The organism is Pseudomonas sp. R25(2017) (genome assembly GCF_002112565.1).
In the GTDB taxonomy this organism is placed as follows: domain Bacteria; phylum Pseudomonadota; class Gammaproteobacteria; order Pseudomonadales; family Pseudomonadaceae; genus Aquipseudomonas; species Aquipseudomonas ekonensis.
On record NZ_NEHZ01000001.1, the window covers coordinates 1 to 55,490 of the forward strand.

General features: G+C 63.0%; 57 protein-coding genes, 5 tRNA genes and 1 pseudogene (1 of these 63 running past the window's edge). 17 read left to right on the forward strand and 46 right to left on the reverse strand.

The genetic code is table 11. From position 1 onward, the window contains the following. Positions 1–287: 287 nt before the first annotated feature. The gene (locus tag CAG31_RS00010) at positions 288–1,211 is read right to left on the reverse strand and encodes a LysR family transcriptional regulator (protein WP_085577436.1); all 924 of its coding nucleotides are present in this window, start codon (positions 1,209–1,211) and stop codon (positions 288–290) included. A 210-nt stretch (positions 1,212–1,421) separates the two neighbouring features. On the opposite strand from CAG31_RS00010, the gene CAG31_RS00015 reads away from it, so the two are divergent. Then, complete coding sequence (locus tag CAG31_RS00015; protein WP_085577437.1) at positions 1,422–1,823, forward strand: helix-turn-helix domain-containing protein; 402 nt, start codon at positions 1,422–1,424, stop codon at positions 1,821–1,823. 7 nt (positions 1,824–1,830) lie between these two features. On the opposite strand, the gene CAG31_RS00020 is transcribed toward CAG31_RS00015, so the two are convergent. Further along, positions 1,831–2,400 carry a flavodoxin family protein gene (locus CAG31_RS00020; RefSeq protein ID WP_085577438.1) on the reverse strand — a complete coding sequence of 190 codons (570 nt, stop codon included), beginning with the start codon at positions 2,398–2,400 and terminating at the stop codon, positions 1,831–1,833. A 321-nt stretch (positions 2,401–2,721) separates the two neighbouring features. On the opposite strand from CAG31_RS00020, the gene CAG31_RS00025 reads away from it, so the two are divergent. Beyond that, positions 2,722–5,565, forward strand: coding sequence for a winged helix-turn-helix domain-containing protein (locus tag CAG31_RS00025; RefSeq protein ID WP_085577439.1), 2,844 nt, complete (start codon positions 2,722–2,724; stop codon positions 5,563–5,565). Here the strand turns inward: CAG31_RS00025 and CAG31_RS00030 are convergent. Next, on the reverse strand, positions 5,527–6,999 hold the full coding sequence (locus CAG31_RS00030; RefSeq protein WP_085577440.1) for a winged helix-turn-helix domain-containing protein: 1,473 nt from the start codon (positions 6,997–6,999) through the stop codon (positions 5,527–5,529). The two genes, CAG31_RS00025 and CAG31_RS00030, sit on opposite strands and share 39 nt — an antisense overlap. 90 nt (positions 7,000–7,089) lie before the next feature. Continuing rightward, complete coding sequence (locus tag CAG31_RS00035; RefSeq protein WP_085577441.1) at positions 7,090–8,040, reverse strand: GlxA family transcriptional regulator; 951 nt, start codon at positions 8,038–8,040, stop codon at positions 7,090–7,092. Positions 8,041–8,254: 214 nt separating this feature from the next. Between CAG31_RS00035 and CAG31_RS00040 the strand changes: the two genes are divergently transcribed. Beyond that, positions 8,255–8,977: a pirin family protein gene (locus CAG31_RS00040; RefSeq protein WP_085577442.1), complete on the forward strand. Its 723-nt coding sequence runs from the start codon at positions 8,255–8,257 to the stop codon at positions 8,975–8,977. A gap of 44 nt (positions 8,978–9,021) precedes the next feature. Here the strand turns inward: CAG31_RS00040 and CAG31_RS28615 are convergent, their stop codons facing one another. Both CAG31_RS28615 and CAG31_RS00050 read right to left on the reverse strand, forming a co-directional pair. Continuing rightward, positions 9,022–9,990 carry a hypothetical protein gene (locus tag CAG31_RS28615; RefSeq protein WP_256575464.1) on the reverse strand — a complete coding sequence of 323 codons (969 nt, stop codon included), beginning with the start codon at positions 9,988–9,990 and terminating at the stop codon, positions 9,022–9,024. A 229-nt stretch (positions 9,991–10,219) separates the two neighbouring features. Continuing rightward, positions 10,220–11,095, reverse strand: coding sequence for a LysR family transcriptional regulator (locus tag CAG31_RS00050; protein ID WP_085577443.1), 876 nt, complete (start codon positions 11,093–11,095; stop codon positions 10,220–10,222). A gap of 105 nt (positions 11,096–11,200) precedes the next feature. On the opposite strand from CAG31_RS00050, the pseudogene CAG31_RS00055 reads away from it, so the two are divergent. From CAG31_RS00055 to CAG31_RS00075, 5 genes and pseudogenes are all read left to right on the forward strand, one after another. Continuing rightward, positions 11,201–11,398: pseudogene (locus CAG31_RS00055) on the forward strand (MFS transporter); the annotation flags it as partial. Between the two features lie 45 nt (positions 11,399–11,443). Further along, entirely contained in the window at positions 11,444–12,442 is a 999-nt protein-coding gene (locus CAG31_RS00060) for an NAD(P)H-quinone oxidoreductase (RefSeq protein ID WP_085577444.1), read from the forward strand. 112 nt (positions 12,443–12,554) lie between these two features. After that, positions 12,555–13,490 carry an alpha/beta hydrolase gene (locus CAG31_RS00065; protein ID WP_085577445.1) on the forward strand — a complete coding sequence of 312 codons (936 nt, stop codon included), beginning with the start codon at positions 12,555–12,557 and terminating at the stop codon, positions 13,488–13,490. Positions 13,491–13,541: 51 nt separating this feature from the next. After that, on the forward strand, positions 13,542–14,129 hold the full coding sequence (locus tag CAG31_RS00070) for a hypothetical protein (protein WP_256575463.1): 588 nt from the start codon (positions 13,542–13,544) through the stop codon (positions 14,127–14,129). 156 nt (positions 14,130–14,285) lie between these two features. Then, on the forward strand, positions 14,286–14,699 hold the full coding sequence (locus tag CAG31_RS00075) for a VOC family protein (RefSeq protein WP_085577446.1): 414 nt from the start codon (positions 14,286–14,288) through the stop codon (positions 14,697–14,699). A gap of 54 nt (positions 14,700–14,753) precedes the next feature. Here CAG31_RS00075 and CAG31_RS00080 read toward each other — a convergent pair whose 3' ends face one another. Both CAG31_RS00080 and CAG31_RS00085 read right to left on the reverse strand, forming a co-directional pair. Then, on the reverse strand, positions 14,754–15,083 hold the full coding sequence (locus tag CAG31_RS00080; protein WP_085577447.1) for a hypothetical protein: 330 nt from the start codon (positions 15,081–15,083) through the stop codon (positions 14,754–14,756). A gap of 124 nt (positions 15,084–15,207) precedes the next feature. Continuing rightward, entirely contained in the window at positions 15,208–16,434 is a 1,227-nt protein-coding gene (locus CAG31_RS00085; protein ID WP_085577448.1) for an RtcB family protein, read from the reverse strand. 129 nt (positions 16,435–16,563) lie between these two features. Here CAG31_RS00085 and CAG31_RS00090 point away from each other — a divergent pair, with 129 nt between their 5' ends. Then, entirely contained in the window at positions 16,564–16,770 is a 207-nt protein-coding gene (locus CAG31_RS00090) for a hypothetical protein (RefSeq protein ID WP_085577449.1), read from the forward strand. Positions 16,771–16,860: 90 nt separating this feature from the next. On the opposite strand, the gene CAG31_RS00095 is transcribed toward CAG31_RS00090, so the two are convergent. From CAG31_RS00095 to thrS, 9 genes are all read right to left on the reverse strand, one after another. Further along, positions 16,861–16,937 (reverse strand) — tRNA-Pro (locus CAG31_RS00095). A gap of 89 nt (positions 16,938–17,026) precedes the next feature. Beyond that, positions 17,027–17,383 carry a MerR family transcriptional regulator gene (locus CAG31_RS00100; RefSeq protein WP_085577450.1) on the reverse strand — a complete coding sequence of 119 codons (357 nt, stop codon included), beginning with the start codon at positions 17,381–17,383 and terminating at the stop codon, positions 17,027–17,029. Beyond that, positions 17,364–17,666: an integration host factor subunit alpha gene (gene ihfA / locus CAG31_RS00105; protein WP_002553164.1), complete on the reverse strand. Its 303-nt coding sequence runs from the start codon at positions 17,664–17,666 to the stop codon at positions 17,364–17,366. The genes CAG31_RS00100 and ihfA overlap by 20 nt, the downstream gene beginning before the upstream one ends. 3 nt (positions 17,667–17,669) lie before the next feature. After that, positions 17,670–20,048, reverse strand: a complete 2,379-nt coding sequence (pheT, locus tag CAG31_RS00110) for a phenylalanine--tRNA ligase subunit beta (RefSeq protein ID WP_085577451.1) — start codon at positions 20,046–20,048, stop codon at positions 17,670–17,672. A gap of 26 nt (positions 20,049–20,074) precedes the next feature. Beyond that, positions 20,075–21,091 carry a phenylalanine--tRNA ligase subunit alpha gene (pheS, locus tag CAG31_RS00115; RefSeq protein ID WP_085577452.1) on the reverse strand — a complete coding sequence of 339 codons (1,017 nt, stop codon included), beginning with the start codon at positions 21,089–21,091 and terminating at the stop codon, positions 20,075–20,077. Positions 21,092–21,200: 109 nt separating this feature from the next. Continuing rightward, positions 21,201–21,557, reverse strand: coding sequence for a 50S ribosomal protein L20 (gene rplT, locus CAG31_RS00120; RefSeq protein ID WP_085577453.1), 357 nt, complete (start codon positions 21,555–21,557; stop codon positions 21,201–21,203). Between the two features lie 30 nt (positions 21,558–21,587). Next, on the reverse strand, positions 21,588–21,782 hold the full coding sequence (gene rpmI / locus CAG31_RS00125; RefSeq protein WP_002553160.1) for a 50S ribosomal protein L35: 195 nt from the start codon (positions 21,780–21,782) through the stop codon (positions 21,588–21,590). A gap of 60 nt (positions 21,783–21,842) precedes the next feature. Beyond that, positions 21,843–22,394: a translation initiation factor IF-3 gene (gene infC / locus CAG31_RS00130; protein WP_170929973.1), complete on the reverse strand. Its 552-nt coding sequence runs from the start codon at positions 22,392–22,394 to the stop codon at positions 21,843–21,845. Continuing rightward, positions 22,394–24,316: a threonine--tRNA ligase gene (thrS, locus tag CAG31_RS00135; RefSeq protein ID WP_085577455.1), complete on the reverse strand. Its 1,923-nt coding sequence runs from the start codon at positions 24,314–24,316 to the stop codon at positions 22,394–22,396. The genes infC and thrS overlap by 1 nt, the downstream gene beginning before the upstream one ends. 356 nt (positions 24,317–24,672) lie before the next feature. Here thrS and CAG31_RS00145 point away from each other — a divergent pair, with 356 nt between their 5' ends. Beyond that, on the forward strand, positions 24,673–24,975 hold the full coding sequence (locus tag CAG31_RS00145) for a hypothetical protein (RefSeq protein ID WP_085577456.1): 303 nt from the start codon (positions 24,673–24,675) through the stop codon (positions 24,973–24,975). A gap of 290 nt (positions 24,976–25,265) precedes the next feature. After that, positions 25,266–25,478: a cold-shock protein gene (locus CAG31_RS00150; protein WP_085577457.1), complete on the forward strand. Its 213-nt coding sequence runs from the start codon at positions 25,266–25,268 to the stop codon at positions 25,476–25,478. A gap of 70 nt (positions 25,479–25,548) precedes the next feature. On the opposite strand, the gene CAG31_RS00155 is transcribed toward CAG31_RS00150, so the two are convergent. Together CAG31_RS00155 and CAG31_RS00160 are read right to left on the reverse strand one after the other, a co-directional pair. After that, the gene (locus tag CAG31_RS00155; RefSeq protein ID WP_085577458.1) at positions 25,549–25,866 is read right to left on the reverse strand and encodes an I78 family peptidase inhibitor; all 318 of its coding nucleotides are present in this window, start codon (positions 25,864–25,866) and stop codon (positions 25,549–25,551) included. A 168-nt stretch (positions 25,867–26,034) separates the two neighbouring features. Continuing rightward, on the reverse strand, positions 26,035–26,340 hold the full coding sequence (locus CAG31_RS00160; protein WP_085577459.1) for a hypothetical protein: 306 nt from the start codon (positions 26,338–26,340) through the stop codon (positions 26,035–26,037). A gap of 132 nt (positions 26,341–26,472) precedes the next feature. On the opposite strand from CAG31_RS00160, the gene CAG31_RS00165 reads away from it, so the two are divergent. Then, positions 26,473–26,685: a hypothetical protein gene (locus CAG31_RS00165; RefSeq protein WP_085577460.1), complete on the forward strand. Its 213-nt coding sequence runs from the start codon at positions 26,473–26,475 to the stop codon at positions 26,683–26,685. Between the two features lie 34 nt (positions 26,686–26,719). On the opposite strand, the gene CAG31_RS00170 is transcribed toward CAG31_RS00165, so the two are convergent. The 8 genes from CAG31_RS00170 to CAG31_RS00205 form a co-directional block, all read right to left on the reverse strand. Beyond that, complete coding sequence (locus CAG31_RS00170; RefSeq protein ID WP_085577461.1) at positions 26,720–27,748, reverse strand: nucleoside hydrolase; 1,029 nt, start codon at positions 27,746–27,748, stop codon at positions 26,720–26,722. Between the two features lie 44 nt (positions 27,749–27,792). Continuing rightward, positions 27,793–28,197 carry a D-ribose pyranase gene (gene rbsD / locus CAG31_RS00175; protein WP_085577462.1) on the reverse strand — a complete coding sequence of 135 codons (405 nt, stop codon included), beginning with the start codon at positions 28,195–28,197 and terminating at the stop codon, positions 27,793–27,795. Then, positions 28,194–29,111 (reverse strand): ribokinase, encoded by a 918-nt coding sequence (gene rbsK / locus CAG31_RS00180; RefSeq protein ID WP_085577463.1) that lies wholly within the window; start codon positions 29,109–29,111, stop codon positions 28,194–28,196. The genes rbsD and rbsK overlap by 4 nt, the downstream gene beginning before the upstream one ends. A 24-nt stretch (positions 29,112–29,135) precedes the next feature. Next, positions 29,136–30,155 carry a LacI family DNA-binding transcriptional regulator gene (locus CAG31_RS00185; RefSeq protein ID WP_085577464.1) on the reverse strand — a complete coding sequence of 340 codons (1,020 nt, stop codon included), beginning with the start codon at positions 30,153–30,155 and terminating at the stop codon, positions 29,136–29,138. Between the two features lie 3 nt (positions 30,156–30,158). Further along, positions 30,159–31,136 carry an ABC transporter permease gene (locus tag CAG31_RS00190; protein ID WP_085577465.1) on the reverse strand — a complete coding sequence of 326 codons (978 nt, stop codon included), beginning with the start codon at positions 31,134–31,136 and terminating at the stop codon, positions 30,159–30,161. Continuing rightward, on the reverse strand, positions 31,133–32,686 hold the full coding sequence (locus CAG31_RS00195; protein WP_085577466.1) for a sugar ABC transporter ATP-binding protein: 1,554 nt from the start codon (positions 32,684–32,686) through the stop codon (positions 31,133–31,135). Before CAG31_RS00195 ends, CAG31_RS00190 begins: the two co-directional genes overlap by 4 nt. A 55-nt stretch (positions 32,687–32,741) precedes the next feature. Beyond that, complete coding sequence (locus CAG31_RS00200) at positions 32,742–33,695, reverse strand: sugar ABC transporter substrate-binding protein (RefSeq protein ID WP_085577467.1); 954 nt, start codon at positions 33,693–33,695, stop codon at positions 32,742–32,744. Between the two features lie 199 nt (positions 33,696–33,894). Further along, positions 33,895–34,350 (reverse strand): hypothetical protein, encoded by a 456-nt coding sequence (locus CAG31_RS00205; protein ID WP_085577468.1) that lies wholly within the window; start codon positions 34,348–34,350, stop codon positions 33,895–33,897. A gap of 351 nt (positions 34,351–34,701) precedes the next feature. Between CAG31_RS00205 and CAG31_RS00210 the strand changes: the two genes are divergently transcribed. The 3 genes from CAG31_RS00210 (at position 34,702) to CAG31_RS00220 (ending at position 36,925) form a co-directional block, all read left to right on the forward strand. Then, the gene (locus CAG31_RS00210) at positions 34,702–35,790 is read left to right on the forward strand and encodes an asparaginase (RefSeq protein ID WP_085577469.1); all 1,089 of its coding nucleotides are present in this window, start codon (positions 34,702–34,704) and stop codon (positions 35,788–35,790) included. Between the two features lie 171 nt (positions 35,791–35,961). Further along, complete coding sequence (locus CAG31_RS00215) at positions 35,962–36,231, forward strand: DUF1654 domain-containing protein (protein ID WP_085577470.1); 270 nt, start codon at positions 35,962–35,964, stop codon at positions 36,229–36,231. A gap of 4 nt (positions 36,232–36,235) precedes the next feature. Continuing rightward, positions 36,236–36,925: an endonuclease gene (locus tag CAG31_RS00220; RefSeq protein ID WP_085577471.1), complete on the forward strand. Its 690-nt coding sequence runs from the start codon at positions 36,236–36,238 to the stop codon at positions 36,923–36,925. A gap of 54 nt (positions 36,926–36,979) precedes the next feature. Here the strand turns inward: CAG31_RS00220 and CAG31_RS00225 are convergent, their stop codons facing one another. Both CAG31_RS00225 and CAG31_RS00230 read right to left on the reverse strand, forming a co-directional pair. Continuing rightward, complete coding sequence (locus CAG31_RS00225; protein WP_085577472.1) at positions 36,980–37,891, reverse strand: siderophore-interacting protein; 912 nt, start codon at positions 37,889–37,891, stop codon at positions 36,980–36,982. Between the two features lie 87 nt (positions 37,892–37,978). After that, entirely contained in the window at positions 37,979–38,347 is a 369-nt protein-coding gene (locus CAG31_RS00230; protein WP_085577473.1) for a penicillin-binding protein activator LpoB, read from the reverse strand. Positions 38,348–38,596: 249 nt separating this feature from the next. Between CAG31_RS00230 and csrA the strand changes: the two genes are divergently transcribed. Next, a complete protein-coding gene (gene csrA, locus CAG31_RS00235; protein ID WP_003179932.1) occupies positions 38,597–38,791 on the forward strand; it encodes a carbon storage regulator CsrA in 195 nt (64 codons plus the stop codon). Between the two features lie 191 nt (positions 38,792–38,982). On the opposite strand, the gene CAG31_RS00240 is transcribed toward csrA, so the two are convergent. Together CAG31_RS00240 and CAG31_RS00245 are read right to left on the reverse strand one after the other, a co-directional pair. Continuing rightward, positions 38,983–39,438 (reverse strand): DUF2214 family protein, encoded by a 456-nt coding sequence (locus CAG31_RS00240; RefSeq protein ID WP_085577474.1) that lies wholly within the window; start codon positions 39,436–39,438, stop codon positions 38,983–38,985. A 518-nt stretch (positions 39,439–39,956) separates the two neighbouring features. Then, positions 39,957–40,033 (reverse strand) — tRNA-Val (locus tag CAG31_RS00245). Between the two features lie 183 nt (positions 40,034–40,216). On the opposite strand from CAG31_RS00245, the gene CAG31_RS00250 reads away from it, so the two are divergent. Then, complete coding sequence (locus CAG31_RS00250) at positions 40,217–41,500, forward strand: FAD-binding oxidoreductase (protein ID WP_085577475.1); 1,284 nt, start codon at positions 40,217–40,219, stop codon at positions 41,498–41,500. Between the two features lie 63 nt (positions 41,501–41,563). On the opposite strand, the gene CAG31_RS00255 is transcribed toward CAG31_RS00250, so the two are convergent. The 15 genes from CAG31_RS00255 to CAG31_RS00325 form a co-directional block, all read right to left on the reverse strand. Beyond that, positions 41,564–42,535, reverse strand: a complete 972-nt coding sequence (locus CAG31_RS00255) for an XdhC family protein (protein ID WP_085577476.1) — start codon at positions 42,533–42,535, stop codon at positions 41,564–41,566. Position 42,536: 1 nt separating this feature from the next. Next, the gene (locus CAG31_RS00260) at positions 42,537–43,772 is read right to left on the reverse strand and encodes a cytochrome c (protein WP_085577477.1); all 1,236 of its coding nucleotides are present in this window, start codon (positions 43,770–43,772) and stop codon (positions 42,537–42,539) included. A 2-nt stretch (positions 43,773–43,774) separates the two neighbouring features. Further along, positions 43,775–44,314: a (2Fe-2S)-binding protein gene (locus tag CAG31_RS00265; protein WP_085577478.1), complete on the reverse strand. Its 540-nt coding sequence runs from the start codon at positions 44,312–44,314 to the stop codon at positions 43,775–43,777. Next, positions 44,307–47,138, reverse strand: a complete 2,832-nt coding sequence (locus tag CAG31_RS00270; protein ID WP_085577479.1) for a xanthine dehydrogenase family protein molybdopterin-binding subunit — start codon at positions 47,136–47,138, stop codon at positions 44,307–44,309. Before CAG31_RS00270 ends, CAG31_RS00265 begins: the two co-directional genes overlap by 8 nt. Positions 47,139–47,573: 435 nt before the next feature. Next, positions 47,574–47,650, reverse strand: a tRNA-Asp gene (locus tag CAG31_RS00275). A gap of 94 nt (positions 47,651–47,744) precedes the next feature. Next, positions 47,745–47,821, reverse strand: a tRNA-Asp gene (locus CAG31_RS00280). Positions 47,822–47,875: 54 nt separating this feature from the next. Then, positions 47,876–47,951, reverse strand: a tRNA-Val gene (locus CAG31_RS00285). 129 nt (positions 47,952–48,080) lie between these two features. Beyond that, positions 48,081–48,848 (reverse strand): SDR family oxidoreductase, encoded by a 768-nt coding sequence (locus CAG31_RS00290; protein ID WP_371856081.1) that lies wholly within the window; start codon positions 48,846–48,848, stop codon positions 48,081–48,083. Positions 48,849–48,853: 5 nt separating this feature from the next. Beyond that, a complete protein-coding gene (locus CAG31_RS00295) occupies positions 48,854–50,065 on the reverse strand; it encodes an O-succinylhomoserine sulfhydrylase (protein ID WP_085577481.1) in 1,212 nt (403 codons plus the stop codon). An 80-nt stretch (positions 50,066–50,145) separates the two neighbouring features. After that, on the reverse strand, positions 50,146–51,651 hold the full coding sequence (gene purF, locus CAG31_RS00300) for an amidophosphoribosyltransferase (RefSeq protein WP_085577482.1): 1,506 nt from the start codon (positions 51,649–51,651) through the stop codon (positions 50,146–50,148). Between the two features lie 41 nt (positions 51,652–51,692). Further along, on the reverse strand, positions 51,693–52,253 hold the full coding sequence (locus CAG31_RS00305; RefSeq protein WP_085577483.1) for a CvpA family protein: 561 nt from the start codon (positions 52,251–52,253) through the stop codon (positions 51,693–51,695). Positions 52,254–52,351: 98 nt separating this feature from the next. Further along, a complete protein-coding gene (locus CAG31_RS00310; RefSeq protein ID WP_085577484.1) occupies positions 52,352–53,029 on the reverse strand; it encodes an SPOR domain-containing protein in 678 nt (225 codons plus the stop codon). Beyond that, positions 53,013–54,320 carry a bifunctional tetrahydrofolate synthase/dihydrofolate synthase gene (gene folC, locus CAG31_RS00315; RefSeq protein WP_085577485.1) on the reverse strand — a complete coding sequence of 436 codons (1,308 nt, stop codon included), beginning with the start codon at positions 54,318–54,320 and terminating at the stop codon, positions 53,013–53,015. Before folC ends, CAG31_RS00310 begins: the two co-directional genes overlap by 17 nt. Next, positions 54,317–55,237, reverse strand: a complete 921-nt coding sequence (accD, locus tag CAG31_RS00320; protein ID WP_085577486.1) for an acetyl-CoA carboxylase, carboxyltransferase subunit beta — start codon at positions 55,235–55,237, stop codon at positions 54,317–54,319. The genes folC and accD overlap by 4 nt, the downstream gene beginning before the upstream one ends. A gap of 198 nt (positions 55,238–55,435) precedes the next feature. Continuing rightward, on the reverse strand, positions 55,436–55,490 hold the final stretch of the coding sequence (locus CAG31_RS00325; protein ID WP_085577487.1) for a phosphoribosylanthranilate isomerase. The gene runs 578 nt beyond the window's last position; 55 of the gene's 633 nt are visible here — the last part of the coding sequence; the start codon falls outside the window, past its right edge; it ends in the stop codon at positions 55,436–55,438.

Below are 55,490 nucleotides of genomic sequence, written 5' to 3' on the forward strand. Positions count from 1 at the left end.
TCGGGCTCGCGCAGGGCCAGGGGGGCGACGGCTCGCAGGGGCTGGATGAGCATGGCAAAGACTCCGGTGCGGGTGGGCGACGGAGTCATTGGAAGCCGGGGGGGGAGCGGTGGCTACTGTCAGATCTGACAGGGGTGGGCGGGATTCCGATGAGCGGCAGCGCAGCTCGTTTGCAAGCCGTCTGCGATGGCACATACCCGGATTGAAAGATCGCGCGCCCTTTTCGACGGGCGGGAGCAACTGTCTTGGCCCTGCCCTGCTGCCCCCCACTGACCGGGCAACGGCGCCTACGCCACCGGAATGTCCAGCTCCGCCGACATGAACTGGCTGATCCGCGACCGGAGCCAGCGTTCCGCCGGGTCGTTGTCGTGCACCCCGCTCCACGCCATCGACAGTTGCGCCGCGTCGATGGGGAACGGCGGATCCTCGGCCCGCAGCGCGCAGCCTTCCACCAGTGCGCACGCCGCGTAGTCGGGCACGGTGGCGATCATTTCGGTGCCGGCCAGCAAGGCGCGCAGGCCACTGAACTGCGGCACGCCCAGCACCACCCGGCGGGTGCGGCCGACCTTGGCCAGGTCCAGGTCGATGTTGCCGCTCAGATCGCCGGAGAACGACACCATCGCGTGGGGCCGCGCGCAGTACTCGTCCAAGGTCAACGGCCCCGGACGGTCGTCGCCGCGCAGCACCTTGCAGGGAATGTCGCGCAGTTTCTTGCGTTTGGCGTTGGCCGGCAGATCCGTGGTGTAGCTAACGCCCACGGAGATTTCCCCGGAGGCCAACAATGTCGGCATCAACAGGTAGTTGGCGCGGCGGACCACCACCACGATCCCCGGAGCCTCCTCCTGCAACTGGCGCAGCAGCGGCGGAAACAGGCCGAACTCGGCATCGTCCGACATCCCGATGCGGAACACGTCGCAACTGGTGGCGGGGTCGAAGGCCTTGGCCCGGCTGACCGCGCCGCTGATCACGTCCATGGCCGGCTGCAGCTCGTCCAGGATCGCCAGGGCCCGGGCGGTGGGCTCCATGCCGCGACCGTTGCGCAGCAGCAACGGGTCATCGAACAGATCCCGCAGGCGACCCAGCGCGGCGCTCACCGCCGGTTGGCCCATGAACAGTTTTTCGGCGACGCGGGTCAGGTTCCTTTCGAACATCAGCGCTTCGAAGATCACCAGCAGGTTCATGTCGACGCGGCGCAGATCGTTACGGTTCATGGACGTGTTTTCCTTATGGAGTCAGGCGCAAGTGCTGCGCACTTTACCCGAACGACGGTGACGGGCCATGCGCGTTTGCGGCGGAATTAACAACGTTTAACTCGCAAGCCTCCGCCCCGCCGCCGAACAATGAATCCCTCTGCGCAGCGTTGTTTTTTCGACCTGAGGGAAGGCGCTGACCGTGCGTTCCCCCCGACACGGATTCTGGCCATGGCTCACCTACAGCAAACGCTCGCCCGCATGCCTGCCGGCGATGCGCCCAAACCTCAGACCGGCGGCCTCAGCCCGCAGCGGGAACGGTTGGTCAAACAGCTGATTCTCGAACGCCTGGACCAAAGCCTCGAAGTCACCGAACTGGCCCGCGCCTGTGCGCTGTCGCGCAGCCACTTTTCCCGCGCCTTCAAGTGCAGCACCGGGCTTTCGCCCCAGGACTGGATCCGCGCCCAGCGCATCGCCCGGGCCAAGCTGCTGATCCAGCACACGGACCTGAGCCTGACCCAGATCAGCCTCGAATGCGGCTTCTGCGACCAGGCGCATTTCTGCCACATCTTCACCCGCAGCGAAGGGATCAATCCGTTCGCCTGGCGCTGCCGGGTGGTCAAAGGGCTCTGATCCCTGCTCAACGCAGCGCCATGCGCTGAGCCAGGCGCGCCACGCGTTCGCCCAGGTGGGCGGCGGTGCGGCGGTCCTCGACCGGCGGCACCTGCCCGGGCGGCCGTTCGACGCACGACTGGGACATGGCGCCCAACGAACTGCCGAGCCGGTTCAGTTGCCCGTCGAACGATCCTTGGCACGAACGCGCCGGCAACAGGTCCAGGCCGACCCAGATCATCGAGTGCTGCGCGGCGAACACGGCCATTTGCTGGAGGGTGCCGAGCTTGTCGCCGCACAGGCTGCCGGAGTTGGTGAAGCCCGCCGCCAGCTTGTCGCGCCAGGGCCTGGCCAGATAGAACGCGGCCGTGGCTTCCATGAACTGCTTGAACGCCGCCGACGCGCTGCCCATGTAGGTCGGCGCACCGAAAACGATCGCGTCGGCGCGGTGCAGCCATTCCCAATGCGCGTCCACGTCCTCCACGGCGATCAGCCGGCAGGTGCTGCCCGAGTGGCGCGCAACGCCCAAGGCCACCGCTTCGGCCATGACCCGGGTATGCCCGTAACCACTGTGATAGACCACCACCACTTCGCTCATCGCAGCGTCCTCCGGACGTATGCATTCCTTCGCCCGCAGTGTTGGGGCGAGGCCGGCCAGGGACGAGTTAATCGTTGTTAATTTTTTCCGGTCGTCGGACGGGCCGGTGCAGGTTTCGGCCTTTAAATACAGTGGGTGCGACCCCGGATCGCCGCCGGAGCCCTTCGCCAGCACATTGCGCTCGCGGGCAATCATGGGGAATATGCCCGGAAACAGCGGACTAGACGCCCCGGCAGACCCTGCCGGCCACCGTCCGCCCCGGCCCTCGCCCCGTGAACGCGTGCGGCCGGGATCACAAGAAAGCGGTACAGGAGTGAGCGGTTGAGTCTTTCCCCGGATCAGGCCATCGGTTTCGGCCCCTATCGGATCCACCCCGGCCAGCGGCTGGTGCTCGAAGGCGACCAGCCGTTGCGCCTGGGCCGGCGTGCGCTGGACATCCTGCTGATCCTGCTGGCCCACGCCGGCGAGGTGGTGAGCAAGCAGCGGCTGATCGCCGGGGTCTGGCCCGACAGCGTGGTGGAAGACATCAACCTGCGGGTGCACATGGCCGCCCTGCGCAAGGCGCTGGGCGACGGCCAGGCCGGGCAGCGCTACATCGTCACGGTGGCCCAGCGCGGCTACAGCTTCGTCGCGCCGATCATCCTGCAGGCCATCGAGCACACGCCATCACCGAGCGCGACCGGCCGGCACAACCTGCCGTTGCGCCGCACGCGGATGATCGGGCGTCAGGCGCTGGTCGACAACCTGATGGCCCAGCTGCCGCGCCAGCGCTGCATCACCCTGGTGGGGCCCGGCGGCATCGGCAAGACCACCGTCGCCCTGCGCGTGGCCGAACAATTGATCGGGCGCTACCGGGACGGCATCCGCCTGCTGGACCTGGCGCCGATCAACGATCCGCAACTGATCGGCTCGCACCTGGCCAATCTGCTGGACCTGTCGCTGCACGACAATGATCCGTTGAGTTGCCTGATCGCCAGCCTGCGCGACCGGCACATGCTGCTGGTGATCGACAACTGCGAGCACCTGATCGACGCCGTGGCCCTGCTCAGCGAAGGCATCCTGCGGGGTGCGCCCCAGGTGCACATCCTGGCCACCAGCCGCGAAAGCCTGAGGATCGAAGGCGAGTTCGTGCAGCGTCTGGAATCCCTCGACTGCCCGCCGCCGATCGCCGTGCCCGACCTTGCCCAGGCCATGAGCTTTTCGGCGCTGCAACTGTTCGCCGAACGGGCGATGGCCGGCCACGACAGCTTTGAACTGGGCGATGCCGACCTGCCGCTGGCCATCGGGATCTGCCGTCGGCTGGACGGCATTCCGCTGGCGCTGGAACTGGCGGCCGCGCAGGTCGCGACGCTCGGACTGGAAGGCTTGCTGATGCAACTGCAAGGCCGCTTGCCCGCCGGCGAGCGGATCGGCCAGAACCGGCACCAGACGCTGCGGGCCACGCTGGACTGGAGCTTCAACCTGCTCAGTGCCTGCGAACAGGCCTGCCTGCGCCGCCTCAGCGTGTTCCGCGGCGGCTTTACCCTGGAGTCGGCAGCAGCCGTGATCGTCGGTCGGCACATCGAACCGCACCACGTGTTCGGTTCGGTCACGCAACTGGTGGCCAAGTCGCTGCTCAGCGTCGAGGTCGGCGATGAAGAAGTGTTCTACCGCCTGCTCGACACCACCCGCCGCTATGCGCTGGAGAAGCTCGACCACGCCTTGGAACTCGACCAGACCCGCGAACGCCACGCCGAACGTTGCCTGGCGCTGATGCACCAGGCCCAGGCCGATTGGGAAATGACCCCCACCGTGCTGTGGATCGAACGCTACGCCCGTGGCCTTGAGGATCTGCGCGCGGCGCTGGGCTGGGCGCTGAACGGGGAAGGCCCGCAGGATCTGGGCGTACGCCTGACCGCGACCTCGGCGCCGCTGTGGCAAGAACTCTCGCTGCTCAAGGAATACGGCGGCCATGTGCGTCGGGCCCTTGAGTTGCTGGCGTCTGCCGCCTCGCCCTGCCCCCGCCTGGAAATCGCCCTGAAGCTGGCGCTCGGCAGTGCCTGCTACCACACCTTCGGCGGCACGCCGGAGACCATCGACGCCTTCGTCGGCGCCCATGCGCTGGCCCGGCAGCACGACGACATCGCCGGGCAACTGCGCGCCGTGTCCGGGCACATGGCGGTCAACCTCAGCTGCGGCCATTACCGGATGGCGCTGGAGCAGAGCGAGCAGTTCGAGAACCTGGGCCTGCACGGCGATCCGCTGTTGTCGTTGAGCACGCACCGCTTGCGGGTGCTGGCGCTGCATTACGCGGGGGATCAGCCGCAGGCCCGGATCCATGCCGAGCAGGTGATCCAGCGCATGGCCCAGAGCGGCCACCGCAACCGTTTCACCCATGGTTTCGGCGTGCAGTACGACCAGAGCGTCGCCTCGCTGACGGTGCTCGCCCGGGTGCTGTGGCTGCAGGGCTTTCCCGAACAGGCGTGGCGCACGGCCCGGCAGGCGCTGGACATCGCCGTGCAGATCGACCATGGCACGTCGATCTGCTACACCCTGGCCCTCGCCACCTGCCTGATCGCCCATTACAACGGCGACCGGCAGAACGCCCGCGCCCTGCTGCGCCAGCTGCACGAACAGGCGCAGAAGCATTCGGTGCTGCTGTTCCACACCTGGGCCCGGCAGTATGCGCAAGTGATCGACGCCGACACCGCCGTCGCCGTGCCGCCGGCCGACAGCGGGCTGGTCCGCGAGATCATGGTGACGCTCGACAGCGGCTTCATTGACGATGCCTTGCTGGAGCGCGCTCAGAGCGGCGCGGCGGGATGGAGCACGGCGGAGATCCTGCGGGCCCGGGCCGAGCAGCTGTTGCCTGAAGAACCGCTGCGGCTGGACGGACGCCATCGCCAGCAGGCTGGCGATGGCGTCGAGACAGACACGGCCAGAACCGAAACCGCCGAAGCCGTTCTGCTGCAAGCGCTGGACATCGCCCGAAACCAGGGCGCGCTGGCCTGGGAACTGCGTAGCGCCACGTCGCTGGCCCGGCTGTGGCAGCGTCAGGCGCGCCACCACGAGGCGCTGGCGCTTCTCGATCCGGTCTATCGGCGCTTCACCGAGGGCTACGCGACGCCGGATCTGCGCAAGGTGCGCCTACTGCTGGACGAGTTGCGCAGCCAGACGGACGTCTGAGGCATCGTGCGTGCGCCCCCTGTAGCGGGCATGGCGCCGCTCCAGTTCAGCCAAGTCGCCGCTGTCCGCCGGCTGTTCGCCGAGGTAGCGCCGGGTGGTGTTGAGCAGGCGGTAGCGCACCACCCCGCTGCCCCGCTCCACCGTCAGCAACGATTTGGCCGCCAGCCGTTCAACCGCCGCCGCCAGCATCGACGGCGGCATTTGCGCACAGCTGATCACGGCCATCGCCGCGTCCAGGGTAAAGGCAGTCTTGAACACCGCCAGGCGTTGCAGCACGCGCCGCTCCTGGTCGCTCAGGTGCCGGCAGCCCCAGTCCAGCGCGGCGCTCATGGACTGATGGCGCGGCACCGCCGTGCGCCTGCCGAAACTCAGCCATTGCAGGCCGTTGTCCAGCTGGGCGTGCAGCCCGACCAGCGCCAGCGCATCGATCTGCGCAGCCGCCAGTTCGATCGCCAGCGGCAAGCCGTCGAGCCGCTGGCAGATCTCGCGCACCGCCGGCAGATCCTGCTCACGCAGCGCAAAGCCGTGCTGCCGTGCCCGGGCCCGGCTGACCAGCAACTGCACCGCCGAAAACGCCATGGCCTCAGCGACATGGCAGCACGCCGACACACCGGGCACGGCCAGCGGCGGCACGTTCTGCACGGTTTCGAGGTTGACCTGCAACGCTTCGCGGCTGGTGACCAGGATCACCAGCCGCGGGGCCGCCGCCAACAGCGTCTCCAGCACCTCGCGGCAGGCTTCACGCCAATGGTCGGCGTTGTCCAGCACCAGCAGGGCGTGGCGGGCGGTCAGGGTGGGATAGTCGGTGTCCAGGGCTTGCAGCAACGCGTCGAGCAAGGGGGCGCTGGCGTCGATCAGCGAAAGATCCACCCGCCACACCCCGTCGCGAAAGTGCTGCAGCAGCAGCTCGGCCGCGCGCAAGGCCACGGTGGATTTGCCGACGCCGGCGGGGCCCGTCACGGTCATCAGCCGGCACAGCGGCAATTGGCGGACCAGGCCACCCACCAGTGAATCCCGACCGGTCACCGGGGTCAGCCGCGCCGGAAGATTGTGCTGGGGGGCCTGCAGGCTTTCGAACACCACCTGCGCAACGCTGTCGCCCTGCACCGGGGCGACGAAGCTGTAACCGCACTGCGGCACGTTGACGATGTAGCGCTGGCCCTTCTCACCGTCGCCCAGCGCCCGGCGCAAGGCGGCGATGTGCACCCGCAGGTTGATGTCTTCGACCACTGACGTCGGCCACACCAGCGCGATCAGCTGCTCCTTGCTGACGACGCGGCCGGCGCGCTCGACCAGCACCTGCAGGATGTCCAGCGCACGGCCGCCCATGCGCAATTGCCGATCCCCTTCGAGGATCAGCCGCTGGCGCAGGTGAAAGGCAAACGGGCCGAACCGCAGGACCGATGCCGTGCTCAAATCAACGAGGCTGTTCATGCCCGCTATCTTGGCAGGCCCCCATGACGGCACAACCGCCACACGGGGCGCAGCACGGACATCCGGGTGCCCGGGACGGACAGAAACGCTCTAGCTGAACTGTTCGCGGTACTGCAGCGGCGTCAGGCCCAGCTTTTCGCCAAACAGAAAGCGCATGTGGCGCACGCTGCCGAAACCGCTTTTGAACGCCACGGTCTTGAGCGGAAGGTCGCTGGTTTCCAGCAGATTGCGCGCACGGTCGATGCGTGCGTTCTGCAGGAACTCCATGGGCGTCATGCTGACCTCCCGGGCGAACACCCGCGCAAAGTGCCGCGGGCTCATGTTCGCGATCCCGGCCATCCGCTCAACGCTGAAGGCCTCCTCCAGGTGTTCCAGCACATGGTTCTGCACCCGCGTGACCGGCGTCTCCTGAGGGGCCACCGCCGCCATCAGCGGACTGAACTGAGCCTGTCCGCCCTGACGCTTCATCACCACCAGCAGCACCTTGGCCACGTCCTGGGCGAGCTTCTTGCCGTGGTCCCGGGCGACCACCGCCAGGGCCAGATCGATGCCGGCGGTGACGCCGCCGGAGGTGATGAGGTTGCGATCCTCGACGTAGATCCGGTCTGTCGCGACGATGGCCTTGGGAAACCCCTTGATCAGCCGCTCGGTGTAGTTCCAGTGGGTGGTGACGCGATAGCCGTCGATCAGCCCGGCATGCCCCAGCACGAATGCCCCGGTGCAGATGGAGCCGTAACATCCCGCCCGACCGACCGCCCCCGGCAGCCAGGCCTGCAGCGACGGCAGCCTTTCGTTGTAGGCACCGGGCCCGCCGGGCACCAGCAGCAGGTCGTAACGCTCGTTGTCGTCCTCGATGCACCGGTCGGTGTGCATCAAGACGCCATTGGATGCACGCAACGGCCCGCGTTCGGTGCCCAGGGTGGTCAACCGATAATGGTTCTGGGGCTTCAGGTAGCGGTTGGCCACCGAAAACACTTCGAGGGGGCCTGCCATGTCCAGCAGGAGAAACTCGGGAAACAGCACCATTGCCACGCTTTTCATGGGAGACACATCACTGAAATCTATGATTCGGCATAAGTTGCCGCATTTTGCCGCAGTACACCACGAGCGGCCCGAAAGACGCCGTGATCCGCAGCACAAAACTGTCAACTTGAGCAGGACAGTATTTCAATTTTCACCTACTTATTGCTCAAACCGGTAAATATTAATCTTCTCCTCAAGCGGACGAATCAACGTCCCGACAGGAGATTCCATCATGCTGACCCTTCGCAAAGCTTCCGACCGCGGGCTCGCCAACCATGGCTGGTTGAAGTCGTTCCACACCTTTTCCTTCGCCAGCTACCGTGACCCGCGCGAACAGGGTTTCTCGGACCTGCTGGTGATCAACGACGACCGCGTCGCCGCCGGCAAAGGTTTTGGCCAGCACCCGCACCGTGACATGGAGATCTTCTCCTACGTGCTCGAAGGCGCACTGGAACACAAGGACACCCTCGGCACCGGCTCGGTGATCCGCCCCGGCGACGTGCAACTGATGAGCGCCGGCAGCGGCGTGGCCCACAGCGAGTTCAACCATTCGACGAGCAAGCCCGTGCACTTTCTGCAGATCTGGATCGTGCCCGATGTGAGCGGCGCCAAGCCTCGGTATCAGCAGGAGCATTTCAGCCCGCAGAAAAAACGCGGCCGGCTGCAACTGATCATCTCGCCGGACGGCACCGACGGCTCGCTGAAGGTGCGCCAGGATGCACGGGTGTTTGCGGGACTGTTCGACGGCCACGAAAGCGCCACGCTGGAACTGCCGACCCATCGCTATGCCTACGTGCATGTCGCTCGCGGCAGCATTGAGCTGAACGGCGTGCAGTTGCAGGAAGGCGACGGCGTGCGGGTTCGTGAGGAACAGGCGCTGACCTTGAGCAACGGTGCTGATGCCGAAGTGCTGGTGTTTGACTTGAGGCCCCAAGAATTGCCAGAAATGCCTTGAGACAAACGCACCACCCAAAAACGGCCTTCATTTGAAGGCCGTTTTCATTGTTCCAGGGTGACCGGCGTGGCAACAGGCACGGGTGCGCTGGCCTCCTTGACCGACTGAACCGCCGCCAAGGTCGTCTGTATCGCGACCATCACGTTGGCCTGGTTGGTGTAGATGGCCCCCACCAGAATGGCCACTCCTGCCAGAAACTGCACGGCAACACCTGCCCAATAGCTGGTTCTGAAATTGATCACTTGCTTTGCCGCTTCCTGGGCCCCTTCGGCAGCCTTGAGCGTTTGCTCCGCGATCAGCTCCAGGCGCTTGTCTCTCTCCTGCTGGACCTTTTCACGCTCCAGCTGCGTTTTGTCCCGCTCCAACTGTGCCTTGTCTCGTTCCCGCTGTGCGACCTCCTGTGCCTTGTCTCGTTCCCGCTGTGCGACCTCCCGCGCCTTCTCCCGATCTTGCCGGGCCCTTTCCTGAGCGGTTTCCCGCTCCTGCCTGGCTCGCTCCTGTGCGGCTTCCCGCTCCTGCCGTGCTCGTTCCTGCGCTTCGTCTCGCTCCTGCCTGGCTCGTTCCTGCGCTTCGTCCCTCTTCTGCCTGGCTCGTTCCTGAGCGGCTTCCCATTCTTGCCGTGCTCGTTCCTGCGCTTCTTCCCTCTTCTGCGTGGCTCTTTCCTGAGCGGCTTCCCATTCTTGCCGTGCTTTATCCTGTGCTGCGCCCTGCTCCTGCCGAGCCCTTTCCTGAGATCGCTCCCACCTCAGCCGTGCGCGCTCCCAGGATCGCTCCCGCTCCAACCGGGCTTTTTCCTGAAGCCGCTCACGTTCCAGACGGGTTTCCTCCCGGGCCCTTTCGCGCTCCAGGAACGCCTTGTCCCGTTCCGCCTGCACCGCGACGAACTCATCCAGTTTCGCGGACATGGATTCGATCCGGGCATCCATCCTGACTTCGATGGTCTCGATCCTGGCGTTGAATTCCTCTCGGCTGACGTGGTTCATGGATTCGGTCTTGTCGGTGGCTCTGGACATGTCGCATTCCTGAAACGGGCTGATTTCCCTTGCAATCAATTCCACACCTCTGCGGCTATCAATTCGTCCCTGATTGATCCCTTCAGAACGAGGGGTTTGTCTCGTCCGAGGTCTGGAAAACGATAGAGCCCGGCCCGAAAAGCCACAAGCCGGCGAATTCCGCCCTTAATGTAGGCAATGTCGCCACCCGACGTAGCCTTGCCAAGTCCACGCATTCAGCGCGTCTGGCCTATCCGTTCTCCGGTGCGAACGCGTCCACGATCTGCTCGATCACCGCCCTGACCCGCGCCGTGTGACGCAGATCCGCATGGGTCACCAGCCACACTTCATAGGCTTGTGGCCGCGTGCGCTCCGGCCAGAGCCGAACCAGCCCGTCCCGCTCCCCCATGTAGACGGGAATTTCTCCTACACCGATGCCGGCGGCAATCGAACGCCGCACCAACAGGCTAGAACTCAGACCTGCCACGATACGCCCGCGCCCCACCGGTTCGGACGCCAGCGTCACCTCTTTTCCGGCCTTCACATAGGGTTGATACACCACCAGGTCATGGCCCTCGAATGCAGTGCCCGGCGACGGCACGCCTCGCGCGTCGACATAGGCCTGCGAAGCGAACAGCCCCACCGGCCAGTGCGCGATGCGGCGTGCGATGAGGTCGGGATCGTCAGGCCGAGCGTTGCGCACCGCGATGTCCGCTTCGCGTTTGGCCAGGCTCGAGAATTGCGTGGAGGCGTCCAATTGCACACGCACGTCAGGATGCAACTCATGCAAACGCGCGATGGCCGGAATCAGAAAGTCGATGGCCAGAGAGTCGGTGGTGCTGACCCGCACGTTACCGCTCAGCCGCTCGTCCATGCCCTGGATCCGGCGCTCCAACTCCAGCGCCGAATGCTCCATTTTCTCCACGGACAAGAGCGCAGCCTCACCCACCGTCGTCAACGCATAGCCATCGGAGGTACGCAGGAACAGCTTGGCGCCCAACGACTGCTCGAGCGCCGTGACGCGCCGTCCCACCGTGGCTTGATCAACCCCCAGGACCCGCGCCGCACCACGCAAGGTCGACTCGCGGCAAACCGCCAGAAACACCTTGGCATCATCCCAGTTCATATTGCCTCCCCCACTGATGCACCAATGCATCATCACTCAGCAAAATCGCTGCGCATGTGCAGCGACCTTAGTCGATATGCTCAGCGCCATAAACCTTTTGAGCAAAGGAGCCGCGCGACCGTTTCGTTCGCCACGTTTCAGGCGCTGGCCGGGTTCGCGTCATCGGCACTGTTCGAGGCCAGCGGAGGCAACCATGCGCTGCTGTGTTTGACGGCCGCCGGCTCATTGGCGGTGGCGCTGCTGCTGGAACTGGCCGCGATAGGGTTGCCTTACACCTTTGCGCGACACCGCTGCCTGAGTTGACCGACCTGTTTTCATCACCGAACCACACCTTGCGAGGCACCGAACATGACCCTGCCCACTGAAATGACCCGAATCGAGATCACCCGCCCCGGAGGTCCGGACGTCCTGCAACCCCGGCGCGTGCCGTTGCCGACCGTGCCGGAAGGCGAAGTGCTGATCCGGGTACGCGCGGCCGGCATCAACCGCCCCGATGCCCTGCAACGGGCCGGCCTGTATCCGATGAGGCCCGGGATGAACCCGATCCCCGGGTTGGAAGTGGCCGGAGAGATCGTCGCCCTCGGCGCCGGGGTGGATACGTTCGCCATCGGCGACAGGGTCTGCGCTTTGACTAATGGCGCAGGCTACGCCCAATACTGCAGCGTGCCTGCCGGCCAGACATTGGCGATGCCTGCGGGGCTGGACTGGGTGCAGGCGGCAGCGCTTCCCGAAACCTTCTTCACGGTATGGGCCAACCTGTTCGGCTTGGGCGGCGCCCGGCCAGGCCAGCGAGTCCTGATCCACGGCGGCACCAGCGGCATCGGCACTACCGCGCTGATGCTCTGCCGCGAATTCGGCATCGAGGCCTTCGCCACCGCCGGCAGCGCCGACAAGTGCACGGCCATCCGCGAACTCGGCGGTGAACCGATCAATTACCGCGAGCAGGAATTTTCCGCGCTCATCGCCGAAAGAACCGCTGGCCAGGGCGTCAACGTGATTCTCGACATCATGGGCGGCTCTTACCTCAACGCCAACCTCCAGGCACTGGCGATGGACGGACGTCTGGTGATGCTCGGCTTCCTCGGGGGCGCCCGGGCCAACGACGTCGATCTGCTGGCGATCCTGGCGAAACGGGCGGTGGTCACCGGCTCGCTGCTGCGCGCCCGCACCGGCGACGAGAAAGCGGCCATCGCCGCGCAACTACGTGAACACGTGTGGCCGACACTGGCGGCCGGGCGCTGCCTGCCGATCATCGACAAGGTCTACCCGCTCACCGAGGCAGCCTTGGCCCACGCCCACATGGAAGCGGGGAACCACATCGGCAAAATCGTGTTGACGGTGGACTGAGCCACCGTCGCATCTTGCAATCATTGCTGGTGCGCGGCGGTCGAAAATCTCGCGCGCGGACGAAGGCTTCTGGTACAAAGCGTTCTTTGTCCGCGCTCCGGTGAAACGTTTAATGCTCCCCGCTTTCATGACCCGTCTGCGACGCCGTCGGCTGACGTTCGCCTGCATGGCTGCCCTGATCATCGGCTTGCCGACAAGCTGCGCCGTGCTGGAGCATGCCGAGCGCAAGCTGCTTTTTCGCATCGAACCCGGCACCGCAGGCTGGTATCACGGCTTGCCCGACAGCGTGCAAGAACTCGACCTGCAGCCGAAGCGCTTCAGGGCCGGGCAAAGCATTCACGCCTGGTGGTGGCCGGCGGAACGGGCCAACGCTCCGGCCATCCTTTATCTGCACGGCGTTCGCTGGAACCTGACGGGCCAACTGTTCCGCATCGAACAATTGCGCGCGGCCGGCTATTCGGTGCTTGCCATCGACTATCGGGGTTTCGGCAAAAGCCAGGGCGACCTGCCGTCGGAAAGCAGCGTCTATGAAGACGCCCGAGTGGCCTGGGAACGCTTTCAACAACTGCAGCCCGATCCGGGCAAGCGCTTGATCTACGGCCACTCGCTGGGAGGCGCGGTGGCCATCGACCTGGCCGCCGAACTGGGCCGCAACGCCGCCAGGGACCATACCCCCCTGCCGGTGCGCGGGCTGGTCATCGAGTCCACCTTCACCTCCTTGGCGGACGTAGCCGCCGCCGTGGCCGACACCTCATTGCCGGTGCGCTGGCTGCTGTCGCAGAAATTCGACTCCATCGACAAGATCGCCGATATCCACATGCCGCTGCTGGTGGTGCATGGCCAGGCAGATGCGTTCGTGCCGCCCCGGTTCAGTGAGCAGTTGTTCGCTGCCGCCCGGCAGCCCAAACGGCTGTTGCTGGTGCCCGGTGGGACGCATAACAACAGCATGGCCCTGGGCGGGCAGAGCTATCGCAAGGCCATCGATGCCCTGATGCGTGCGCCTAGGGTGGCCGGTTCGGCGCCAGGGCAAATCGCCCGGGACTCCTGACGTCCGACCGGGCATACTGCCGCCCCCCGAACGTCACGAAAAGGATCGCGTGTGTTGCCCCGCCCCATTGCCCTGTGGTTTTACTATCCCGTCTGCTGGCTCGCCTTGCTGGCCTTGATGGCGCACATCGCCTTTTATGACTGGAGCCTGATCACGCCCATCGACGTCACCGGCACCTTCATGGGTGGCTTGGGTGGGCAACTGTTCGCCACCGGCTGGCTGATCGCAACCTCCGGGTTGCTGCTGACAGTGCTGCTGCGACTGCCCGGCTCGACCGCCGCCTGCATCGGCGCCGGACTCCTGCCCCTGTCCATCGGCGCCTGGTGGCTGGCGAACTACCCTGAAGATTCCGACAACCTCATCTACAGCACCAGCCCGCAGGAAATCAAAATCGCCATGCTCATCGGCGTGGGATTCTTGCTGCTGGGCGCGTTCCAGCGCTCACGGCGCGCCCCATCGCTTTCCCGCTTCAAGTTGATTGTCCGCACCGGGGTAGCGATTCTGCTGTCGCTCCTCTTCATCAGCGTGCCACTGATGGTCGCCAAGCAACGCTCGCTGCCGTATTGCGCATTCGACAAGGACGGGCAGCAACTGACCGTGTGCCTGGGCGACGAAGATGAGCGGGTGATCGTGGACTGACCGCTTCAGGGATAAGCCTGGCGCCAACCATGCGCAAAACATCTGGAAAAACACCGCCGCTCCCGATGTCCAACGCTTTGCTATGGTTCATGCGTCGAACGCGCTGCCGGGTGAACAATCGCCGCCGCCCGCGTTTCGACTTCCGGGAGCACTACCATGAAAATCAACCCTTACCTGATCTTCAACGGCGACTGCCGAGCCGCCTTCACGTTTTACGAGCAATGCCTGCAAGGCAAACTTGAAGCGATGATGTCATTCGGCGAAACGCCTGCCGCCGAACACGTACCGAAAGACCATCACCACCTGATCATCCATACGTGCCTCAAGGTCGGCGACCAGATGCTCATGGCCTCGGACACCACTCCCGACCGCCCGACCCCGGGCATGAGCGGCTGCTCGGTGTCCCTGAACGTCGACAGCGTCGCCGAGGCGGAACGGGTCTTCAACGCTCTGGCCAAGGACGGACGCATCGACATGCCGCTGGAGGCGACCTTCTGGGCCGCTAGTTTCGGCATGTTGACGGACCGTTTCGGCGTGTCCTGGATGGTCAACTGCGAAAGCGACAAGTGACTTAGCACGGGCGCCAGGCATGAAAAAGCCCACCCCTGAGGGCGGGCCTTGTGCTCAGCGCTGCGCCAGCTCATGCCGCACGCATTGCTCGTAATAGGTCTGCTTGACCGCCGCCGGCTTGAGCCGGGAAGTGCTGTTGTAGGTCTGCTCGGTAATGCCCATGGCCGTCATGCGCATCCATGGCTGCTGGAACTTGCGAACCTGCAAGCGCTTGCGCGCGCCATACAGGGAAATCCCCGACAGTTTCGATTGCTGTGCGCCTGCGGCGATGTCCGAGCCCCACGCGCATGCAAAACGATGGCTCTTGCTCAGTTCTTTCGCTTGAGCCCCCAGCGCAAGGGCAGCCAGGGAAAGCGTTGCAACGGTGATGACAATCGTCCGCATATAGCCCACCTAACCTTTTGAAAAAAGGCGAGTTTGCCGATACGGAGATCATCCGGGGGCCAGCAGTTTGCCGTCTGCTGGCACTTTGAAGGCAGGCGGTACGGTCAGCGCCGTCCGACGCTGCCTATCCCTTGACGCACACCACCTGACGCAAGGTATGCAGCACTTCCACCAGCTCACGCTGCGCGTGCATGACCTTCTCGATGTCCTTGTAGGCCATCGGGATCTCGTCGATCACGTCCGCATCCTTACGGCACTCGACATGAGCGGTGGCGCGAACCTGATCCGCGACGGTGAAGGTATTCTTGGCCTTGGTGCGGCTCATGGTTCGGCCTGCGCCATGGCTGCAGGAGCAGAACGACTCTTCGTTGCCCAGACCGCGCACGATGAAGCTCTTGGCCCCCATCGACCCTGGGATGATGCCCAACTCGCCCTTCTTCGCCGACACGGCCCCCTTGCGGGTGATCAATACGTCCTCACCGAAATGCCGTTCCTTCTGCACATAGTTGTGATGGCAGTTCACTGCTTCCAGGGCCACTTCGAACGGTTTGCGGATGACGGTCCGGGTCGCACGGACCACCGCGTCCATCATCATGACCCGATTCTGCCGGGCGAAGTCCTGCGCCCACCCGACTGCCTCCACATAGTCGTCAAAGTGCCGGCTGCCCTCTTCGAAGTACGCCAGATCGCGATCCGGCAAGTTGGCGATGTGCTGGCGCATGTCCTTCTGGGCCATCTGGATGAACAGGTTGCCGATGGCGTTGCCCACGCCGCGGGAACCGCTGTGCAGCATGAACCAGACCCGGTCGGCCTCATCCAGGCACACCTCGATGAAGTGGTTGCCGCTGCCAAGCGTGCCGAGGTGATTGCGGTTGTTCGTGTCGGCGAGCTTCGGGTATTTGTCGGTGATCGCCTTGAACCGCGGAAACAGCGCCGCCCAGGCCTGGTCTGCCTGTGGCGGTATCTGATCCCACGCCCCTGTATCGCGCCTTGAGCGGGTCAGGGTTCTGCCGTGAGGGACGGCCTGCTCGATGGCACTGCGCAGGCCATGCAGGTTGTCGGGCAGATCGGCAGCCCTCAGTGAGGTGCGCGCAGCGATCATGCCGCAACCGATATCCACCCCGACCGCCGCCGGAATGATCGCCCCGACCGTGGGAATCACGCTGCCGATGGTCGAGCCCTTGCCCAGATGCACATCCGGCATCACGGCCAGGTGCTTGAAAATGAACGGCATCTTGGCGGTGTTCAACAATTGCCGCCGCGCTTCCTCTTCCACCGGGACGCCCTCGGTCCACAGTTTGATCGGCTTGCCGTCAGCGACTTCCAGCAGTTGGTAGGTAGGTTGTTTCATCGTCTCTATTCTTCGTTTCGTCACCCGGTCGGGCTCAGGCTTCGTTCACCCCCCAGAAGCAGGAGTCTCCCTTCGGCATGGGCTAAGATAGACTGCTCCAAACACCTTCATGCATACAGAGTTGTATCAATGCTTAAGAAACACCCGGAAAGCAAAGCAGCCACCGCTGCCGAGATTGAACGCTCTATCCAGGCCTTGAACAAAATGGCTGAGCGTCTCTGGGGGGAGGGTCGGGAAGCTGAGGCAAAGGCCCTTCTGGATGCCTTGGATGCGCTGAACCGTGCCTTGGATCGAATCAGGATCGGAGAAAGTCGCAAGGTGGTGACGTTGCACTGAAATGCAGTGACATTTTGCGCGCGTTTTGCGCAGGCACAAAAAAGCCGATCTGATTGATCGGCTTAAGTGTCTGATTTTACTCAGGAATAATGGTCGGGACGGAGTGATTCGAACACTCGACCCCTAGCACCCCATGCTAGTGCGCTACCGGACTGCGCTACGCCCCGACTAGGCGTGAATCTTGTTCCTCATCTCGAGGAACGCTCAAGAATATATCGCAAGCTTTTGAAAACTGGAAGTATTTAAAAGCAGTAATTTATTGCTTGAGCACCACCAGCACATCTTCAAGCTCGGCGATCATCTGGCGGATCATCTGTTTGTACTGCGTGGTGTCGTCTTTGGCCTCATCACCGGATAGCCGTAGACGTGCACCACCGATGGTGAAGCCTTGATCGTAAAGGAGTGCGCGGATCTGCCGGATCATCAGCACGTCCTGGCGCTGATAATACCGGCGGTTTCCGCGCCGCTTGACAGGGTTGAGCTGAGGAAACTCCTGCTCCCAGTAGCGCAGCACGTGCGGTTTGACCGCACACAGCTCGCTGACTTCACCGATGGTGAAGTAGCGTTTGCCCGGGATGACGGGAAGTTCGTCGTTATGACTTGGTTCCAGCATAAGCCTCAACTCGGGCCTTCAACTTCTGCCCTGGACGAAAGGTGACCACACGGCGAGCCGTGATCGGGATTTCTTCCCCCGTTTTCGGGTTGCGGCCAGGCCGCTGGCGTTTGTCCCGAAGGTCGAAATTGCCGAAACCCGACAATTTGACCTGCTCGTTGTCTTCAAGAGCGTGCCTGATTTCCTCGAAAAACAGTTCGACCAACTCCTTGGCTTCCCGCTTGTTCAGGCCCAGCTCTTCATACAGACGTTCCGCCATCTCAGCTTTCGTCAAAGCCCCCATACGTCACTTCCTTAACGTGGCGTTCAACCTTTGTTCGAGCGAGGTGAGGATGTTTTGCGTCGTCGAATTCACCTCATCGTCATTAAGAGTGCGCGATGGATGCTGCCAGGTCAAGCCGACGGCAAGGCTTTTTCTATGCGGATCAATGCCTTTACCCTGATAGACGTCAAACAGCCTGAGATCTGTCAGCCATTCGCCTGCATTTTCACGGATTACGTCAAGCACAGCACTGGCGGCGACGTCTTTGTCGGCCAACAGCGCCAGGTCACGACGCACTTCAGGAAAGCGCGACAACTCACGGAATTCAGGCATTTTGCCCTGCGCCACTTCAGCCAGAACCAGCTCGAAAACAAAGACCGGACGGTCAAGACCCAGGGCTTTCGACAGTTCAGGGTGAATGGCACCGATGAAGCCGACTTCACGGCCGTCTCGCTCGATGCGTGCGGTCTGACCCGGATGCAACGCAGGGTGCTTGCCCGGTACGAACGTGAAAGCACCCAATGCACCGGCAAAGCCCAGCACCGCTTCCACATCGGCCTTGACGTCGAAGAAGTCCACGGCGTCGCGACCTTGCGCCCAGCCTTCCGGCAGACGGCTGCCGCAGACCACACCGGCGAGCATCGGCTCTTGCTTGAGCCCTTCCAACTGACCGACGAAGCGCAGGCCGCTCTCGAACAGACGGACGCGATCCTGCTGGCGGTTCAGGTTGTGCTGCAGCACCTTGACCAGCCCCGGCCACAACGAAGAACGCATGGCGGCCATGTCGTTGGAGATCGGGTTGGCCAGCAGCAACGGCTCGACACCTGGATTGAACAGTTCGAACTGTTTCGGATCGATGAAGCTGTAGGTGATCGCTTCCTGATAGCCGCGAGCCACCAGCAGACGACGCAGTTCCGGCAGGTCGCTGCGTGCTTCCGCCTTGGCCTGCGGAGCCAGACGGGCTTGCGGGTAACGGACCGGCAGGCGGTTGTAGCCATACAGACGCGCCAGCTCTTCGATCAGGTCGACTTCCAGGCTGATGTCGAAACGGTGGCTTGGCACCTCGACACGCCACTGCCCTGCTCCTTCAGCCGAGATCTTCAGGCCCAAGGCGCCGAGCAGACGCTCGACTTCGGCCGAGTCCATTTCCATGCCCAGCATCTGCGCGATGCGCTGCGCACGCAGGGTGATCGGCGCGATCGACGGCAGATGCTGCTCGCTGACCGTCTCGATGATCGGGCCGGCCTCGCCGCCGGTGATGTCCAGCAGCAGGCCAGTGGCGCGCTCCATGGCTTCACGGGCCAGTTGCCAGTCCACGCCACGCTCGTAGCGGTGAGAGGCATCGGTGTGCAGACCGTAGGAACGTGCCTTGCCGGCGACCGCGATCTGGTCGAAGAACGCGCTTTCAAGGAACACGTCGCGGGTGGTCGCGGAGACGCCGCTGTGCTCGCCCCCCATGACACCGGCAATCGCCAGTGCGCGAGTGTGGTCGGCAATCACCAGCGTATCGCTGCGCAGACTGACTTCCTGGCCGTCGAGCAGCACCAGTTTCTCGCCCTCTTCCGCCATGCGCACGCGGATTCCGCCATTGATCTCGGCCAGGTCGAAGGCATGCAGCGGCTGACCGAGCTCGAGCATCACGTAGTTGGTGATGTCCACGGCGGCATCGATGCTGCGCACGTCCGCACGACGCAGGCGCTCGACCATCCACAGCGGGGTTGGCCGGGACAGATCCACATTGCGGATCACGCGGCCCAGGTAGCGCGGGCAAGCGGCCGGCGCCAGTACGTCGACCGGACGCACCTCATCGTGAGCCGCCGGCACCGGGGCCACGACCGGGCGCACCACCGGAGCGTCGTACAGCGCACCGACTTCACGGGCCAGGCCGGCCAGCGACAGGCAGTCGCCACGGTTCGGGGTCAGGTCGACCTCGATGCTGGCATCTTCCAGATCCAGGTAAACGCGGAAATCCGCACCTACCGGCGCATCGGCCGGCAGCTCCATCAAACCGTCGTTGCCTTCACCGACCTGAAGCTCGGATTGCGAGCACAGCATGCCGTTGGACTCGACGCCGCGCAGCTTGGCCTTCTTGATCTTGAAGTCGCCCGGCAGTTCGGCGCCGATCATGGCGAACGGAATCTTCAGGCCAGGGCGCACATTCGGCGCACCGCACACGACCTGAAACGTTTCGCTGCCGTTGCTCACTTGGCAAACGCGCAGCTTGTCGGCGTCCGGGTGCTGCTCGGTGCTCAGCACTTCGCCCACCACCACGCCGCTGAATGCGCCGGCAGCCGGGGTGACGCTATCGACCTCCAGACCGGCCATCGACAGACGGGCAACCAGCCCGTCACGATCTACCTGCGGGCTGACCCAGCCACGCAGCCATTGTTCACTGAATTTCATCCTGCTCTCCTAAGAATTCGTTACGACTAGCGAAATTGCGCGAGGAACCGCAAGTCGTTGTCGAAGAACAGACGCAAGTCGTTCACGCCGTAACGCAGCATGGCCAGGCGCTCGACACCCATGCCGAAGGCGAAGCCCGAGAACTCTTCCGGATCGATGCCGGACATGCGCAGCACATTCGGATGAACCATGCCGCAGCCCATCACTTCCAGCCAGCCGGTCTGCTTGCAGACGCGGCAGCCTTTACCGCTGCACATCACACATTCCATGTCGACTTCGGCGGACGGCTCGGTGAACGGGAAGTAGGAAGGACGGAAGCGCACGGCCAGTTCCTTCTCGAAGAACACCCGCAGAAACTCTTCGATGGTGCCCTTGAGGTCAGCGAAGTTGATGTCGCGGTCGACCAGCAGGCCTTCGACCTGGTGGAACATCGGCGAGTGGGTGATATCGGAGTCGCTGCGGTACACGCGACCCGGGCATACGATGCGGATCGGCGGCTTTTTCGACTCCATGGTGCGGACCTGTACCGGCGAGGTATGGGTGCGCAGCAGCATGTTCGCGTTGAAATAGAAGGTGTCATGCATCGACCGGGCCGGGTGATGGCCTGGGATGTTGAGCGCCTCGAAGTTGTGGTAGTCGTCTTCGACCTCCGGCCCTTCGGCGATGCCGTAGCCGATGCGGGTGAAGAACTGTTCGACGCGTTCCAGAGTCCGGGTCACCGGATGCAGGCCACCCGAGGTCTGACCGCGGCCCGGCAGGGTCACGTCAATGGACTCGGCGGACAGTTTGGCGGCCAGCTCGGCCTCTTCAAACAGAGCCTTGCGCGCATTGAGAACCTCTGTGACACGCTCCTTGGCAACGTTGATCAGGGCGCCGACCTGCGGACGCTCCTCTGCCGGCAGGTTGCCCAGGGTCTTCATCACCTGAGTCAGCTCGCCCTTCTTGCCAAGGTAGTGAACCCGGATTTGCTCCAGGGCATTGATATCTTCAGCGCTTTGCACAGCCTCTAGTGCTTGAGAGACCAGCGCATCCAGGTTTTCCATGTACAGACTCCAGATACGAAATAGGGGAAGAGCTTGAAGGCTCTTCCCCTATTTATGACGTTTAACACCTGACCCCACAGATGCAGGGCCGGGTGACTGTCGGGGGTACTTAAGCCAAGGTGGCTTTAGCTTTCTCGACAATCGCAGCAAACGCCGCTTTTTCGTTCACTGCCAGATCAGCCAGAACCTTACGGTCGATCTCGATGGACGCTTTTTTCAGGCCGGCGATGAAACGGCTGTAGGACAGACCGTTGGTACGAGCACCAGCGTTGATACGAGCGATCCACAGAGCGCGGAACTGACGTTTTTTCTGACGACGGTCACGGTAGGCGTATTGGCCTGCCTTGATTACCGCTTGCTTGGCAACACGGAATACGCGCGAACGTGCACCGTAATAGCCTTTAGCAAGTTTCAGAATTTTTTTGTGACGCTTACGGGCAATGACGCCACGCTTTACACGAGCCATGAGTTACTTCCTCTATTCTTGATCCAAAAATTAACGAAGGCGCAGCATGCGCTCGACTTTTGCCACGTCAGACGGATGCAGCAGGCTGCTTCCGCGCAGTTGACGCTTACGCTTGGTCGACATTTTGGTCAGGATGTGGCTCTTGAAAGCGTGCTTGTGCTTGATGCCGTTAGCAGTTTTCAGAAACCGCTTGGCAGCACCACTTTTGGTTTTCATCTTTGGCATGTTCGGATACTCCGCATTCAGTGGATAAACATAATCAGAAGGCCTGCCGTGCCCTGTTGATTACTTCTTCTTTTTCGGGGCGATGACCATGATCAGCTGGCGTCCTTCCATCTTAGGATGCTGTTCGACCGATCCGTACTCGAGCAGGTCTTGTTCGACCCGCTTGAGGAGATCCATCCCCAGCTCCTGGTGGGCCATCTCACGGCCGCGGAATCGCAAGGAAACCTTGGCCCTGTCCCCGTCACTCAGGAAACGTACCAGGTTGCGTAGTTTTACCTGGTAATCCCCTTCCTCCGTCCCTGGACGAAACTTGATTTCTTTGACCTGAATCTGCTTCTGGTTTTTCTTCGCCGCAGCAATCTGCTTCTTCTTCTCGAAGATCGATTTGCCGTAGTCCATCACCCGGCAAACCGGCGGGACTGCGTCGGCGGAGATTTCCACCAGATCAAGCTTGGCTTCTTCAGCTATACGAAGCGCTTCATCAATCGAGACGATGCCAATCTGCTCGCCGTCAGCGCCAATTAACCGAACCTCGCGTGCCGAGATATTCTCGTTGATCGGGGCCTTCGGTGCAGTTCGTTTATCCTGTCTCATTTCACGCTTAATAATAATTACTCCGAATCTTGGCGACCACGCCGGGAAACCGCTTGCGCGAGGAACTCGGCGAACTGGGCGACCGGCATCGAGCCGAGGTCAGCACCTTCACGAGTACGCACAGCGACAGTCTGCATCTCGACTTCCTTATCCCCAATAACCAAGAGATATGGAACCTTGAGCAAAGTATGCTCGCGGATTTTAAAGCCGATCTTTTCATTTCTCAAGTCAGACTTGGCACGAAACCCGCTTTCGTTGAGAGTTTTTTCGACCTGGGCGACGAAATCCGCCTGTTTGTCGGTGATGTTCATGATCACCGCCTGGGTCGGCGCCAGCCACGCAGGGAACGCCCCTTCGTAGTGCTCGATCAGAATCCCGACGAAACGCTCGAAGGAACCGAGGATCGCCCGGTGCAGCATCACCGGATGCTTGCGGCTGTTGTCTTCGGAAACGTATTCGGCACCGAGGCGCACCGGCAGGTTGAAATCGAGCTGCAAGGTGCCGCACTGCCATACGCGGCCGAGGCAGTCCTTGAGCGAGAACTCGATCTTCGGACCGTAGAACGCACCCTCGCCCGGCTGCAGGTCATAAGGCAGACCCGCGCTGTCGAGCGCCGCCGCCAGCGCCGACTCGGCACGATCCCACAACTCGTCGGAACCTACGCGTTTTTCCGGACGGGTGGACAGCTTCATCTCGATGTCCTTGAAGCCGAAGTCGGCGTAGACATCCATGGTCAGTTTGATGAACGCAGCGGATTCGGCCTGCATCTGCTCTTCGGTGCAGAAGATGTGCGCGTCGTCCTGAGTGAACGCACGTACGCGCATGATGCCGTGCAAGGCGCCGGACGGCTCGTTGCGGTGGCAGGCGCCGAACTCGGCCAGGCGCATCGGCAGCTCGCGGTAGCTTTTCAGGCCTTGGTTGAACACCTGCACGTGGCAAGGGCAGTTCATCGGCTTGATCGCGTAATCGCGGCTTTCCGACTCAGTGGTGAACATGTTGTCGGCGTAGTTGGCCCAGTGCCCGGACTTTTCCCACAGGCTGCGGTCAACGACCTGCGGCGTCTTGATCTCGAGGTAACCGTTGTCGCGCTGCACCTTGCGCATGTACTGCTCAAGCACCTGATAGAGCGTCCAGCCGTTCGGGTGCCAGAACACCATGCCCGGCGCTTCTTCCTGGGTGTGGAACAGCCCGAGACGCTTGCCGATCTTGCGGTGGTCGCGTTTTTCGGCTTCTTCGATGCGCTGGATGTAGGCGGCCAGCTGCTTCTTGTCTGCCCAGGCCGTGCCGTAGACGCGCTGCAGTTGCTCGTTCTTGGCATCGCCGCGCCAGTAGGCGCCGGACAGCTTGGTGAGCTTGAAGGACTTCAGGAAACGGGTGTTCGGCACGTGCGGGCCGCGGCACATGTCGACGTATTCTTCGTGATAGTACAGGCCCATGGCCTGCTCGTTCGGCATGTCCTCGACCAGGCGCAGCTTGTAGTCTTCGCCGCGGGACTTGAACACTTCGATCACTTGCTCACGCGGAGTGACCTTCTTGATGACGTCGTAATCCTTGTCGATCAGCTGCTGCATGCGCTGTTCGATGGCGGCCATGTCTTCCGGCGTGAAAGGACGCTCGAAGGCGATGTCGTAGTAGAAGCCTTCGTCGATGACCGGACCGATGACCATCTTGGCGGTCGGGTACAGCTGCTTGACCGCGTGACCGACCAGGTGGGCACAAGAGTGGCGAATGATCTCCAGCCCCTCTTCATCCTTTGGCGTGATGATTTGCAGCGTCGAGTCGCTGTCGATGATATCGCAAGCGTCGACCAGCCGACCGTTGACCTTGCCGGCCAGGGTGGCCTTGGCCAGGCCCGCGCCAATGGATGCGGCGACCTCGGCTACGGAAACCGGATGATCGAAAGAACGTTGACTGCCGTCGGGAAGAGTAATAGTTGGCATGGCGCCTCCTCTCCTAGTGGTGACCCCTACCAAAGGTCACGTGGGTTGGGATGAGCCAGTACAAGATCCGATCCAGGCCATTCAATGACGAACGCCTGCCTTACAGCGGCAGGAGCCTTGCGGCCAACCGGAAAACCGAACCAGAGTGACTGGGATTCAAACAGAAAACACGGGAGCCGCATGGGCCTTGGAGGCCTGCGGTCGCCCGAGCCCGGCATGCTAGCACAGATGAACGGCTGCGGACGCTTCAGGGTTGCATTCCAGAGCAGATCATCCGTTTTTATGCCAGAGTGATGAACTTGATCCGTCCTTCGCCCATCTGATGAAGGACATTGACCCACAAGGAGCATCTTCGCATGCGTCTGCACACCCTTTTCGCCGCTCTCGCCCCCGTTGTTCTGCTGCTGCCGCTGAGCGCCCATGCCGACTGGCCCAAAGGCGAACGCGAGAAATACATGGCGCAGTGCACCCAGGCGGCGACACCGCAGATCGGCGCTGCGGCCGCCAAGTCCCATTGCGCCTGCGGCGCCGATGCCATCAAATCCTACTCGGCCAGCGACATCCAGGCCCTGATGGACAACAAGGCCAGCCAGGAACTGCAACAGAAAGCCTTGGGCCAGATCGCCAAATGCAAGGCCAACGTCCCCGCGAAAAAGTGAGCGGACGGCACGCCTGAGGCCCCCGGACACGGGAAAAAGGCTGGCAAATGACGAATTCCCACCTGTTTCGTGCAGGTTTTACAGGTTTTTTACTGCAGCCCCAAAGCCCTTGAAAGCCTTTCAAACCGGGGCCTCCAGCCGAAACAACCTGCAAAGAAAACACGACTGATTGGCAAACAGCACCTGCGGGGGGCTACCAAAGCGAACATTTCGACTATGATACCCCGGTGTGCCCAGTTGGCCTGAGCAGCACAGCACTACTGAAAATATATGTTTCTTGGAGATACACCATGTCTAATCGCCAATCCGGCACCGTCAAATGGTTCAACGATGAAAAAGGCTTCGGCTTCATCACTCCTCAAGGTGGCGGTGACGACCTGTTCGTACACTTCAAAGCTATCGAAGTTGACGGTTTCAAAAGCCTGAAAGAAGGCCAAGCCGTATCCTTCGTGGCTGAGAAAGGCCAAAAGGGTATGCAAGCTGCACAAGTTCGCCCAGAGTAATCTCCCGGCGCACAAAAAAACCCCGTCCATGTGACGGGGTTTTTTATGCCTGCCGAAAAGCCCGCAGCGATCAGCCGCAACTGGCGCGGGTGACGATCAGATCGTTGTCGGTGTTCAGGTTCAGGCGATCGGAACGGTACTCCAGGGTAATCATGTCATTGGGCTTGAGGAACCTGGCGTTCTGCGCACCGGCACGGGTGCGGGCCTGATCCAGAAGCTGCGGCGAAGCCTTTTTGCCGATGGCGAATTGCGCAGCCGATGCCTCGCAGCGGCCATGACCGGCCTCGCTGGCCACAGGATCCTTCGCCGGCTCGCTCGAAGTCGAACTGCAACCGGCCAGCATGGCAATGGCCGCCAGCGCGCCCAGCGAGGTGAATTTCATAGGCATGAAGCCTCCTTTTCCAATGGTTGTTTCGAGATCGTGCGACCACCAATCCTGCGTTTGGTTTCACGGCGGGGCTGACACACCCCTCCTCCACGGACCCCAAAGGCGCCGAGTCTGCCTGAACAGCCGGTCATGCTTCATCACGCAATCGTGACTGAATATTAATCGGCCTCAGTAAACGTCGATGTAGTCGAACGGCGGATTCGGCCAGTTGCCCTTGAGTGCGTTGTAGATCTGCTGCACCCACACGTCATCGCTCGCCGCCACACGCCCGACGTACCCTGAACCCTTGGCCCAGGTCTCCAGACGGAAAGACAGGCCATCGATTTCCTGACCGCCCGTCACGCCAGAAGAGATATAGGCAATCCCGCCTTTGGTCACCCGCAACTGCGTATGCACATCGTCACTGGCCTCAGCCAGCAACCGGCGCACAGCCTCAAGCGTCAGGCCATCGGGGGCATTCAAGTCAATCTGCACGCTGCGATCCTGGGTTCGGCCGAAAACGACCAAGTGTCGCACAGCCCTGCGCCCATGCCTAAGTCGCAGTGCCAAACGCCGGGCAACATGATTTACTCAAGGCTTCGACAGACCCGACCTCCAGAGCCCGCCATGACCACCGTAAGCATCACCGCCGACATCAAGGCCATCTGGCCCCAGGGGCACAGTTCCTACAGTCCGGGCAGCCCGGAAGAGCTTGCGCTGATCAGCGTCGACCTGCTGGTCCGGACGCTCGGCACGCAAGGCGCACGGTCATTCATCGACCAGGTCTTCGAAAGGTACCCCGACGACTTCCAAGGCACCCCGGACAGCGAAAGGGAATAGAAGCCCGCAAACTCGATGCCTGCGGGCGCATCACTCATTTCAAACGCTTCAGGCGCTCGGTCAGCAGATCGAAGAAGCCCTGGGCATCGCCGTTCTCCACCCAGAATGCGTTCTTCGGCTGTTTCAGGCCGTCGTACCAGTCAACGATGGTCTGACCGAAAGTCGGCCCTTCACGGCTGTCCACCACCACATTCACCGAACGGCCGGTGAACAGCTGAGGCTTGAGCAGGTAAGCGATCACCGTGGCGTCATGCACCGGGCCGCCCGGGATCCCGTAGTGCTCCATGTCACCTTTGATGTATTCGTTGAGGATGTCGCCGACGATCTTGCTGGCATTGTTGTTCAGCGCCGCGATCTGCTTGAGCCGCGCGTCGCTGGTGAGCACCTTGTGGGTGACATCAAGCGGCAGGTAGGTCAGCTTCACGCCGCTCTTGAGCACCACCTCGGCCGCTTGAGGGTCGGCGAAAAGGTTGAACTCCGCCACCGGGGTGATGTTGCCGCCGTTGAAGTGCGCACCGCCCATGATCACCACTTCCTTGATGCCCTGGACGATCTCCGGCTCCTGGATCAGCGCCAACGCCAGGTTGGTCTGCGGGCCGAGCATGGCGATGGTGATGCTGTGGGGCTTGGCCTTCTTCAGCGTGTCGATCAGGTAGTTGACCGCATTGCCTTCGGCCAGGCCTTTTTTCGGCTCGTGGACGGTGACTCCCGACAGGCCTTCCTTGCCATGGATGTTTTCGGCATAGATCGGCGTGCGCATCAGCGGCTTGGGCGCGCCGGCATACACCGGCACGTCTTCGCGCCCTGCCCACTCGCGGGCCAACCGGGCGTTGCGCGAGGTCTTGTCCAGGCGCACATTGCCCGCCACGGTGGTCAAGGCGCGGATGTTCAGCTCATCCGGCGACGCCAGGGCGAACAACAGGGCGACCACATCATCGGCGCCCGGGTCGGTGTCGATGATCAGGTCGATCTTTTCCGCCGCCTGGGCGCCGGTCGCGGTAAGTAGGGACAAAAGCAGCAGGCTCCGGAACAGTTGAGGCAGTTTTTTAGCATAGCGGCGCATGGCGCACTCCTTGTGCATGTGAAATCGAATGGGTTCGCGACCCGTCAGAAGGTGACGCCGGCCACCAGCACGATGTTGCAGTACGGCTGGCATTCGCCGGTACGGACAATCGCCCGCGCCTGGCGGCTGAGCGCCTTGAATTGCTCATGGCTGAGCAGGTCGCGCCGACCGAGCGCCCCTGAGCCGTTCAGCTCATCGAGGACGGCCAACGGCGCGGGACGTCTCTCGAGAATCTCCTGGGCCAGCACGTGGCTTTCCACCTGCATCTCGCTGAGCACGACCTTGAGGGTGTCGATGAACGCCGGAACACCGTGGGTCAGCGCCAGGTCGATCAGCTCGACGCCGGGCGGCACCGGCAGCCCGGCGTCCCCGATCACGAGCATGTCGCCGTGACCGAGGGAGGCTATCAGGCGCGACAGGGCGACATTGAGCAATGGGGTCTTTTTCATGAGGATTTGAATGCCTGCACTTCGGAACGTGTGGGAATGGACGGCTGTGCGCCGGCGCGGGTGACCGACAGCGCCGCGGCGACCTGACCGTAGCGGATGGCCTGCGCTTCAGACTCGCCGCGCGCCAGCGCCGCGGCGAAACCGCCGACGAATGTGTCGCCCGCCGCCGTGGTGTCGACGGCTTTGACCTTGGGCGCCGGGAAATGCTCGAAGCCTGTGCCACTGGCGAACAACAGCCCTTGGGCGCCCAGGGTGATGAGCACTTTGCCCGCGCCCAGGCCGATCAGATGGCTGGCCGCCCGTTCTGCCGACGCCCGTGAATCCACGGGCAGCCCGCTCAGGGTCGCCGCCTCGCTTTCATTGGGAATCAGGTAATCGATGGCGGCGTACCAGTCCGGCGGGAGCGCCCGACCGGCAGGCGCCGGATTGAGGATGACGGTCTTGCCGAGCGCCCGGGCACGCTTGAGGGCGTGACCGACCGTGGCGTCCGGAACCTCGAGCTGGCAGATGACCACATCCGCCGCCTGCAGCACGTCATCGAACCGATCCACTACAGCGCAGGTCAGCGCACCGTTGGCACCGGCCACGATCACGATCGCGTTCTGACTGTTGTCGTCGACCACGATCAGCGCCACACCGCTGGAATCCTCGACCGTGCTGACTGCGCGGCAATCGATCTGTTCGGCCAGGAGCGCATCACGCAATTGCGCGCCATACGCATCGTTGCCGACGCAGCCGACCATCGCCACAGCCGCTCCCAAACGGGCGGCCGCCACTGCCTGATTGGCGCCCTTGCCGCCGGGCACGGTGGTGAACGAATGGCCGATCAGCGTCTCGCCGCCAAGGGGCAGCCGAGGCGCACGGGTCACCAGATCCATGTTCAGGCTGCCTATTACCACTACATTTGCTGACATACGTCGCTACTCATCAATTCGGTTTCAGCGGTATTCGGTGAACACGCCGAACAGGGGGGCCGTCGACTCGCGCAAGACGATGCTCGGCGTGACGATCCGTTGGTCGGTGGCCAGGCTCGGGCTGGCGATCCTGCGCAACAGCACTTCCGCCGCCATTTCCCCCAACTGCAGGATCGACTGACCGACCGTGGTCAGCGCAGGGTAAACGTACCGGCTCATCTGGATGTCGTCGAAACCGATCACCGACAGTTCGGTGGGCACGCGCACGTTGCGTTCCGCTGCAGCCCGCAGCACACCGATGCCGATCATGTCGTTGCCGGCGAAGATCGCCGTGGGCGGATTGCCCTCGAGCAGCAGGGCCGCCGCGTTGTAGCCGCCGGTGCTGGTGAAGTCGCTTTCCAGCACACGACCGGGCGACACGGCCACCCCCGCTTCATCCATTGCCCGGCGGAAACCGGCCAGACGCATCTGCGCGACGCTGGTGCTGACCGGCCCGCCGATGGTGGCAATGTCGCGATGCCCCAGTTCCAGCAAATGGCGAGTGGCCAGGTAGGCGCCGTACTCATGGTCGATGCGCACCAGATCCGCATCCACGCCGTCCAGGCCACGGTCGACAATCACCATGGGGGTCTTCACCCCGGTCAGGCCCTGGACAAGGCCGTCGTCCCCGCCGGCGGAGGCGACGATCAGACCGTCGATGCGTTTTTCCAGCAGCACCCGCAGATAATTGCGCTGTTTTTCCGGATCGTCATCGGAGTTGCAGAGGATCACGCAGTAACCGTTGCGCTCGCAGTAGTCCTCGATCCCCCGCGCCAACTCGGCAAAGTACGGGTTGAGGCTGTTGGGCACCAGCAGGCCGATGGTCGCTGTGGTCTTGGCCTTCAGCGAACGCGCCACCGCGCTGGGCACATAGTCGAGGCTCTTGATCGCCGCCTCGACCTTCAGGCGCACTTCTTCGCTGACCGGCCGGGTCTTGTTCACGACATGGGACACGGTCGTGTAGGAAATCCCCGCGAGCGCCGCCACATCCTTGATCGTTGCCATGCGTCAGCCCCGCCGTGCAGCGCGTTGGCTGCGGTAGGTGTCCAGCACCACGGCGATGACGATCACGGCCCCGGTGATGATGCGCTTGGTCGGCTCGGTCGCACCGATCTGAGCCAGACCGGCCGCCAGCACGGAAATGATCAGCACGCCAAAGAAGGTGCTGATCACCGAACCGCGTCCGCCCATCAGGCTGGTGCCGCCGATCACCACAGCTGCGATGACTTGCAGTTCCAGCCCGGAACCGGCGTTCGGATCCGCCGCCTCCAGGCGGGAAATCTGGAACAGCGCAGCAATGCCCGCCAACAGACCCATGAGGCTGAACACCAGGATCTTGTAAGGCTTCGGATTGATGCCCGCCAGGCGCACGGCCTCCTCATTGGTACCGATGCCGACCAGGTAACGGCCGAACACGGTGCGCGACAGCACTGCCTGAGCGATGAAGATCACCAGCAAGGCGATGATGAACGACGGCGAAATGCCGAAGGCGATGGGGTTCGACAGCCAGGCGAACGCATCGCCGATGTAGGCGGTGCGCGAACCGGTCATCTGATACGCCAGGCCACGGGCCATCTCCAGCACACCGAGCGAGACGATGAACGACGGGATCCTCCAGGCCACGGTGATCGATCCGGTCACCGTGCCCGCCAGCGCGGCCACCGCCATGCCCAACACGGCGGCCGGCAATACGCTCCAGCCCCAGCCTAGGATCGCGACGCTGACGGTGGAGGCCGACAGGGCCAGCACCGAACCGACCGACAGATCGATGCCGCCGATGATCAGCACGAAGGTCATGCCCACTGCCAGCACCATCAGGTCGGGAATCTGGTTGGCCAGCGTGGTGAAGGTGTTATAGGACAAAAAGTGGCTGCTCATGACCGAGAACAGCGCGACCATCGCCAGCAAGGCCCCGGCCAACCCCAGATAGGTGCCCAGGCCATAAAGATTGCCACTACGGATACCGGCGGGAGATGCAGTTTTCATGGGAGATCCCTAGGCGCCGCTTCGTTGAGCAACGCATCACGTTTTTGGTAGCCGGCGAACGCGGCGGCAAGCAAGTCATCCTGGGTCCAGCTGTCACGCTCGAAGGTGTCGATCAGACGGCCGGCCGACAGCACACCGATGCGGTCGCAGATCAGCATCAGTTCGCGCAGGTCGCTGGAGACCACCACCAGCGCCTTGCCTTGGCGCGTCAGCTCGCCGAGCAAGGCGTAGATGTCGAACTTGGCGCCGACGTCGATGCCGCGGGTCGGCTCGTCGAACAGCAGCACGTCACAGTCGCGCTCCAGCCAGCGGCCGATCACCACCTTTTGCTGGTTGCCGCCCGACAGCTCGGACACCCGTTGCGCGGGGCTCGAGCTGCGGATGCGCATGGCGCCGATCTGTCGTTGCGCCAGCGAGATTTCCTCGCCGTCATTGAGGACGCCGCCCCGGGAAATCTTCGGCATGTTGCCCAATGCGATGTTGGCGCTGATCGACTGAGTGAGCAGCAGCCCCTCGCCCTTGCGGTCTTCGGTGATCAAGGCAATGCCGTTGCGCACCGCATCCACCGGCGAGCGGATGCTCACCACTTGCGCCGGCGTGCCGAGCGCGACCGTACCGCTGTCTGCGGCATCGGCGCCGAAGATCAGGCGCAGCAACTCGGTGCGCCCTGCCCCGATCAGCCCGGAGATCCCGAAAATCTCGCCGGCCCGCACCTCGAAGGACACATTCTGCACCTTGTCGGAACGGCTCAGGCCGTTGACCGTCAGCAGCGGCGCGCCGATCTGGCGCGGCCCCATGTCGATGTGTTCGCCCAACTCCCGGCCGACCATCAGGGTGACCAGTTGCTCGCTGTTGTAGTTGGCCATCGGCTCGACACAGACCAGATTGCCGTCACGCAACACGGCGATGCGCTGGGCGACACGGGCCAGCTCTTCGAGGCGATGGGAAATGTAGATGATCGAGACGCCACGGGCCTGCAGGCGGGTGATCTGCTCGAACAGCATCTCCACCTCGCGTGCCGTCAGCATGGCCGTCGGCTCATCGAGGATCAACACATGGCAATCGCCGATCAGGTTGCGGGCGATCTCGACCATCTGCTGGTGACCGATGCCCAGCTCGCCGACCGGCGTGTCCGGGTCGATGGCCTCCAGCCCGACCTGGGCCATGGCCTCGATGGCGGCCTTGCGCAGTTGCTTGCGGCTGATCCAGCCGCCGTGGCTGGGCAGGTTGTCGAGAAACAGGTTTTCCGCCACCGACAAGGTCGGCAACAGATTGAGCTCCTGCATGACCATGCGCACACCCAGTTCTTCAGCCTGAGTTCGGCTGCCGGGGCTGTAGGCCTTGCCCTGGAACTGCATCTGGCCGGCGGTCGGCGTCACCAGGCCGCCGATGATCTTCGACAGCGTGCTTTTTCCGGCACCGTTTTCGCCGGTCAGCGCCAGGACTTCGCCTCTCATCAGCGTCAGGTCGATGCCGGCAAGCACAGGTTGCGCGTAGGTCTTGCCGATGCCGCTGACCGTGAGGACAGCGTTCGGGGCGGAAACAGACATAAGGAATCTCCATGCGCCTGCCGGAGCCGGCAGGCGCCGTTGTGTCGCCGGAAAACTATTGGGTGACCAGTGCGACCGGCGTTTCGATCACGCCGTTGGCGCTGTCGACTTTCTCGCCCTTGAGGGCCTTCAGCGCGGTCTCGATGCCGAACACGGCCTGCTTGGCCGCGAACTGGTCGGCGGTCGCCAGGACGCGACCGTCCTTGAGCATCGGCTTGATGGCATTGATGTTGTCGTAGCCGACCACTTTCACCTGCCCGGCCTTGCCTGCGGCCCGCACGGCCGACACCGCACCGACGGCCATGCTGTCGTTGCCGGCCAGCAGCGCCTTGATTTCCGGGTATTCGCTGAGCATCGAAGCGGCGACCTTGTTGCCCTTGTCGATTTCCCAGTCACCCGACTGCAGCGACACCACCTTGATCTGCGCCGCGCCCATCGCATCCTTGAAGCCTGCGGTGCGGGCTTGGGCGTTGGTCGTGGTGGGGACGCCTTCGATGATGCCGACTTCGTCGCCGGCCTTCAGTTGCTTGGCCAGGTACTCGCCCACCAGGCGAGCGCCCTTGCGGTTGTCGGGCCCCACGAACGGAACGTTGATGTCCTTGCTTTTGACGACGGCTGGATCCAGCTGATTGTCGATGTTGATGACCTTGATGCCGGCATCCACGGCCTTCTTGATCACCGGCACCATGGCCTTGGAGTCAGCCGGGGCAATGACCAGGGCGTCGACCTTGGCGACGATCATCTGCTCGACGATGCGGATTTGGTTGGCGGTGTCGGTTTCGTCCTTGATGCCGTTGGAGAGCAGGTCGAAATCGGCGGCGTGTTCTTTCTGGTAGGCCTTGGCGCCGTCTTCCATGGTCAGGAAGAACTCGTTGGCCAGGGATTTCATGACCAGCGCGACCTTGGGTTTTTCGGGAGACTCGGCGAAAGCCGAAGAGACGGGCAGTGCGGCGGATGCGGCAGCCAGCATGGCGACAGCGAGAAGGCGTCCGGCAAATGGCAGCTTCATGGGTTCACTCCGATCTTATGATTATTGTGAGCAACGCTTGCGCTGACGTAAGCTTCGCGGCATTCCAGAAGCCGAATACGCTACCGGGAATGCCGCGCAAACGTTTGCGTAGACCGAACTATGCGAACCCTGCCGAGATTTGTCAACGACTGGGAATCTGCTTTTTTTGTAGGGCGATTAACCGCAACCGCCCGCGACGTCACGCCGTCGTGTTGACCAGATTTCCGCTTCCCGTCGCTTTCGCCAGCTCTTTGGCCAGTTCTTTGGCCAGATCGCCGGCGACCTGCGCAATCGCAGCAGCAGTGCCGGAGATCTGCCCCTGGATAGCCATCACGGCAGTGGATTTGGCTTCAGGCGTGGGATAGCTGGCGGCTTGCGCGGCGGCCAGTTGCTGTTGCTGCTGCTGCATTTGCTTCTGCAGTTCCTGCATCCGCTTGAGCAGCATCTTGACGACAAGGCTGTGGGTGTCGCCGGCGTCTTCCTTGTCCTCGCTCGGCGCTGCGCCGCCGGTTCTGACCTTGCCGTCGTCTTCAACCTGCCCCAGCGCCTCATCTGAATTTTCGGCCGTCGCCTCGTTCAGGCTGGCGATCATGGCCGGGGTTTTCCCGCCGATGGTGACTGCGCCGGGATTTGAGAAACCGATGGTCATCGACATGTGAGCTCCTGAGAGAAATGGATTCCTTTGAAAGCAGCATCGGCCAACCGGCCTGTTTCTTTAATCCGGATCGCCGGAGTGGCCATTCCTCTGATTCGATCTGTTGCGTAGTACCTTTCGGAGAGCCGAACGCGAAATCGGGAACCGTTCGGAAAACCGGATCCAACATCCCGGCCATTTTTCACGCATCAAAAAATTATTGATGTAAATCATCAGGTTAAACGTTTCTCTCAAGCAGAGTGTGGCTGGTACAGATCCTGCTCCCCTCCTGAACCCCCGGCTTTCAGATGGGTCTGGGGCGCATCTAGATGAACCTGCATCCGCACCGTCTCACTACTAGAGAGAAAAACAATGAAGTCTGCTTTCAATACCCTGGTTCCGGGCGCCTTGGCGCTTCTCATGCTCCTGCCGACCGCCCTCCAGGCCAAAGAAGTCGAAACCCAGGCCAAGCTGGCCAACGTCGTGGTGCTCGCCACCGGCGGCACCATCGCCGGCGCCGGTGCCAGCGCGGCCAACAGCGCCACCTACCAGGCCGCCAAGGTCGGCGTCGAACAGCTGATCGCCGGCATTCCGGAACTGAGCAAACTGGCGAACGTGCGCGGCGAACAGGTCATGCAGATCGCATCGGAAAGCATCAGCAACGAAAACCTGCTGCAACTGGGCCGGCGCGTTTCCGAACTGGCCGACAGCAAGGATGTCGACGGGATCGTCATCACCCACGGCACCGACACCCTCGAAGAGACCGCCTACTTCCTGAACCTGGTCGAGAAGACCGAGAAGCCGATCATTGTCGTCGGCTCGATGCGTCCGGGCACCGCCATGTCAGCGGACGGCATGCTCAATCTCTACAACGCCGTCGCCGTCGCGAGCAGCAAGGAAGCCCGCGGCAAAGGCGTGCTGGTGACGCTGAACGATGAAATCCAGTCCGGCCGCGACGTCAGCAAAATGATCAACATCAAGACCGAAGCCTTCAAGAGCCCTTGGGGCCCGCTGGGCATGGTGGTCGAAGGCAAGTCCTACTGGTTCCGCCTGCCGGCCAAGCGCCACACGATGGACTCGGAATTTGACATCAAGAACATCAAGAGCCTTCCTGACGTAGAGATCGCCTATTCCTACGGCAATGTCGGCGACACCGCCTACAAGGCCCTCGCCCAGGCCGGCGCCAAGGCGATCATCCATGCCGGCACCGGCAACGGCTCGGTCTCTTCCCGCGTGGTTCCGACCCTGCAGGCCCTGCGCAAGGACGGTGTGCAAATCATCCGCTCGTCTCACGTCAACGCCGGCGGTTTCGTCCTGCGCAACGCAGAGCAGCCCGACGACAAATATGACTGGGTCGTCGCCCATGACCTGAACCCACAGAAGGCCCGCATCCTGGCGATGGTCGCTCTGACCAAGATCAACGACAGCAAAGAGCTGCAGCGGATGTTCTGGGAATACTGATACCCCCTCGCCCGACCGGTTCCGGCTCGGACAGCCACCGCCCGTCATCCGTGACGGGTGGTTCCCCGGCAAAAAAAATATCGCGCAATCCCTGCCAAAAACGGAAAACCGTTGTCAGAGGATCCTCTTGTTTTTTAAGCAGTTGCGAAATCGCCTACAGTTAAATACTGTATGCACGTACAGCTTAATAAGGATAACCTCGTGGCCACCTCCCCTGATGCTCCTGACGCTTACGAACGCATGGGCATGCGCATTCAAAAAATCATCAACGCCCCCACCGCACAAAAAGCCAGAGCCGCACTGATCTTTCGCCTGCCGGACGAACCGGAGGACGCCTGGGAGCGCTTGCTGGAAGAGATCGACGAGAACGACAACGTCACCCTCGCCTACCGCGACGACGGTGGCGTGCAGATTTTCTGGGTTGTACCGAAGGAAGACTGATCCAATGAGTGTCCGCTGCTTTGCCCTGCTGTTGCTGTTCATCTCCCTGGGAGCCCAGGCCGGTGCCCCGCGCACCTTCACCGAAGCCAAGAAGGTCGCCTGGAAGCTCTACGCCCCGCAATCGACCGAGTTCTACTGCGGCTGCAAGTACACCGGCAACAAGGTCGACCTTGCCGCGTGCGGCTATGTGCCTCGCAAGAACGCCAAACGCGCATCGCGCATCGAGTGGGAGCACATTGTCCCGGCCTGGGAGTTCGGCCACCAGCGCCAGTGCTGGCAGGAAGGCGGACGCAAGAACTGCACCCGCTACGACCCGTCCTACCAAAAGGCCGAAGCCGACCTGCACAACCTGGTGCCGAGCATCGGCGAGGTCAACGGCGACCGCAGCAACTTCAGCTACGGATGGCTGCCGGAAGAGAAAGGCCAATACGGCGCCTGCCTGACCCAAGTCGACTTCAAGGCCAAGAAAGTCATGCCCCGCCCCTCTATCCGCGGCATGATCGCCCGAACGTACTTCTACATGAGCAAACAGTACGGCCTGCGGCTGTCAAAACAGGACCGCCAATTGTATGAGGCGTGGGACAAGACCTACCCGGTGCAGGACTGGGAACGGCAGCGCAACCAGAGCGTGGCGTGCGTGATGGGACGCGGCAACGACTTCGTCGGGCCGGTGAACCTGAAAGCGTGCGGCTGACCGCTCACTCAATACAAAAGGCCTCGCGCTTGATGCCCGAGGCCTTTTTTGTGCTCAACTGCCGGCCTTGTCGTAACGCCAGTAGCCCATCAGGTTGAGCGACTCGCGAGGAATGCCGCGCTCCTTGATCAGATGCCGACGCAGGCTCATGACGGCGGCAGATTCACCGGCGACCCAGCCGTAGAAACCTTCGGCGGACGCTTCAGCGATTTCCCAAAGGATCTCCTTGTCGATATCGACGTCGGCCAACTCGACCGCCCGCCCCGCCGGCGACGAATCGACAGGCAATGCCGCCCCCTTCACCGCCTCCACCATCAGCGCTCCCGCCACGGCGCCACCCGCCTGCTCCCGGACGAGCCACTGCACCGAAAGCCCGGGCCAGTCGGGAACCGGGAGCATGTCCTGCGCACTGTCGACCTCGAAGTAGGCCTGAACCTGCGGCGGCTCCGCGAGCGGCGCCAGGGCTTCGAGAATCCCCATGGCCGCCGGCAACGCTGTCGGATCGGCGACCAGCAGAACGTGCCTGAGCGCCTGCGGCGGCCTCCATTCGAAGCCCCCGGCTTCCTCGGCCGAAAAACGCCGGTCGGGCGCCAGCATCTGCATGGACGCCCCCGGCTGCGCCCTCAACGCCCAACGGGAAGCCGGCCCGGTTTCGCCATGCAGGACAAAATCGACGTCCACCTCGCCAAGCTCCGCGCGCAGTTGGCGGATGGTGTAGGTGCGCATCGCCGGACGCCGGTCGGCCAGCATCGCCCGGAAACGGCTGTACCAGCCCTCCCCCTGCGACAGCTTCGAGGGCGAGCCGTCAGCCGCCGGAAAGAACAGCTTCACCCGCTGATCAGGCGCCCATGTCGCCATGTCCGTGACGGCGGAACCGGCCAGCGTGATCCTCATCAGATGCGGCGTCAGCTGGACTTTGCGGTGCAATACGACATCGAACAGCTTGTAGGGGGTGGCGGAGGCCATGGATCGCTCCTTCTGGAAATCGTCGGTGACTCTCAAGAAAACGAGTCAGACAGGACTTCCTTTACCCGGCTCCGCCGAACGGACCTGTCACTGCGCCGTATTGCGCTCGATGACCAGCGATTCGATGTTCTGCTTTTTCGCCCGCACCAACGCAGCGCTCAGATCGGCCTGGCGCGCCTCAGCTTCGGCCTTGGAGTTGAACGGCCCCAGCAGGATGCGGGTGTTGCCGGCGGCATCCTTGATGACGTTGGGCACGAAGGCATGCTCGATCAGCCAGCCGCTGAGGTCGCTGACCGCCTGCGTGGTTTCACCGCGCACTTCCAGATCCCACTGGGCAGCAGGAACGACAGCGGATGACGTCACCGCAGCCGGCTGCGGCTTTTGCCCCGCGACATTCTTGCCCTCTCCACAACCCGCCAATGCCAATGCCGCGACGACCCAGACCAGTTTGCGCACAACGCTTCCCTCGAAAATCACAAAGGCGGCATCTTAGCATTCGCGAATACTTCACGAACGCCGCAAAATCACCACAAAACAACGAGATTGATGATTGCGGCCCCTGTATAGTGACGCGCTGGGAATTAATGCCTCGTCTGCGCGTCAGAAAGATGCACCCAAACCGCGAGACTTCGCACTAATCTATACGTACCACCGACTCTGCACTGTCCGAATCAGGTGCCCTACAAAGCAATCAAGGAGAACACCATGCTGATACTCACCCGCAAAGTCGGTGAAAGCATTAACATTGGCGATGACATTACGATCACCATCCTCGGTGTCAGCGGCCAGCAGGTCCGAATCGGCATCAACGCTCCAAAGAACGTTGCGGTGCACCGTGAAGAGATCTATCAGCGCATCCAGGCCGGCCTGACCGCTCCGGACAAGCCGCAAACCCCTTGAGCCCTGCCGCAGTCGCTAGCCAGTCCGCTGCCTTCGTGTGATGGCTGGCTAAAGATTCAGCGCCGTATTGCCTCTGCTTCATTGGTCACGGCGCCTGCCATGCCCCCTTCCTTTGCCCCGCCCAATACTAACCACACCGCCCAAGGATGGCTGTCAGACATTTCCCTTAAGCAGCAGGGAATTGCACCCTCCTAAGCGAAGACCACCCCTCGCGCCATCCCGGTAGCCGCCACCACCATCAGCACCAGCAACAGCGCCTCGGCATGACTGATGCGCGCAAACAGCCTGGCGCGGCTCATATCGGGCACTCCGCCGCGCGCCAAGGCGATGCGCCACTTGATCAACGTCACCATCGGCGCAAGCTCCAACAGCAGGATCAGCACGAACAACGTCATCTTCAGGTGGAACAGCGGCTGATGCAGATAGTAGTCGGTGCCCTTCTCATAGCCCCCAAAGGCGCGCATTCCTCCGCTGACCAACAGAATCAACGCCGAGATCCCCCACAGGTTGTCGGCCAGCAGCACACGCCCCACAGCCCCCTCTCCAACGGCAAGACGGCTGAACGCCGTCCCTCGGGTCAGCACAGCCCAGAACCCCAAAGAGACAGCCAACAAATGAACCGCAGCAAGAATCCAGTGAACCAGCATCGATGCACTCCCGTCAGGCAGCCTTGTCGTTCGGCCAGACAGTAGTAGCTGAAAAAGCGCGAACTCGCCCGATGCAGGCGCACATGCAAGGGCGCCCGGGCGCTTTCTGAAGGAAGGAGGCAAATCGCAGGCAAAAAAAATCCCAAGCAGCTGATGGAAGCTTGGGATTTAAAAATGCATAAACCGTGGTGGTGAACGCGGGGCGAATGTTACTGAATTATACGAGCTGTAACAACGTATTTTTGATAACCGGTCAGTTAAAAAAAATCGTAACCCATTAAATATCCACATATTTTTCAGGGGCGCTCAAAGAAAAGGCACAGAGGCGGTGCACATTCCTGCGAATTGTATGCAAAGGAAAAGGAGTCGCGAGGAAGCTTCAGAAATTCGGATTCGTCGAGGTCAACGACTTGCCGATTGAAGTGGGGTTTGCAAAAGCTTTGCAAATGACAGAAAGCAAAAAGGGGTCACCGTTTCCGGTGACCCCTCCTAGACCGCCCAGCAGAGCGGATTTTGTTTGGTAGGCACGATTGGACTCGAACCAACGACCCCCACCATGTCAAGGTGGTGCTCTAACCAACTGAGCTACGTGCCTGCTGTGAGGCGGCATTCTACGGAATTCCGGAGGGGTGTCAACACCTTTTTTTCACCTAACCCTATGAATATGCAAAATTTTTAATTTCACCCCGATAAAGAAGATTTTCCGGTGGCTGGCGGAGGTTTTTCAAACCGGGTAGGATCGTCGCACTCGTAAAATATATTAAACAGAGGCAGCAGGATGGCGAACACCCCTTACCCAGAGTCTTATTACGCTGCGTCGGCCAACGCCGCACCGGCCCGCCCGGCCCTGCAGGATGACGTGGAGACGGATGTCTGTGTGATCGGGGCTGGCTATACGGGGCTGTCCTCTGCCCTGTTCCTGCTGGAGAACGGTTTTCGCGTGACGGTGCTGGAAGCCGCCAAGGTCGGTTTCGGCGCGTCGGGCCGAAACGGCGGGCAGATCGTCAACAGCTACAGCCGCGACATCGATGTGATCGAACGCACCGTCGGCCCGAAACAGGCGCAACTGCTCGGGCAGATGGCCTTCGAGGGCGGCCGGATCATCCGCGAGCGCGTCGCCCGGTACAACATTCAGTGCGACCTGAAGGACGGCGGCGTGTTCGCCGCGCTCTCGGCCAAGCAGATGGGCCACCTGGAGTCGCAGAAGCGCCTGTGGGAGCGTTTCGGCCATACCCAGCTGGAACTGCTCGACCAACGCCGCATCCGCGAAGTGGTGGCTTGCGATCAATACGTCGGCGGCATGCTCGACATGAGCGGCGGCCACATCCATCCGCTGAACCTGGCACTGGGCGAAGCGGCCGCCGTGGAGTCCCTGGGCGGCACTATCTACGAGCAGTCGCCTGCCGTGCGCATCGAGCGCGGCGCCAATCCGGTGGTGCACACACCGCAAGGCAAGGTCAGGGCGAAGTTCATCATCGTCGCGGGCAACGCCTACCTTGGCAACCTGGTGCCGGAGCTGGCGGCCAAATCGATGCCGTGCGGCACTCAGGTGATCACCACCGAACCGCTGGGCGAGGAACTGGCCAGGTCACTGCTGCCGCAGGACTACTGCGTCGAGGACTGCAACTATCTGCTGGACTACTACCGCCTGACGGGCGACAAGCGCCTGATCTTCGGTGGCGGCGTGGTGTACGGCGCCCGGGATCCGGCCAACATCGAGGCGATCATCCGCCCGAAAATGCTCAAGGCTTTCCCGCAGCTCAAGGATGTGAAGATCGATTACGCCTGGACCGGCAACTTCCTGCTGACGCTGTCGCGCTTGCCGCAGGTGGGGCGCCTGGGCGACAACATCTATTACTCCCAAGGGTGCAGCGGCCACGGCGTGACCTACACGCACCTGGCGGGCAAGGTGCTGGCCGAGGCATTGCGCGGCCAGGCCGAGCGCTTCGATGCGTTCGCCGACTTGCCGCACTACCCGTTCCCCGGCGGCCAGATGCTGCGCACGCCGTTCGCGGCGCTGGGCGCCTGGTATTACGGATTGCGCGACAAGTTGGGCGTCTGACCACCATTACCTGACGGCAGAAACACTTGCGGCGAGGGCATCTGCTCCCTCGCCGCAATTGTTTCAGAGGCTGTCCCGAGCGATGCCGCTGCGGATCCGCAAGATATCGGCCAGCACCGCCAAGGCAATTTCGGCAGGCGTCTTGCTGCCCAGGTTGAGCCCGATGGGCGCATGGATCCGCGCAAGCTGCGCCTCGCCCAAGCCGCCGATCCGGCGCAAGCGCTCGAAACGCTTCTGCGAGGTCTGCACCGACCCCATCACGCCGATGTAGAACGCCTCGGTGCGCACCGCCTCCATCATCGCCAGGTCATCGATGCGCGGATCGTGCGTCAGGGCTACCACTGCAGTGTCACGATGGCAGCCGCCTTCGGCGATGAACACCGACGGCAGTTGCCGACGGATCTCCACACCCTCCAGTACCACCCCCTCCAGCACCTCGTCCCGCGGATCGCACAGGATCACCTCGAAGCCGAGGCCCAGCGCAAACTCGGCACACGCCTGCGCCACGCTGGAGTAGCCCGCCAGCAGCAAGCGCTGCGCGGCGCCGATACGGATCCTGACCCGGTCGATTTCACGTTCGATCCGCGCGCCTTGCTCGGCATCGGCCAACACTGCACGGGCACCGCTGGCCAGGTCGACCTCACGGATCAGACGGGAATGCCCCAGCAGTGCCGACTCCAGTTCGCGCAAATGCGCCTGCACGTCGCAACCGGCGTCAAATTTCTCTACCAGCACATCGAGAATGCCGCCGCAGGGCAGGCTGACCCGCGAACGCGGGTCCTCGCCCTCCCCGTAGCGCACCACATTCACCGCCTCGAAAAACGCACCTTCGGCAACCCGTTCGAGAAAGTCTTCCTCGACGCATCCGCCGGACAACGAACCGATCCACTGCCCGCTGTCGTTGACCGCCAGCAGCGAGCCCGGCGCACGGGGCGCCGAGCCATAGGTGGCCAGCACCGTGCACAACCACAGGCGCTGGCCGGCGACGGACCACTCCAGCGCCCGACGCACGACTTGCAGGTCCAGATGCTGCATGTCAGTGCGCCTTGTGCTCGACGGACGGCGCATCGGCCCGCAGCTTCTGCACGTCGCCCACGGCCAGATCCCCGGCCTGACCGCCCCAGCCTTCGCGCAGGTAGTTAAGCAGGTCGGTCAGTTGCTCGGCACTGAGCTTGTCGGCGAAGCCCGGCATCGGCTGCATGTGTTCGAAGCCGGCGAACTTCTGCTCGCCGATGCCGTCATCGATCACCCGCAGCAGGTTGCGTGGATCCTCCAGCCGCAGCGTGGTGTTGCCGCGCATGGCCACCGCGATGTGCGGTTTGCCTTCGCCGCCGGCGGCATGGCAACCGGCGCAGACGTTCAGGTATTCCTGACGGCCGCGCTGGGCGCTCGGGCTGAGCTTGTCCAGCGGCACCTCAGCCAACTCTTTTGCCTTCGGCGGCTGATCGCCGAGCAGGAACGTCGCCATCGCCGCCAGGTCCGGATCGTTCAGGCCCTGGGTGCTGTTGTGGAACACCGGGAACATCTCGTTGAACATCGTGCCCTGAGCGCTCATGCCGTGCTTGAGGAACGCGCTCAGGTCCTGGTGATTCCAGCCACGCGCCGCCAGGTCGGTGGCCAGCAGGCTCGGCGCCAGATAGCCGTTGAGGATGCCGCCGGTCATGCGTTTGTCTTGCTGCATCGCGCCCGGCAGGCCGCGCGGCGTGTGGCATTCGCCGCAGTGGCCGAGGACGTCGACCATGTACTGGCCGCGCTTCCAGGCCTCGCTTTTGCCTTCACCGGACTCCAGCTTCACGTCCTTGCCGTAAAGCATGTTCCAGCCCATCAGGCCCAGGCGCACGTTGAACGGGAAGCTCAGGCTGGTCACCGGTGCCGGACGCTCGATCGGCTCGATGGTCTTCAGGTACGCATGGATCGCGTCCGAGTCCGCACGCGGCATCAGGTGATACGAGGTGTACGGCATCGCCGGATACAGGTTGGCGCCGTCACGGCGCTTGCCTTCGGTGAGCGCAGCGAAGAACTCGTCATCAGTGTAGAGACCGATGCCATGCTCCTTGCTCGGCGTGATGTTGGTGCCGTAGATCGTACCGAACGGCGACACGATCGGCAGCCCGCCGGCAAACGGCGCGCCGCCCGGCGCGGTATGGCAGGCCATGCAGTCGGCGGCGCGGGCGAGGTATTCGCCGCGCTTGGCCTGGTCGTCCGCATGGGCCAGGAACGCCGGCGCAGCCAGCCCGACCGCCAGGGCCAGACGGGTCAATGTACGCTTCATGCTCAACCCTCCTTGACCAGGCCGAGATCGGTCAGCACGTTGCGGGTGGCGTTGTAGTAACGCACGTACCCGGTGCAGCGGCAGACGTGATGACCGAGGCTGTCCTCGATGACTTGTTCCAGCTTGCTTTTGGCCACTGGCTGGCGCTGAAGCTTTTCCACCAGCACCGTCGCGGCGTTGACGAAGCCCGGTGCGCAGTAGCTGCACTGGAAGGCGAACTCATCGACGAAACGCTGCTGGATCGGGTTCAGCTCGGTGACGCGCCCTTGCTCGTCACGCTTGGCGTGGCCTTCGATGGTGCGGACTTTCTTGCCCTCGAAGTAATGCGCACCGGTGATGCAGGTGCGCACTTCCTCACTGGTGCCGTCCGGGTTGTCGACGATCACCACGCAGGCATGGCAGATGCCCTGGCCGCAACCCAGGCGCGAGCCGGTCAGGTTTTCGTGCTCGTGCAGGTAGTCGATCATCGGCAGGTCATCAGGGATGTCCACTGGACCTACGGGTTGACCGTTGAGGGTCAGTTGAAGCGGACGGTTAGCCATTGAGGGCCTCCTTGATGCGGGCAGCGGTGATAGGCAAGTCGCGGACACGTTTACCGATGGCATGGGCCACGGCGTTGCCGATGGCGCCGACCACGGGGATCATCACCACCTCGGCGATGCCCTTGGACGGGTCGCTCGGCGACAGCGGCGGCAGGATTTCCGCCGTCTGCTTCCAAACAGCCACGTGACGCGCCATCGGCAAGCGGTAGCGGTTGAAGTTCCAGTCGCCCTCCCCCGGCCCGCCTTCGTACAACGGCATCTCTTCCATCAAGGCGTGACCGATGCCCATGGCGATGCCGCCTTCGAGCTGCCCCTTGACCAGTTCCTCCACCAGCACCCGTCCGCATTCCAGCCACGAATGGTGGTTGAGCACTTCGACTTCAGCCGAACCTTTGTTGACCTTCAGCTCCACCAGCGTCGCCACCGGGCTGTAGTAGGTCACGGCCGCGTTGTTCAGTTGAACGACCGGATAGGCGACGTTCTGCCGATCCAGCAGGTGGAAACCGGCGCTGGTCATCTGCGCCTGTTTCGCCTTCGGCGCGCCGTCGCCGTACTTCACCGCCAGGCCGTCGAGCGGCAGGCGTTCACGCACGCCGTCAATACTGAATTCGGCCTCGGCCCAGCTCCAGCGGTTGAAGCCGTGCACCGTGGCGCCGGTCACCAGGCCGCGCTCGTGGGCGCGCCGGGCCAGCTCTTCGAAACTCAATGGCTGCATGCCGTTGGCGGTCAGCTTGCCGTCGACCCAATGCGCATCTTCACGGCGCACCACGTAAGGGTTGGCCTGACCGCCGTACGGGCCCTGACGCCAGATCTCCAGCGCTGCCGGCCACAGGCCATGGTTGAACAGCACACGCGCCGCTTCACGGGTGGCATGGCTGAAGTAGTACGCGGAGTTGGTCGCCGAGGAGGCCGACGCCAGCTTGCCGACCCAGCGCGGGTTGCGCAGGAAGTTATCCTGCTCGGCCTGGCTCATGATGTAAGGGTTGCCGGCGGTGACCAGCTGCATTTCCTTCCATTCGGTTTCGCCGGTCTTCACGTCGTGGGCCGGGCTGCCGAGGAAATCGGCCACCACCAGCGCCTGCGAAGTGGACATGCCGGTGCCGATCTCGATGCCGATGTGGCGCAGGGAAATGCGCCCGTCGGCCGTGAACTCGATGCTCGCCATCGGCGCCTCGGAACCGGTGCCGAAGTCTTTCTGGCAGATGGCGAAACCTACGCCGTACCAGTTGTCCGGATCCGCCGCCTCGCGCTGTTTCTTGATCGCGTCGCGGTTGCGCCAGACTTCGTGCAGCGAGGCCTTGTCGAGAATCTCGTGCAGGCGCAGCGCACCGGCCGGGATCGCGCCCTGGGTGTTCTTCATCCCCGAGCGCAGCGCGTTCTTGCGGCGCAGGTCGATGGCGTCGACACCGAGACGGTCGGCGATTTCATCGACCATCATTTCGGTGGAGGCCATGCTCTGCAGGGTGCCGTAACCACGCATGGAGCCGGCCTCGACGGCGCGGGAATGGTAAGCGGTGACCTGCAGGTCGTTCTGCGGCATGTAGTAGATCGACTGCGCCGCCGTGGCGCCCACCGCCGCCACCGAAGGGCTGTAGTTAATGCGGCCGCCGCCATCGACGCTCATCTCGGCGCGGAAGATCTTGAAGCTGTGGTCGTCCTTGTCCACCGCCAGCTGATAGCGGATGTCGAACGGATGGCGCTTGATGCCGCTCTGGAACTGCTCGTAGCGGTCGTTGGCCAGGCGCACCGGCACACCGGCGCCGTACAGCGCGGCCAGGGCTGCGTAGTAGACGAAAATGTTGTGGTCCTTGGAGCCGTAACCCACCGTGTAGCCCGGGTGCAGGTTGAGATGGGCCAGGCCGAAGCGCGACGGCGCGATCATCTTCGCGGTCTCGGTGGCGGTTTCCAGCGGGCATTGGGTAGCGACCACGAAGTGCAGGGTCTTGGTCGCCGGGTCGTACCAGCCGTTGCCGTTGTCCGGCTCCATGGCGGCCGGCTCGATCGACGGTGTCTTGTAGCGTTCGTCGAACACCAGCCAGTTGTCCGGCGGCGTGTCGATCTGCTGCTTCATGCGCTCGGCGTAGAACAGGCCGCGCTCGGTCAGGTTGCCGTGCAGGTTCGGCTGAGCGTTCCAGACCGGACGGCGGTTGCGCAGCATCGGGAACAGGATCGAATCCTTGAGGCTGGCGAACTCGTCCTCGTCCGCCGAGGTCGGGCCGCCGACGCGCACGTAGCGGAAACTGCCGTAAGGATCGCCTTCGTAGAACGGCACCTGGGCGCCGTAGCGGATCGCTTTGTCATTGAACTTGAGTTTGGTCTTGGCCCGACGGAAGCGCTCGAAGTCGTTCCAGATCAGGATCGCCACGGGGTGACCGATGAACATCGGCACCTTGCCCGGCGGCAGCAGCGGATCCGGAGCGTGCTCTTCCGGGAACACGATGCCGTCCTTGTCCAGGTCGGCGGCGGTGACGATGCGGTCAGGCTGCAGTTCGGCACCCAGCCACGACAGGTCGTAACCGTCATAGATGCGGTCGGCCTTGATGGTCTTCAGCAGCATGGCGTGGCCCTGCTGGCCGGGCCAGCCCGGCATGTCCTTGGCACGGATGTCGCGGGCAAAGACCTTGCTGCCGCAGACCTTGGACAAGGCATCGTTGCGTTGGCGCGCCTTGCCGTTGTGGCCGAGCCACTGCTCGGACGGCACGGTCACGCTGTTTTCCATCAAGGCGGCCAGCGCCGGGCTGCCGATCGGCGCAAGCGTGACACTCACGCCGGCTACGAGCCCGCCCTGAAGGAACGAACGCCGGGATATTTCACGGTTGGACATGGATCATCCTTTGGGCGGTTATGAATCCGCCCTTCTGGTTATCTACGGGGAATCTCGAGTCTTGCTGAAGCCCTTTCTGGCGAAGCGAAGGGCTGTGATGAGCATGCAAAGCTGACCGAAAGGTTAACTTTAAAGGTTTCTGCGCCAGCAGCAAACAACTGGACACAAAAATTTGACTAAAGAATCAAAAATTTTGCTTGCGAAGTCTTCGGACTTTTCCGCATCTGCATCGACTGAGAGAACGCTATCGCGAGCAGGCTCGCCCCCACCGGGATTGGTGTTGAATGCGGGCGGCATGAGGGAGGGAATGGAGGAAGGACAAATTTCAGGCACAAAAAACCCCGGTCTTTCGACCAGGGTCTTTGTTATCGATCCGAATCAGCCAGTTGGCTTGCTTCGGCGCTTCGAGGCGTTCAGTAGTCCTCGAAACAGATATGGCGCAGCGGACGGGACTCGAACCCGCGACCCCCGGCGTGACAGGCCGGTATTCTAACCGACTGAACTACCGCTGCGTATCGCTGTGGACTTGCGTCCGGATAACTCGTTTTGATTGAAAGCTTCGGTGCTTTGCAATCGCGAACCAGGCATTGCCTGACTCGTTGAAAATGGCGCAGCGGACGGGACTCGAACCCGCGACCCCCGGCGTGACAGGCCGGTATTCTAACCGACTGAACTACCGCTGCGCGTCGGTGGAGGCATTTCAGCCTTCCATCTTGCTTTCGCAAGACTCTCGGGAGTGGTGGGTGATGACGGGATCGAACCGCCGACATTCTGCTTGTAAGGCAGACGCTCTCCCAGCTGAGCTAATCACCCGTTTGCATCTCCGAGGCCGCGAAATTTACGCAGGTGCCGAAGCTAAGTCAATACCCTGCTTGAAGTTTTTCTGAAAAAGACGAAATCGTTTCAATCAGGGCACCGCGAAGCGCCCTCCAAACCCGCCACCTATTCGGAATAGATCATCTTCTTGGTCATGCCGCCATCGACCACAAACTCCTGGCCCGTGACGAACCCGGCGTTCTTCGACAGCAGCCAGGACACCATCGCCGCCACATCTTCGACCGTCCCTACCCTGCCCGCCGGATGCTGAGCGTGATCGGTGTCGGTCAACGGCTCGGCGCGACGCACGGAAGGATCCCGCGCATCGATCCAGCCGGGGCTGACGGCATTGACGCGGATCTCCGGCCCGAGGCTGATGGCCAGCGCATGGGTCAGGGCCAGCAGGCCGCCCTTGCTCGCCGCATAGGCCTCGGTGTCCGGTTCCGATTGCCGCGCACGGGTCGACGCCAGATTGACGATGGCGCCGCTGTGCGCGCGCAGGTACGGCGCACAGTGCTTGGCCAGCAGCATCGGGCCGCTGAGGTTCACCGCCAGCACCCGGTTCCACCAGGCCAGATCGAGGCTTTCCAGGGTGATGTTGTGCGGATCGGCCACCGCCGCGTTGCACACCAGCGCGTCCAGCCGGCCGAACTGCCCCAGCACCTCGGCCACGCCCGTCGCCACCTGCCCCTCGTCCGCCACGTCCATGGCGATGAACCAGGCGTTTTCGCCCAGCACCTTGGCCACTTTGGCGCCGCGCACGCGATCCAGGTCGGTCAGCACCACCCGCCAGCCTTCGCTGATGAGCCAGGCCGCGATACCCAGACCGATGCCGCGCGCCGCGCCCGTGACCAGTGCGACACGGCCATGGGCGCCTGCGACCTGAGCCGGCAGCTCGATCACAATGCCGCCAGCCCGCGGGACAGATCGGCCTGCAGGTCCGCCACGTCTTCCAGGCCGACCGCCACGCGGATCAGGCTGTCGCGGATGCCCGCCGCCTCACGCTCCTGCGGCGCCAGGCGACCGTGGGACGTGGTGCTCGGGTGGGTGATGGTGGTCTTGCTGTCACCCAGGTTGGCCGTGATCGACACCAGCCGGGTCGCGTCGATGAAACGCCACGCCCCTTCCTTGCCGCCCTTGACCTCGAAGCTCACCACCGCTCCGAAACCCTTCTGCTGACGACGGGCCAGCTCATGCTGCGGATGGCTTTCGAGGCCGGCGTAGTGCACTTTCTCGATGCCGTCCTGCTTCTCCAGCCATTCGGCCAGTTGCTGCGCGTTGGCGCAGTGCGCCTTCATCCGCAGGTTCAGGGTTTCCAGGCCCTTGAGGAAGACCCAGGCGTTGAACGGGCTCAGGGTCGGCCCTGCGGTGCGCAGGAAACCGACCACTTCCTTCATCTGCTCGCTGCGGCCGGCGACCACGCCGCCCATGCAACGGCCCTGGCCGTCGATGAACTTGGTCGCCGAATGCACGACGATGTCCGCGCCCAGCTTCAGCGGCTGCTGCAAGGCCGGGGTGCAGAAGCAGTTGTCGACCACCAGCATCGCGCCCTTGGCATGGGCGATTTCCGACAGCGCGGCGATGTCCACCAGTTCCGCCAGCGGGTTGGACGGCGACTCGACGAACAGCAACTTGGTGTTGGCCTTGATCGCCGCGTCCCATGCCGACAGGTCCGCCAGCGGCACGTAATCGACTTCCACGCCGAAGCGCTTGAAGTACTTCTCGAACAGGCTGATGGTCGAGCCGAACACGCTGCGCGAGACCAGCACATGGTCGCCCGCGCTGCACAGGCTCATCACCACCGCCATGATCGCGGCCATGCCGGTGGCGGTGGCGACCGCCTGTTCGGCGCCTTCCAGCGCGGCGATGCGCTCTTCGAACGCGCGCACGGTCGGGTTGGTGTAGCGCGAATAGACGTTGCCCGGCACTTCCCCGGCAAAGCGCGCCGCCGCATCGGCCGCGGTGCGGAACACGTAGCTGGAGGTGAAGAACATCGGATCGCCGTGCTCGCCTTCCGGCGTACGGTGCTGACCGGCACGTACGGCCAGGGTATCGAACGCTACGCCTTCGAGGTCGCTGTCCAGCCGACCGGCATCCCATTCCTGACTCATGCTGTCACTCCTTGCCCTGATCCTGATAAATGAACGTCTTGCGACAGATGCAAAACCGGCCCCTCAGGGCCGGTGGAAACTCAGTTGTTGTACAGATCGATGATCGCGCTGACCGCCTGGGTCTTGGCCTTGGAGGCATCGTTGCGCGCCTGCTCGATCTTGTTCAGGTACGCCTCGTCGACGTCGCCGGTGACGTACTTGCCGTCGAACACCGCGCAGTCGAACTGTTCGATCTTGATCTTGCCGCCGCCGACGGCTTCGATCAAGTCAGGCAGATCCTGGTAGACCAGCCAGTCGGCGCCGATCAGGTCGGCCACGTCCTGGGTCGAACGGTTGTGGGCGATCAGCTCGTGGGCGCTCGGCATGTCGATGCCGTACACGTTCGGGAAGCGCACGGCCGGGGCCGCGGAGCAGAAGTAGACGTTCTTCGCGCCGGCTTCTCGGGCCATCTGGATGATCTGCTTGCAGGTGGTGCCGCGCACGATGGAGTCGTCCACCAGCATCACGTTCTTGCCGCGGAACTCCAGTTCGATGGCGTTGAGCTTCTGGCGCACCGATTTCTTGCGCGCGGCCTGGCCGGGCATGATGAAGGTACGGCCGATGTAGCGGTTCTTGACGAAGCCTTCGCGGAACTTCACGCCCAGGTGGTTGGCCAGCTCCAGGGCGGCGGTGCGGCTGGTGTCCGGGATCGGGATGACCACGTCGATGTCGTGGTCCGGACGCTCGCGCTGGATCTTCTCGGCCAGCTTCTCGCCCATGCGCAGACGGGCCTTGTACACCGACACGCCGTCGATGATCGAGTCCGGACGCGCCAGGTAGACGTGCTCGAAGATGCACGGGGTCAGGGACGGGTTGGTCGCGCACTGACGGGTGTGCAGCTTGCCGTCTTCGGTGATGTATACAGCCTCGCCCGGCGCCAGGTCGCGGATCAGGGTGAAACCGAGCACATCCAGGGAAACGCTTTCGGAGGCGATCATGTACTCGACGCCTTCGTCGGTGTGACGCTGGCCGAACACGATCGGGCGGATGCCGTGCGGATCGCGGAAACCGACGATGCCGTAGCCGGTGATCATCGCCACCACCGCATAACCGCCGACGCAACGGTTGTGCACGTCGGTCACGGCGGCGAACACGTCCTCTTCGGTCGGCTGCAGCTTGCCGCGCTGGGCCAGCTCGTGGGCGAACACGTTGAGCAGCACTTCCGAGTCGGAACTGGTGTTGACGTGGCGCAGGTCGGACTCGTAGATCTCCTTGGCCAACTGTTCGACGTTGGTCAGGTTGCCGTTGTGCGCCAGGGTGATGCCGTAAGGCGAGTTCACATAGAACGGTTGGGCTTCGGCCGAGGTCGAGCTGCCGGCGGTCGGGTAACGGACGTGGCCGATCCCCATGTGGCCCACCAGACGCTGCATGTGACGCTGCTGGAACACGTCACGCACCAGGCCATTGTCCTTGCGCAGGAACAACCGGCCGTCATGGCTGGTCACGATACCGGCAGCGTCCTGGCCGCGGTGCTGGAGCACGGTTAGCGCGTCATACAGCGCCTGATTGACGTTCGACTTACCGACGATACCGACGATGCCACACATGCGACGCAACCCCTACTTAATGGATCTGAACTGAACAACACTCACTGCGGCGTTTTGGCCGACGGCAAGAGCTGCTCCTTGAACGGTATTTCAGCGGGTACGCTGATACCGCTGGCAAGCCACTGACTGCTCCACCCGAGAATCAGGTTCTTGGACCAGTCGGCGACCAATAGAAACTTTGGCACGAGCTGTGATTCTTTCCACCACCCGTCCTGCTGCACCGGCCCCAGGCTCAAGAGCCCGACGGCCACGACCACCAGCAGCACGCCACGCGCCGCGCCGAAAGCCATGCCCAGGAACCGGTCGGTACCGGACAGTCCGGTGACGCGAACCAGTTCGCCGATGAGGTAATTGATCATTGCGCCCACGATCAGCGTGGCGACAAACATGATGGCACAGCCCGTGATCACACGGGCCGACGGAGTCTGGATGTATCCGGCGAGGTACTCGGACAGTGAGCCACCGAACATCCAGGCAACCGCTCCTGCGATGATCCAGGTCACCAGCGATAGCGCTTCCTTGACGAAGCCGCGGCTCAGACTGATCAAAGCGGAGATGGCGACGATTGCAACGATCGCCCAGTCAACCCAGGTAAATGGCACAGTGCAGCCTACAGACGGATAAGGCGGCGCATTTTAGCAGAGCCCAGGGCTGTCGGTAAGCTGCGATTGTCAGTGCATTTCAATCGGGACGATAGTTTTCAGCCGCGCTCAGGCTGGAAACGCACGACGAACCCCTTGAGGTTCTGCTGGCGGCTGAGCAGATCCCGCAGACGGTCGGCCTCGGCGCGCTCGATCAGCGGCCCCACGAACACCCGGTTCTTGCCGTCGGCGGAACGGATGTAGGCGTTGTAGCCCTGGCTGCGCAGGGTTTTCTGCAGGCTTTCGGCACTGGCGCGACTCGACAGGCTGGCCAGTTGCACCGACCAGCTCACCGACAGGCCGTTCGCATCGACGCGGCTTGCGCTGGTGTCCGGTTTGGCCGCTGCCGCGGCAATCGGCTGGGCCGGAGCGGGGGCCGGCTTCACCACCGGCGCCGGCGCAGGGGCCACCGGCTTCGCCGCCGCGACCGGCGCGGCCGGTGCAGGGGCTGGTGCAGGCGCGGCCGGCGCAATCGGCATCGCAGGCGCCGATTGCTCGGCGACGTCTTCATCGCTCGGCACCGGCTCTTGCGGCAAGGCTTGCGGCTCAGGCACCGCCACCGGCTCCATCTGCACTTGCGCCACGGCAGGCGCCTGCGGCGCGGACGGGGCATCGACGGTCACCTGACGCTGCTCGTCCTGACGGGAAAACAGCATCGGCAAAAAGATCACCGCCAGCGCCACCAGCACCAGGGCGCCGACCATGCGCTGTTTGTACGCCTTATCCAGCAATGCCATCTGCCGCTTCCTCCGTGGAGCGCCGGGCCAGCCATTCGAGGGCCTCGGCAACACAATAAAATGATCCGAACAACAGAATCTCGTCTTCGTCCGTGGCCACGGCGCACTGCCCTTCCAGGGCGGCCGCCACGCTGTCGTAGGACGTGACCGACGCACCGAGCCCCTGCAACGCCGCATGCAGTTCGGCGACCGGACGGGCCCGCGCCGAATCCAGCGGTGCCACGGCCCAGTGCTGGACACTAGCATTCAACGCGCCGACGACGCCATCCAGATCCTTGTCCGCCAGCAGGCCGAACACCGCCAGGCGCTTGCCGACCGGTGGCCGCGCCGCCAGGCGCTGGGCCAGGTACTCCGCCGCATGCGGGTTGTGGCCCACATCCAGCAACAGGTTCAGACGCTTGCCGTGCCAGTCGAACGAGCGCCGGTCGAGCCGGCCGACCACGCGGGTCGCCTGCAACGCACTGACGATCCGCTCAGAATCCCACGGCAGACCCGACACGAGATAGGCCTGCAGCGCCAGCGCGGCGTTTTCCATCGGCAGGTCGAGCAGCGGCAAGTCTCGCAATTCGACAGCCTGCCCCTGGGCATCCGTACCGCGCCATTGCCAGTTCCGCTCGGTCACGCCGAGATCGAAATCGCGCCCGCGCAGGAAAAACGGGCACGCCAGCTCACGGGCCTTGTCGAGCAACGGCTGCGGAGGATTCAGGTCGCCGCACAGCGCCGGCTTGCCTGGGCGGAAGATGCCGGCCTTTTCGAAGGCCACGGATTCGCGGGTATCGCCCAGATAATCGGCATGATCGACGCCGATGCTGGTGACCAGCGCGAGATCGGCGTCCACCACATTGACCGTATCCAGGCGCCCGCCCAGGCCGACTTCCAGCACCACCGCATCGAGCCCCGCGCGCTGGAACAGCCAGAACGCCGCCAGGGTGCCCATTTCGAAGTAAGTGAGGGAAGTGTCGCCGCGCCCTGCCTCGACCGCCGCAAAGGCTTCGCACAGCTGCGCGTCGGTGGCTTCGACGCCGTTGAGCTGCACCCGCTCGTTGTAGCGCAGCAGGTGCGGAGAATTGTAGACACCGACGCTCAGGCCCTGCGCCCGCAGCAGCGAGGCCACGAATGCGCAGGTCGAACCCTTGCCGTTGGTGCCGGTGACCGTGATCACCCGAGGCGCCGGCTGGCCCAGCCCCATGCGGGACGCTACCTGTTGCGAACGCTCAAGGCCCATGTCGATGGCCGAGGGATGCAACTGCTCAAGGTAGGCGAGCCACTCGCCAAGGGTGCGCTCGGTCATACGTTGGCAGGCACCGGCGGAACGACGATCGGCTCGACCGGAGCGGCGACGTAGGTCGGCGTCGGCTGGCCGGTCAGTTGCGCCAGCAGGTTGCCCAGGCGCGGACGCAGCTCGCGGCGGTCGACGATCATGTCGATGGCGCCGTGCTCCAGCAGGAACTCGCTGCGCTGGAAGCCTTCCGGCAGTTTTTCGCGCACGGTTTGTTCGATCACGCGCGGGCCTGCGAAGCCGATCAGGGCCTTCGGCTCGCCGACGATCACGTCGCCGAGCATCGCGAGGCTAGCGGAAACGCCGCCGTAGACAGGGTCGGTCAGTACGGAGATGAACGGAATGCCTTCTTCGCGCAGGCGCGCCAGCACCGCCGAGGTCTTGGCCATCTGCATCAGCGAGATCAGGGCTTCCTGCATGCGCGCGCCACCGGAGGCGGCGAAGCAGATCATCGGGCAACGGTTTTCCAGGGCGTAGTTGGCGGCGCGCACGAAGCGCTCACCGACGATGGCGCCCATGGAGCCACCCATGAAGTTGAATTCGAACGCCGACACCACCACCGGCATGCCCAGCAGGGTGCCGCTCATGGAGATCAGGGCGTCTTTTTCGCCGGTCTGCTTCTGCGCAGCGGTCAGGCGGTCCTTGTACTTCTTGCCGTCACGGAACTTCAGGCGGTCGACCGGTTCCAGGTCGGCGCCCAGTTCGCTGCGGCCTTCGGCATCCAGGAAGATGTCGATGCGCGCACGTGCGCCGATGCGCATGTGGTGGTTGCACTTGGGGCAAACGTCCAGGGTCTTTTCCAGCTCGGGACGGTACAGCACAGCCTCGCAGGACGGGCACTTGTGCCACAGGCCTTCAGGCACCGAGCTCTTCTTGACCTCCGAACGCATGATCGAAGGGATCAGTTTGTCTACCAACCAGTTGCTCATGCTTTCTTTCTCCAGTACCGGCGGCCCGAACGCTCTGGTTCGCGGCCCCGCGTATGCCCTTCAGCTAAATTCATTGTGTGCGGCGATGACCGGTGGACTGCCGGGTCGGCGTGAAGCGACCTTGCGCGCAATCCAAACATCCTCAGCCGCGCCTGCTTGTTGCAAGTGCAGTTATGGACGGCGGCAGTCTGCCAGCCGTCACATCGGTGCTGCGTTGCCGCGTGCGGCGTTGATGAACGCCCGGATCTTCGCG

Bases quoted from the DNA above. Each gene is read 5' to 3' on its own strand.
- CAG31_RS00010 (WP_085577436.1), bottom strand. From the start codon at position 1,211: ATGAACCGTAACGATCTGCGCCGCGTCGACATGAACCTGCTGGTGATC.
- CAG31_RS00015 (WP_085577437.1), top strand. From the start codon at position 1,422: ATGGCTCACCTACAGCAAACGCTCGCCCGCATGCCTGCCGGCGATGCG.
- CAG31_RS00020 (WP_085577438.1), bottom strand. From the start codon at position 2,400: ATGAGCGAAGTGGTGGTGGTCTATCACAGTGGTTACGGGCATACCCGG.
- CAG31_RS00030 (WP_085577440.1), bottom strand. From the start codon at position 6,999: ATGAACAGCCTCGTTGATTTGAGCACGGCATCGGTCCTGCGGTTCGGC.
- CAG31_RS00035 (WP_085577441.1), bottom strand. From the start codon at position 8,040: ATGAAAAGCGTGGCAATGGTGCTGTTTCCCGAGTTTCTCCTGCTGGAC.
- CAG31_RS00040 (WP_085577442.1), top strand. From the start codon at position 8,255: ATGCTGACCCTTCGCAAAGCTTCCGACCGCGGGCTCGCCAACCATGGC.
- CAG31_RS28615 (WP_256575464.1), bottom strand. From the start codon at position 9,990: ATGTCCAGAGCCACCGACAAGACCGAATCCATGAACCACGTCAGCCGA.
- CAG31_RS00050 (WP_085577443.1), bottom strand. From the start codon at position 11,095: ATGAACTGGGATGATGCCAAGGTGTTTCTGGCGGTTTGCCGCGAGTCG.
- CAG31_RS00060 (WP_085577444.1), top strand. From the start codon at position 11,444: ATGACCCTGCCCACTGAAATGACCCGAATCGAGATCACCCGCCCCGGA.
- CAG31_RS00065 (WP_085577445.1), top strand. From the start codon at position 12,555: ATGCTCCCCGCTTTCATGACCCGTCTGCGACGCCGTCGGCTGACGTTC.
- CAG31_RS00075 (WP_085577446.1), top strand. From the start codon at position 14,286: ATGAAAATCAACCCTTACCTGATCTTCAACGGCGACTGCCGAGCCGCC.
- CAG31_RS00080 (WP_085577447.1), bottom strand. From the start codon at position 15,083: ATGCGGACGATTGTCATCACCGTTGCAACGCTTTCCCTGGCTGCCCTT.
- CAG31_RS00085 (WP_085577448.1), bottom strand. From the start codon at position 16,434: ATGAAACAACCTACCTACCAACTGCTGGAAGTCGCTGACGGCAAGCCG.
- CAG31_RS00090 (WP_085577449.1), top strand. From the start codon at position 16,564: ATGCTTAAGAAACACCCGGAAAGCAAAGCAGCCACCGCTGCCGAGATT.
- CAG31_RS00100 (WP_085577450.1), bottom strand. From the start codon at position 17,383: ATGCTGGAACCAAGTCATAACGACGAACTTCCCGTCATCCCGGGCAAA.
- ihfA (WP_002553164.1), bottom strand. From the start codon at position 17,666: ATGGGGGCTTTGACGAAAGCTGAGATGGCGGAACGTCTGTATGAAGAG.
- pheT (WP_085577451.1), bottom strand. From the start codon at position 20,048: ATGAAATTCAGTGAACAATGGCTGCGTGGCTGGGTCAGCCCGCAGGTA.
- pheS (WP_085577452.1), bottom strand. From the start codon at position 21,091: ATGGAAAACCTGGATGCGCTGGTCTCTCAAGCACTAGAGGCTGTGCAA.
- rplT (WP_085577453.1), bottom strand. From the start codon at position 21,557: ATGGCTCGTGTAAAGCGTGGCGTCATTGCCCGTAAGCGTCACAAAAAA.
- rpmI (WP_002553160.1), bottom strand. From the start codon at position 21,782: ATGCCAAAGATGAAAACCAAAAGTGGTGCTGCCAAGCGGTTTCTGAAA.
- thrS (WP_085577455.1), bottom strand. From the start codon at position 24,316: ATGCCAACTATTACTCTTCCCGACGGCAGTCAACGTTCTTTCGATCAT.
- CAG31_RS00145 (WP_085577456.1), top strand. From the start codon at position 24,673: ATGCGTCTGCACACCCTTTTCGCCGCTCTCGCCCCCGTTGTTCTGCTG.
- CAG31_RS00150 (WP_085577457.1), top strand. From the start codon at position 25,266: ATGTCTAATCGCCAATCCGGCACCGTCAAATGGTTCAACGATGAAAAA.
- CAG31_RS00155 (WP_085577458.1), bottom strand. From the start codon at position 25,866: ATGCCTATGAAATTCACCTCGCTGGGCGCGCTGGCGGCCATTGCCATG.
- CAG31_RS00165 (WP_085577460.1), top strand. From the start codon at position 26,473: ATGACCACCGTAAGCATCACCGCCGACATCAAGGCCATCTGGCCCCAG.
- CAG31_RS00170 (WP_085577461.1), bottom strand. From the start codon at position 27,748: ATGCGCCGCTATGCTAAAAAACTGCCTCAACTGTTCCGGAGCCTGCTG.
- rbsD (WP_085577462.1), bottom strand. From the start codon at position 28,197: ATGAAAAAGACCCCATTGCTCAATGTCGCCCTGTCGCGCCTGATAGCC.
- rbsK (WP_085577463.1), bottom strand. From the start codon at position 29,111: ATGTCAGCAAATGTAGTGGTAATAGGCAGCCTGAACATGGATCTGGTG.
- CAG31_RS00185 (WP_085577464.1), bottom strand. From the start codon at position 30,155: ATGGCAACGATCAAGGATGTGGCGGCGCTCGCGGGGATTTCCTACACG.
- CAG31_RS00190 (WP_085577465.1), bottom strand. From the start codon at position 31,136: ATGAAAACTGCATCTCCCGCCGGTATCCGTAGTGGCAATCTTTATGGC.
- CAG31_RS00195 (WP_085577466.1), bottom strand. From the start codon at position 32,686: ATGTCTGTTTCCGCCCCGAACGCTGTCCTCACGGTCAGCGGCATCGGC.
- CAG31_RS00200 (WP_085577467.1), bottom strand. From the start codon at position 33,695: ATGAAGCTGCCATTTGCCGGACGCCTTCTCGCTGTCGCCATGCTGGCT.
- CAG31_RS00205 (WP_085577468.1), bottom strand. From the start codon at position 34,350: ATGTCGATGACCATCGGTTTCTCAAATCCCGGCGCAGTCACCATCGGC.
- CAG31_RS00210 (WP_085577469.1), top strand. From the start codon at position 34,702: ATGAAGTCTGCTTTCAATACCCTGGTTCCGGGCGCCTTGGCGCTTCTC.
- CAG31_RS00215 (WP_085577470.1), top strand. From the start codon at position 35,962: ATGCACGTACAGCTTAATAAGGATAACCTCGTGGCCACCTCCCCTGAT.
- CAG31_RS00220 (WP_085577471.1), top strand. From the start codon at position 36,236: ATGAGTGTCCGCTGCTTTGCCCTGCTGTTGCTGTTCATCTCCCTGGGA.
- CAG31_RS00225 (WP_085577472.1), bottom strand. From the start codon at position 37,891: ATGGCCTCCGCCACCCCCTACAAGCTGTTCGATGTCGTATTGCACCGC.
- csrA (WP_003179932.1), top strand. From the start codon at position 38,597: ATGCTGATACTCACCCGCAAAGTCGGTGAAAGCATTAACATTGGCGAT.
- CAG31_RS00240 (WP_085577474.1), bottom strand. From the start codon at position 39,438: ATGCTGGTTCACTGGATTCTTGCTGCGGTTCATTTGTTGGCTGTCTCT.
- CAG31_RS00250 (WP_085577475.1), top strand. From the start codon at position 40,217: ATGGCGAACACCCCTTACCCAGAGTCTTATTACGCTGCGTCGGCCAAC.
- CAG31_RS00255 (WP_085577476.1), bottom strand. From the start codon at position 42,535: ATGCAGCATCTGGACCTGCAAGTCGTGCGTCGGGCGCTGGAGTGGTCC.
- CAG31_RS00260 (WP_085577477.1), bottom strand. From the start codon at position 43,772: ATGAAGCGTACATTGACCCGTCTGGCCCTGGCGGTCGGGCTGGCTGCG.
- CAG31_RS00265 (WP_085577478.1), bottom strand. From the start codon at position 44,314: ATGGCTAACCGTCCGCTTCAACTGACCCTCAACGGTCAACCCGTAGGT.
- CAG31_RS00270 (WP_085577479.1), bottom strand. From the start codon at position 47,138: ATGTCCAACCGTGAAATATCCCGGCGTTCGTTCCTTCAGGGCGGGCTC.
- CAG31_RS00295 (WP_085577481.1), bottom strand. From the start codon at position 50,065: ATGAGTCAGGAATGGGATGCCGGTCGGCTGGACAGCGACCTCGAAGGC.
- purF (WP_085577482.1), bottom strand. From the start codon at position 51,651: ATGTGTGGCATCGTCGGTATCGTCGGTAAGTCGAACGTCAATCAGGCG.
- CAG31_RS00310 (WP_085577484.1), bottom strand. From the start codon at position 53,029: ATGGCATTGCTGGATAAGGCGTACAAACAGCGCATGGTCGGCGCCCTG.
- folC (WP_085577485.1), bottom strand. From the start codon at position 54,320: ATGACCGAGCGCACCCTTGGCGAGTGGCTCGCCTACCTTGAGCAGTTG.
- accD (WP_085577486.1), bottom strand. From the start codon at position 55,237: ATGAGCAACTGGTTGGTAGACAAACTGATCCCTTCGATCATGCGTTCG.